General features: G+C 60.4%; 51 protein-coding genes (1 of these 51 running past the window's edge). 21 read left to right on the top strand and 30 right to left on the bottom strand.

Annotated elements, in window-relative coordinates; genetic code table 11:
• Positions 1 to 1,091, top strand: the 3' portion of a protein-coding gene (locus tag ACIQAL_RS16505; protein WP_401147256.1) for an MFS transporter. It extends 175 nt beyond the left edge of the window; 1,091 of the gene's 1,266 nt are visible here — the last part of the coding sequence; its start codon lies off the left edge, out of view; it ends in the stop codon at positions 1,089 to 1,091.
• 11 nt (positions 1,092 to 1,102) lie between these two features.
• On the opposite strand, the gene gspM is transcribed toward ACIQAL_RS16505, so the two are convergent.
• The 24 genes from gspM to ACIQAL_RS16385 form a co-directional block, all read right to left on the bottom strand.
• Positions 1,103 to 1,537, bottom strand: coding sequence for a type II secretion system protein GspM (gene gspM, locus ACIQAL_RS16500; RefSeq protein WP_401147254.1), 435 nt, complete (start codon positions 1,535 to 1,537; stop codon positions 1,103 to 1,105).
• Between the two features lie 26 nt (positions 1,538 to 1,563).
• The gene (gene gspL / locus ACIQAL_RS16495) at positions 1,564 to 2,670 is read right to left on the bottom strand and encodes a type II secretion system protein GspL (RefSeq protein WP_401147252.1); all 1,107 of its coding nucleotides are present in this window, start codon (positions 2,668 to 2,670) and stop codon (positions 1,564 to 1,566) included.
• Complete coding sequence (locus ACIQAL_RS16490; RefSeq protein WP_401147250.1) at positions 2,667 to 3,524, bottom strand: general secretion pathway protein GspK; 858 nt, start codon at positions 3,522 to 3,524, stop codon at positions 2,667 to 2,669. Before ACIQAL_RS16490 ends, gspL begins: the two co-directional genes overlap by 4 nt.
• Positions 3,521 to 4,072 carry a type II secretion system minor pseudopilin GspJ gene (gspJ, locus tag ACIQAL_RS16485; protein WP_401147247.1) on the bottom strand — a complete coding sequence of 184 codons (552 nt, stop codon included), beginning with the start codon at positions 4,070 to 4,072 and terminating at the stop codon, positions 3,521 to 3,523. Before gspJ ends, ACIQAL_RS16490 begins: the two co-directional genes overlap by 4 nt.
• Complete coding sequence (gene gspI, locus ACIQAL_RS16480) at positions 4,069 to 4,443, bottom strand: type II secretion system minor pseudopilin GspI (RefSeq protein WP_401147245.1); 375 nt, start codon at positions 4,441 to 4,443, stop codon at positions 4,069 to 4,071. Before gspI ends, gspJ begins: the two co-directional genes overlap by 4 nt.
• The gene (gene gspH, locus ACIQAL_RS16475; protein WP_401147242.1) at positions 4,433 to 4,900 is read right to left on the bottom strand and encodes a type II secretion system minor pseudopilin GspH; all 468 of its coding nucleotides are present in this window, start codon (positions 4,898 to 4,900) and stop codon (positions 4,433 to 4,435) included. Before gspH ends, gspI begins: the two co-directional genes overlap by 11 nt.
• A complete protein-coding gene (gspG, locus tag ACIQAL_RS16470) occupies positions 4,900 to 5,343 on the bottom strand; it encodes a type II secretion system major pseudopilin GspG (protein ID WP_401147240.1) in 444 nt (147 codons plus the stop codon). The genes gspH and gspG overlap by 1 nt, the downstream gene beginning before the upstream one ends.
• A 4-nt stretch (positions 5,344 to 5,347) precedes the next feature.
• A complete protein-coding gene (gene gspF / locus ACIQAL_RS16465; RefSeq protein WP_401147237.1) occupies positions 5,348 to 6,556 on the bottom strand; it encodes a type II secretion system inner membrane protein GspF in 1,209 nt (402 codons plus the stop codon).
• A 3-nt stretch (positions 6,557 to 6,559) separates the two neighbouring features.
• On the bottom strand, positions 6,560 to 8,026 hold the full coding sequence (gene gspE / locus ACIQAL_RS16460) for a type II secretion system ATPase GspE (RefSeq protein WP_401147235.1): 1,467 nt from the start codon (positions 8,024 to 8,026) through the stop codon (positions 6,560 to 6,562).
• Positions 8,023 to 9,921, bottom strand: a complete 1,899-nt coding sequence (gspD, locus tag ACIQAL_RS16455; RefSeq protein WP_401147232.1) for a type II secretion system secretin GspD — start codon at positions 9,919 to 9,921, stop codon at positions 8,023 to 8,025. Before gspD ends, gspE begins: the two co-directional genes overlap by 4 nt.
• Positions 9,918 to 10,430 (bottom strand): protein XcpP, encoded by a 513-nt coding sequence (locus ACIQAL_RS16450; RefSeq protein WP_401147230.1) that lies wholly within the window; start codon positions 10,428 to 10,430, stop codon positions 9,918 to 9,920. The genes gspD and ACIQAL_RS16450 overlap by 4 nt, the downstream gene beginning before the upstream one ends.
• Positions 10,431 to 10,547: 117 nt before the next feature.
• Entirely contained in the window at positions 10,548 to 11,999 is a 1,452-nt protein-coding gene (locus tag ACIQAL_RS16445; protein WP_401147228.1) for a lytic polysaccharide monooxygenase, read from the bottom strand.
• Positions 12,000 to 12,356: 357 nt separating this feature from the next.
• Complete coding sequence (hemE, locus tag ACIQAL_RS16440) at positions 12,357 to 13,421, bottom strand: uroporphyrinogen decarboxylase (RefSeq protein ID WP_401147225.1); 1,065 nt, start codon at positions 13,419 to 13,421, stop codon at positions 12,357 to 12,359.
• Positions 13,422 to 13,550: 129 nt separating this feature from the next.
• Positions 13,551 to 15,041: an amidase family protein gene (locus ACIQAL_RS16435; protein WP_401147224.1), complete on the bottom strand. Its 1,491-nt coding sequence runs from the start codon at positions 15,039 to 15,041 to the stop codon at positions 13,551 to 13,553.
• 188 nt (positions 15,042 to 15,229) lie between these two features.
• Entirely contained in the window at positions 15,230 to 16,648 is a 1,419-nt protein-coding gene (locus ACIQAL_RS16430) for an FAD-dependent oxidoreductase (RefSeq protein ID WP_401147222.1), read from the bottom strand.
• Between the two features lie 117 nt (positions 16,649 to 16,765).
• Positions 16,766 to 21,211, bottom strand: a complete 4,446-nt coding sequence (gene gltB / locus ACIQAL_RS16425) for a glutamate synthase large subunit (protein ID WP_401147219.1) — start codon at positions 21,209 to 21,211, stop codon at positions 16,766 to 16,768.
• A gap of 357 nt (positions 21,212 to 21,568) precedes the next feature.
• A complete protein-coding gene (locus ACIQAL_RS16420) occupies positions 21,569 to 23,203 on the bottom strand; it encodes an AAA family ATPase (RefSeq protein WP_401147217.1) in 1,635 nt (544 codons plus the stop codon).
• Positions 23,204 to 23,213: 10 nt separating this feature from the next.
• Entirely contained in the window at positions 23,214 to 24,317 is a 1,104-nt protein-coding gene (gene aroB / locus ACIQAL_RS16415) for a 3-dehydroquinate synthase (protein ID WP_401147215.1), read from the bottom strand.
• A gap of 130 nt (positions 24,318 to 24,447) precedes the next feature.
• Positions 24,448 to 24,966 (bottom strand): shikimate kinase AroK, encoded by a 519-nt coding sequence (gene aroK, locus ACIQAL_RS16410; protein ID WP_110950932.1) that lies wholly within the window; start codon positions 24,964 to 24,966, stop codon positions 24,448 to 24,450.
• A 4-nt stretch (positions 24,967 to 24,970) separates the two neighbouring features.
• A complete protein-coding gene (gene pilQ / locus ACIQAL_RS16405) occupies positions 24,971 to 27,061 on the bottom strand; it encodes a type IV pilus secretin PilQ (protein WP_401147214.1) in 2,091 nt (696 codons plus the stop codon).
• 53 nt (positions 27,062 to 27,114) lie between these two features.
• The gene (gene pilP / locus ACIQAL_RS16400) at positions 27,115 to 27,642 is read right to left on the bottom strand and encodes a type 4a pilus biogenesis lipoprotein PilP (protein WP_166596128.1); all 528 of its coding nucleotides are present in this window, start codon (positions 27,640 to 27,642) and stop codon (positions 27,115 to 27,117) included.
• The gene (pilO, locus tag ACIQAL_RS16395) at positions 27,639 to 28,286 is read right to left on the bottom strand and encodes a type 4a pilus biogenesis protein PilO (protein WP_401147211.1); all 648 of its coding nucleotides are present in this window, start codon (positions 28,284 to 28,286) and stop codon (positions 27,639 to 27,641) included. The genes pilP and pilO overlap by 4 nt, the downstream gene beginning before the upstream one ends.
• A complete protein-coding gene (locus ACIQAL_RS16390; protein ID WP_401147208.1) occupies positions 28,283 to 28,870 on the bottom strand; it encodes a PilN domain-containing protein in 588 nt (195 codons plus the stop codon). The genes pilO and ACIQAL_RS16390 overlap by 4 nt, the downstream gene beginning before the upstream one ends.
• Positions 28,870 to 29,934: a pilus assembly protein PilM gene (locus ACIQAL_RS16385; RefSeq protein ID WP_166596131.1), complete on the bottom strand. Its 1,065-nt coding sequence runs from the start codon at positions 29,932 to 29,934 to the stop codon at positions 28,870 to 28,872. Before ACIQAL_RS16385 ends, ACIQAL_RS16390 begins: the two co-directional genes overlap by 1 nt.
• A 209-nt stretch (positions 29,935 to 30,143) precedes the next feature.
• On the opposite strand from ACIQAL_RS16385, the gene ACIQAL_RS16380 reads away from it, so the two are divergent.
• Positions 30,144 to 32,618, top strand: coding sequence for a penicillin-binding protein 1A (locus ACIQAL_RS16380; protein WP_401147834.1), 2,475 nt, complete (start codon positions 30,144 to 30,146; stop codon positions 32,616 to 32,618).
• 152 nt (positions 32,619 to 32,770) lie between these two features.
• Here the strand turns inward: ACIQAL_RS16380 and ACIQAL_RS16375 are convergent, their stop codons facing one another.
• The 3 genes from ACIQAL_RS16375 to rpmE all read right to left on the bottom strand — a co-directional run bounded on the left by ACIQAL_RS16375 (position 32,771) and on the right by rpmE (position 35,268).
• Positions 32,771 to 34,039: a malic enzyme-like NAD(P)-binding protein gene (locus ACIQAL_RS16375; RefSeq protein WP_401147206.1), complete on the bottom strand. Its 1,269-nt coding sequence runs from the start codon at positions 34,037 to 34,039 to the stop codon at positions 32,771 to 32,773.
• A 180-nt stretch (positions 34,040 to 34,219) separates the two neighbouring features.
• On the bottom strand, positions 34,220 to 35,035 hold the full coding sequence (locus tag ACIQAL_RS16370) for a thermonuclease family protein (protein WP_401147832.1): 816 nt from the start codon (positions 35,033 to 35,035) through the stop codon (positions 34,220 to 34,222).
• An 11-nt stretch (positions 35,036 to 35,046) separates the two neighbouring features.
• Positions 35,047 to 35,268: a 50S ribosomal protein L31 gene (gene rpmE, locus ACIQAL_RS16365; RefSeq protein WP_062379238.1), complete on the bottom strand. Its 222-nt coding sequence runs from the start codon at positions 35,266 to 35,268 to the stop codon at positions 35,047 to 35,049.
• Between the two features lie 168 nt (positions 35,269 to 35,436).
• Between rpmE and ACIQAL_RS16360 the strand changes: the two genes are divergently transcribed.
• The 10 genes from ACIQAL_RS16360 to ACIQAL_RS16315 all read left to right on the top strand — a co-directional run bounded on the left by ACIQAL_RS16360 (position 35,437) and on the right by ACIQAL_RS16315 (position 49,002).
• Positions 35,437 to 37,656, top strand: coding sequence for a primosomal protein N' (locus tag ACIQAL_RS16360; RefSeq protein ID WP_401147203.1), 2,220 nt, complete (start codon positions 35,437 to 35,439; stop codon positions 37,654 to 37,656).
• A 260-nt stretch (positions 37,657 to 37,916) separates the two neighbouring features.
• The gene (argS, locus tag ACIQAL_RS16355) at positions 37,917 to 39,653 is read left to right on the top strand and encodes an arginine--tRNA ligase (RefSeq protein ID WP_401147200.1); all 1,737 of its coding nucleotides are present in this window, start codon (positions 37,917 to 37,919) and stop codon (positions 39,651 to 39,653) included.
• A gap of 1 nt (position 39,654) precedes the next feature.
• Positions 39,655 to 40,347, top strand: coding sequence for an SPOR domain-containing protein (locus ACIQAL_RS16350; protein WP_341960486.1), 693 nt, complete (start codon positions 39,655 to 39,657; stop codon positions 40,345 to 40,347).
• 469 nt (positions 40,348 to 40,816) lie between these two features.
• Positions 40,817 to 41,347: an ATP-dependent protease subunit HslV gene (gene hslV, locus ACIQAL_RS16345; protein ID WP_037016051.1), complete on the top strand. Its 531-nt coding sequence runs from the start codon at positions 40,817 to 40,819 to the stop codon at positions 41,345 to 41,347.
• A 66-nt stretch (positions 41,348 to 41,413) separates the two neighbouring features.
• Positions 41,414 to 42,751, top strand: coding sequence for an ATP-dependent protease ATPase subunit HslU (gene hslU, locus ACIQAL_RS16340; protein WP_341960489.1), 1,338 nt, complete (start codon positions 41,414 to 41,416; stop codon positions 42,749 to 42,751).
• A 134-nt stretch (positions 42,752 to 42,885) separates the two neighbouring features.
• The gene (locus tag ACIQAL_RS16335; RefSeq protein WP_401147198.1) at positions 42,886 to 43,263 is read left to right on the top strand and encodes a gamma-butyrobetaine hydroxylase-like domain-containing protein; all 378 of its coding nucleotides are present in this window, start codon (positions 42,886 to 42,888) and stop codon (positions 43,261 to 43,263) included.
• 352 nt (positions 43,264 to 43,615) lie between these two features.
• Positions 43,616 to 45,295, top strand: a complete 1,680-nt coding sequence (phaC, locus tag ACIQAL_RS16330) for a class II poly(R)-hydroxyalkanoic acid synthase (protein WP_401147195.1) — start codon at positions 43,616 to 43,618, stop codon at positions 45,293 to 45,295.
• Between the two features lie 224 nt (positions 45,296 to 45,519).
• Positions 45,520 to 46,374 (top strand): poly(3-hydroxyalkanoate) depolymerase, encoded by an 855-nt coding sequence (gene phaZ, locus ACIQAL_RS16325; protein WP_166598161.1) that lies wholly within the window; start codon positions 45,520 to 45,522, stop codon positions 46,372 to 46,374.
• Between the two features lie 162 nt (positions 46,375 to 46,536).
• Positions 46,537 to 48,219, top strand: a complete 1,683-nt coding sequence (gene phaC / locus ACIQAL_RS16320) for a class II poly(R)-hydroxyalkanoic acid synthase (RefSeq protein ID WP_401147193.1) — start codon at positions 46,537 to 46,539, stop codon at positions 48,217 to 48,219.
• Between the two features lie 168 nt (positions 48,220 to 48,387).
• Positions 48,388 to 49,002: a TetR/AcrR family transcriptional regulator gene (locus tag ACIQAL_RS16315; protein ID WP_401147190.1), complete on the top strand. Its 615-nt coding sequence runs from the start codon at positions 48,388 to 48,390 to the stop codon at positions 49,000 to 49,002.
• A 321-nt stretch (positions 49,003 to 49,323) separates the two neighbouring features.
• Here ACIQAL_RS16315 and ACIQAL_RS16310 read toward each other — a convergent pair whose 3' ends face one another.
• From ACIQAL_RS16310 to ACIQAL_RS16300, 3 genes are all read right to left on the bottom strand, one after another.
• Positions 49,324 to 50,247 carry a phasin family protein gene (locus ACIQAL_RS16310; protein ID WP_401147188.1) on the bottom strand — a complete coding sequence of 308 codons (924 nt, stop codon included), beginning with the start codon at positions 50,245 to 50,247 and terminating at the stop codon, positions 49,324 to 49,326.
• A 10-nt stretch (positions 50,248 to 50,257) separates the two neighbouring features.
• The gene (locus tag ACIQAL_RS16305; RefSeq protein ID WP_401147186.1) at positions 50,258 to 50,695 is read right to left on the bottom strand and encodes a phasin family protein; all 438 of its coding nucleotides are present in this window, start codon (positions 50,693 to 50,695) and stop codon (positions 50,258 to 50,260) included.
• A gap of 241 nt (positions 50,696 to 50,936) precedes the next feature.
• Positions 50,937 to 51,215 (bottom strand): polyhydroxyalkanoic acid system family protein, encoded by a 279-nt coding sequence (locus tag ACIQAL_RS16300; RefSeq protein ID WP_401147183.1) that lies wholly within the window; start codon positions 51,213 to 51,215, stop codon positions 50,937 to 50,939.
• Positions 51,216 to 51,356: 141 nt separating this feature from the next.
• Here ACIQAL_RS16300 and ubiE point away from each other — a divergent pair, with 141 nt between their 5' ends.
• From ubiE to ACIQAL_RS16255, 9 genes are read left to right on the top strand one after another with little or no spacing between them, the layout of a single operon-like run.
• Positions 51,357 to 52,127, top strand: a complete 771-nt coding sequence (ubiE, locus tag ACIQAL_RS16295) for a bifunctional demethylmenaquinone methyltransferase/2-methoxy-6-polyprenyl-1,4-benzoquinol methylase UbiE (protein WP_401147181.1) — start codon at positions 51,357 to 51,359, stop codon at positions 52,125 to 52,127.
• On the top strand, positions 52,127 to 52,750 hold the full coding sequence (locus ACIQAL_RS16290) for an SCP2 domain-containing protein (protein ID WP_401147178.1): 624 nt from the start codon (positions 52,127 to 52,129) through the stop codon (positions 52,748 to 52,750). Before ubiE ends, ACIQAL_RS16290 begins: the two co-directional genes overlap by 1 nt.
• Positions 52,747 to 54,366, top strand: coding sequence for a ubiquinone biosynthesis regulatory protein kinase UbiB (gene ubiB / locus ACIQAL_RS16285; protein WP_401147176.1), 1,620 nt, complete (start codon positions 52,747 to 52,749; stop codon positions 54,364 to 54,366). Before ACIQAL_RS16290 ends, ubiB begins: the two co-directional genes overlap by 4 nt.
• A 56-nt stretch (positions 54,367 to 54,422) precedes the next feature.
• Complete coding sequence (hisI, locus tag ACIQAL_RS16280) at positions 54,423 to 54,827, top strand: phosphoribosyl-AMP cyclohydrolase (protein WP_401147175.1); 405 nt, start codon at positions 54,423 to 54,425, stop codon at positions 54,825 to 54,827.
• 2 nt (positions 54,828 to 54,829) lie between these two features.
• The gene (locus tag ACIQAL_RS16275; RefSeq protein WP_166598151.1) at positions 54,830 to 55,162 is read left to right on the top strand and encodes a phosphoribosyl-ATP diphosphatase; all 333 of its coding nucleotides are present in this window, start codon (positions 54,830 to 54,832) and stop codon (positions 55,160 to 55,162) included.
• 42 nt (positions 55,163 to 55,204) lie between these two features.
• Positions 55,205 to 55,477 (top strand): twin-arginine translocase TatA/TatE family subunit, encoded by a 273-nt coding sequence (locus ACIQAL_RS16270; protein ID WP_166598150.1) that lies wholly within the window; start codon positions 55,205 to 55,207, stop codon positions 55,475 to 55,477.
• Positions 55,478 to 55,487: 10 nt separating this feature from the next.
• A complete protein-coding gene (tatB, locus tag ACIQAL_RS16265; RefSeq protein ID WP_401147172.1) occupies positions 55,488 to 56,000 on the top strand; it encodes a Sec-independent protein translocase protein TatB in 513 nt (170 codons plus the stop codon).
• Positions 55,997 to 56,791: a twin-arginine translocase subunit TatC gene (tatC, locus tag ACIQAL_RS16260; RefSeq protein WP_166598148.1), complete on the top strand. Its 795-nt coding sequence runs from the start codon at positions 55,997 to 55,999 to the stop codon at positions 56,789 to 56,791. The genes tatB and tatC overlap by 4 nt, the downstream gene beginning before the upstream one ends.
• Positions 56,788 to 57,495 (top strand): 16S rRNA (uracil(1498)-N(3))-methyltransferase, encoded by a 708-nt coding sequence (locus tag ACIQAL_RS16255; protein ID WP_401147169.1) that lies wholly within the window; start codon positions 56,788 to 56,790, stop codon positions 57,493 to 57,495. Before tatC ends, ACIQAL_RS16255 begins: the two co-directional genes overlap by 4 nt.
• Positions 57,496 to 57,671 lie beyond the last annotated feature (176 nt).

Here is a 57,671-nt window from a genome sequence, read left to right as displayed (position 1 = left end):
TGCTGTCCCGCGAGTTCTCAATCAACGCCGCCGAGAGCAGCCTGATCCTCTCGGTCGCCACAGCGATGCTCGCCATCGGCCTGTTGATCACCGGCCCGATTTCCGACCGTATGGGACGCAAATCGGTGATGGTGTTTTCATTGTTCTCCGCCGCTTTGTTCACCATTGCCAGCGCGTTCATGCCCAGCTGGGAAGGCGTGTTGGTGACACGGGCCTTTGTCGGGCTTTCGCTGAGCGGGTTGGCGGCGGTAGCGATGACGTACCTCAGCGAAGAGATCCACCCGCAACACATCGGCCTGGCCATGGGCCTGTACATCGGCGGCAACGCGATTGGCGGGATGAGCGGGCGGCTGATCACCGGCGTCCTCAGCGATTACGTGAGCTGGCACATCGCGCTGTCGATCATGGGTCTCATCGCACTGGCAGGCGCCTGCGTGTTCTGGAAGATCCTCCCCCCCTCGCGCAACTTCCGCCCTCGCCCGCTCAACGCTCGCAGCCTGCTGGACGGTTTCGTGTTGCAGTTCCGCGATGCTGGTCTGCCGTGGCTGTTTCTGGAAGGCTTCCTGCTGATGGGCGCTTTCGTCACGCTGTTCAACTATATCGGTTACCGCCTGCTGGCCGAGCCCTACAGCCTCAGCCAAGCCGTCGTGGGACTGTTCTCGGTCGTTTACCTGTCCGGGATCTACAGCTCGGCAAAAGTCGGCGCGCTGGCCGACAAACTGGGCCGTCGCAACGTGCTGTGGGCCGTGATCGTCCTGATGATTGCCGGTCTTGCCCTGACCATGTTCACCCCGCTGGCCATCGTGGTCGTCGGCGTCGTCATGTTTACCTTCGGCTTCTTCGGCGCCCACTCGGTCGCCAGCAGCTGGATCGGCCGCCGCGCCATCAAAGCCAAGGGCCAGGCCTCGTCGCTGTACCTGTTCAGCTACTACGTTGGCTCCAGCGTGGCAGGCACCGGTGGCGGGTTCTTCTGGCATTACGCAGGGTGGAATGGCATCGGCGTGTTTATCGCGCTTCTGCTCGCCGCCGCGTTAGGTGCAGCGCTCAAGCTGGCGAAGGTGAAGCCGCTGCCCGTGAACGTGCAGGTGTAAGAATGCCAAGGCTACGATTCGACAGCCCAGGCCGCCTTTGCCACGAGAAGGGTTCCGTGTTTTTCCAGGGTCAACGACTGCACCCGGGCGCCATCCCGTTCGAGGCGAATCAACCAGTCCAACACGGCCTTGGCATCTCCCTTGAGCGTCACCCGCAGCTGTTGGTTATCGTTGTCCAGCGCTGACAGATCAAGGCCCGCCGCCCCAGCGCTGTCACTGACGTGTCGAGACAACGGTTGGGTAATGCGCGACAGAGGTTCGGGACTTGCGCGCTTCATACGTCCCGCCAGCAACAGGTTCTGATGATAGTTTCGCTCGGCCGTCTCGAGCCTCTGCTGGGTTGGCAACCAGACGCCTTTGATCAAAAACACACCCAACACGAAGACGCCTGACACACCGAGCACGCGACGGTCCCGCTCGCTCAACCCTCGCCAGCGCTCAGCCATTACCGAGAACCCTTTCCGTCGGAGCGTCATGGCTCGCCCGCCGCCATGATCAACATCGCTTTCACCCCATCGTGGTCCTTGCTCGCGCTGTCCAGCCGAATGGGCAGGCCACTTTGCTGGGCCCTGCTCCGGAGGCGCTCCAGTTCGCTGAAATTTTCCACCGCGATGGCCAGTCTCCAGCCTTGCGCCCGATCAAAGTCAACCTGCCGGATTTCGACCGCAGCGCTGCCGACAACCTGCTCGATGAGCGCAGACAACGCCATCATGGGATCGCCACCGGCAGTCTGTTTCGCCTGCAGGGCATTGAGTTGAGCGGATAAATCGACGACTCGGCCGTGGTCCGGGTACAGCGTCTGAAAACGTTGCAGGCTGTGCTCGTAAAGCCGTGCCGACTCAGACTCCAGGTAATGGATGCGCCCAAGACCGAATCCCCACGTCATCAGACCAAGGCAGCCCAAGGTGAGCAGCAGCGGCCCCCAACGCCACTGTGGGCGCAGGACACGAAACTCGCCTTGCAAAAGGTCAACCGAGGTTGCGCGTCCCTTGATTAGCCATTTCGCCGCCCCGGCAGCACCGGCGTGTTCGTCAAAGACGCAGACATCTTCGGGCATACGAGGCTCCAGGAGACCGCGCACGTCATCTGGCACCGCCAGCCGGCAATCGACCTTGCCCCCGAGCAGCCAACGCCCCGCCCACCAGACCAAGTGGGGTTGATCAACGGGCAGCAGGTCGGCGTCGATGTGCACGCTCGCCGCGCGAATCCCCGCCTGGTCGAGCTCACTCAATACCTCGCGCAACAGGGTTTTGGCCGTGATCATCAAGGGGTAGCGGCGCTCGGCGTCAGGGATACCAACAGCGACGTGCAGCGCATCAATGTCTTCCGCTAATTGGTCTTCCACCGAATAAATCAGTGCCTGCGTGCGGGGTGTTCTGCGGGTCGGCCAAGGTGGACTCCGAAGCCAGCTGCACACCTCCATGGGCAGGATGATCTGAACGTCACTTCCTTGAAATGCGAGTGCAGCCTGGGCCAGCGTGCATTCGCGGGGCTCGACGTCATCAGACCCACACCAAACCGTGCCGAATCGTTCAGCGTCGCCCAGGCTTTCTGGCGTGAAATAAAGCCAGCGATTCATGGTGCCGCACCGTCCGCTGACGACAGCAAGCGCCGCTGTATGACCCGAAACCGCTCAGTATTGGCCACACGCTCCACATCCGTGACCAGCCTCAACCGGCTTTGGGCGACGCTGACCACTGCCGTGATGCGAAACCAGCGGCTGCTCACCCCGAGACCGTGCGTCGAAACCCCGCGCCCATCAAGAGCGGCTGAGCGAACAAATGATTCGGCATCCGGGTATCCCTCAACAGGACGCTGGCGAATCAGGGCCATCGCACTGGCAGCGGTCATGCCTTCCAGGCTCACCAAAACCTGACCAGGCGCCGTGTTGGCGTTGAGCGCCGCAGCGCGAGGCCGCACCGTCACCCACGGCAGCAGGCGCTGAAGGTCGGAGGGGCTCAGGCCGGGTATTCGCTGCAGTTGAGTGGCATCGGTGAACGGCCGGTCCTTCAGCGCAGTGAGGTCAAAATGTTCGATACCCAAGCCGTCCAACAGGCGCGACCAGCGCAAGGCGTGTACCTCATCGACGTCCTGCGATGCCACCAGAGGGGTCAAATTGAAGCGCCCACCCAAATCCTCGATAGAGAGTCGAACGTCGATATCTGACAGGCGGAAGCCCGGAGGCTCCGTGGCCCAACGCTGGGAGAAATTGACCGTTTCGCCCTCTTGCAACCCGCTTTCCCTCAAACGCTCTATCGCGATGCTTTCAGCAGCCAACGCGGCTTGCCGCAGGTGCAATTGGAGCACCTGATGTGCAGTGCCTTGCAGCATCAGGCGCTGGCTGCGCAACAACCCGCCGATCACCATCAACGCCAGGCTGGTGATGAGCAGCACGCTGATCAAGGCGACGCCCCGCTGGCATGACCTGTTCATGCATCACCCGCCAAGGGAATGACTCGCCTGATGCCTTCGAAGCGCGCAAACGACAGGGTCAACTCCACCGCTTTCGGCTGCCCGACTTGAGCGCCTTGCGGCCATTCGGCGCGCCACGCATGCCGGGCATCATAGAGTCGCCATCCGACCCCACGCACCTCACGTAACAGCACTTGCTTTTGGACATCGGGTAAATCAAGGCTTCGGCTATAACGCAACAGTTGGTTGTCTTCGAGTACGTAACTGACCTCCTGGCCTTCGCCTCGTGGCTGGCCGAGTGGATTGCGCCAGTTGCCGCGGCGCAGATTCAAGACCCCATGGCGTAACTGCACTGACGGTGTCTTCGGTGAAAAAGTCGCCTGCATCAGATCGCGTTCGATGATCGCCACGGCCCGGCGCAGATCACGCACGTCCCGCTGTTCCTGCCGCACCTGCTCTTGAACCCTGAACACGCCATCGAACAGCCGCCAGCTCGCGAACCCAAGTGTGCTGAAAATCGCCAGGCTCACCAGCACCTCCAGCAGCGTGAAACCCCTGTTCGTCATCATGACTTTTTCGCCCCAGCAGGCGAGGTTATCCAGCCGCGAGTCTGGAACACCTTTGCCGAGTCGGAGCCCTTCAGCACATCAAGTTCGACATTCAAAAGCCCCGTCTCACGATGGTGCTCAACGCGCTGTTCCAGGGCCCATTGCTGTCCTGCGAATACCCTGATAACCCTGCCACTTCCCGTTGGTGGAGGTTGCAACCGCAATTCAGTCATGTGGTTGTCTGCCAACCAGGCGGCAAACACACGTTCGCGCATCACTCCGCTCTGTTGAAGAACGTGCTGGCAAGCGGATAGCACGGAAGTCGCCAGTAGCGCGAATACTGCCAAGGCCACCATCACTTCAAGCAAGGTGAAGCCCTGTTCAGCTTTCATTGATGGCGGCATCGTTCACACCGTCGCTGGCAATGCTCAGCCAACGAACCTGCGCGGTTTCATAGTGAAGGGAGAACGCGCTGATTTCGTCGCTGCTCATAATGAGCAATTGAGGCGCGTGAGTCCGCGCGGAGAACGGTAGCGCCTGGCCCTCCAGCACCAGCCGAAACTGAAGGCCATCGGGAAGCGGATACGCTCTCAGAGATTGCCAGTTGCCCTCTCGCCACACCATCGTTCGATAACCCTGAGCGTCGAAATGCAGCCCATACTCCCGCCCCTCGGCGACAGAACGCTCGCGCAGTTCATGCAGCAGCGCCAGAAGCTCATGACCATGCTGACGCGCCCGTTGTGTCGAACTGGCACTGAGCACCGGCACCACTAACGCCAGTAAAACGCCGATGAGCACCATGACTATCAGCACTTCGAGCAACGTAAAACCTCGGCTACGGCGCAGCATTACTCGGTTGCCGACTCGTTAATGTCAGCGGCGAAATCAACACCGCCCGGCACGCCATCGGCGCCGTATGAATACAAATCGTAAGGGGCACTGCCGGTTCCCGGACTCTGGTATTGGTAAGGCGTGCCCCAAGGGTCCGAGGGCAAGGCTTTCAGGTAGCCCCTCGGATTCCAGTTCCGCGCTGAGGGTAGCCCCGTCGGGCGTTTGACCAACGCCTCCAGCCCCTGCCGGGTCGACGGGTAGCTGAAAGTGTCGAGCCGATACATTTCGAGCGCCGTTCCCAGCGCTTGTATGTCGGTCCGGGCGGCAGTGACTTTCGCCTGATCAGGACGTGTCATGAATTGCGGGATGACCATGGCGCCCAGCACGCCGATGATCACCACAACGACCATGATTTCGATCAGCGTAAATCCACGTTGCGCCCTGGGTCGAAGCGTGTTCATAGGTTCAGTTCACTAATTGGTTGAGGTTAAGAATGGGCATCAGGATCGCCATGACGATCAGCAACACGACGCCTCCCATGATGACCAGCATCGCGGGCTCGAACAGGCTGACCACCAGCGCGATATGGGCGGCCAAGGTTTTTTCCTGCTGCTGGGCGGCGCGTTCGAGCATGTGATCGAGCTCACCGGCACGCTCCCCGCTGGCGATCATGTGCAACATCAAGGGCGGCAGATCCCCCCCGCGCTCCAGGCTTCGGCTGAGGGTTTCGCCCTCGCGGACACGTCGGGCCACCTCCAACATGCGTTCGCGGATCGGCAGACTGCCGATCACTGCAGCCGAAACGTGCAACGCATCCACCAAGGGCACAGCGCTTTTGCCCAGGATCGCCAGGGTGCTGGCAAATCGCGCGGCCTCCATGGCTTTGATCACCCGGCCCATGACCGGTATCCGCAAATACAGGCGGTGACAGCGCCGTTTCACCTCGGGGTGTCGAACACTCCACCGCCCCAGTATCGCGAGCCCCATCAGCAAGCCGGTCAACACCCCGCCGTAACGCCGCAGCGCCGCACTGGCAGAGATCAAGACCTCGGTGAGAAGCGGCAATGGCTGTCCGCTGTCGATGAAGACCTTCACCACGTCGGGCACCACATAGCCCAGCAAAAAAGCGACGATGGCCAGCGATGCGCACAACAAAATCGCCGGATAGACCAGCGCGAGCTGTATCTTCTGCCGCGATTGCTGGCGCGCCTCTGTGTAAGACGCCAACCGCTCCAGCACGTGTCCCAGATGGCCGGACCGCTCACCCGCCGCAACGGTTGCCCGGTAAACATCGGGGAAAGACCGTGGATAAGCCCCCAGCGCCGACGCCAAGTCATAGCCCTCGGTAACTCGCACCCGAACCCCAGCCACCAATTGCCTGACCTGTCGCTTTTCAACCTGTGCTTCAACGGCCCGCAATGCGTCTTCCAAAGGCAAGCCGGCTTGAATCAAGGTCGACAGTTGCAACGTCACCAGCGTCAGCTCGGAGGCACTCAGCACCTGCCGTCGTCGGGCGCCGCCGGATCGAAAAGAAACGTTTACCTCTGATACCAACACAGGCATCAACCCTCTCTCGCGCAGCAGTTGTCGAGCATGCCGTGCGCTTTGGGCTTCTTGCTGACCCCGATGAAAACAGCCTGCGCAGTCGTGGGCTTCGTAACTGAAAGAGGCCATGGCTCAACGCTCCTGCGTGACGCGCAACAGCTCTTCGAAGCTGGTGCGGCCTTCGAGCACCAGCCGCCGTCCGTCGTCGAACAGACTGCGTGAGCGTTTCCTCGCTTCTGCGGCCAAGTCGGTTTCGCTGACGCCTGCGTGGATCATTTCTGCCAACCGAGGCGTGACGGTGATCAACTCATAGATACCGATGCGTCCGCGATAGCCTTGCCGGCAATGCTCGCAGCCCACGGCCTTGAACAGCTCAGGCGGGCGATCCCGATCCACGCGCAAACGCTCACACGTTGCCTCGCTCGCCACTTCGGCAACCTTGCACCGATCGCACAGCGTGCGCAGCAGTCGCTGAGCCAGTACGCCCAGCAATGACGACGCCAGCAGAAAAGCATCGACGCCCATGTCGAGTAGCCGCGTCACGGCCCCCACCGCGCTGTTGGTGTGAAGCGTTGAGAGCACGAGGTGCCCAGTGAGGGAAGCCTGCACCGCGACGTGCGACGTTTCCCGGTCGCGGATTTCTCCCACCATCACCACATCAGGGTCTTGTCGAAGAATGGCGCGCAACCCCTGGGCGAACGTCATCTGGACCTTGGGGTTCACCGGGGTCTGACCGACACCCGGCAGGTGGTATTCGACGGGGTCCTCGATGGTGAGGATGTTGCGGGTCTGGTCGTTCAGGCATGTCAGCGCCGCGTACAAGCTGGTCGTTTTGCCTGAGCCCGTCGGACCAGTGACCAAAAAGATCCCGTGAGGGCGAGCCAGAATCTGCTCGAATTGTGCCCGCGTGTCCTCCGGCATGCCGAGTTGCGTCACGTCCAGACTGCCTTTGCCTTTATCGAGCAAACGCAGAACGACCCTTTCGCCATGAACCGATGGCAGCGTGGACACCCGGACATCGACTGCCCGCCCCGCCAGACGCAGAGCCATGCGACCATCTTGCGGGACGCGTTTTTCAGCGATGTCCAGCCTGGCCATGACCTTGAGTCGGGAGACCAGCAGATTCGCCAGCTCCCGCCGAGGCTTGAGCACTTCGCGTAACTGCCCGTCGACCCGAATCCGAACGGACAGACTGTGCTCGAATGTTTCCAGATGCACATCGGAGGCCTGCTCGCGCACGGCTTCAGCCAGCAAGGCGTTGATCAGGCGAATGATCGGGGCATCGCCCTCTTGCTCCAACAGGTCAGAGGTCTGCGGCAGCTGCTCTGCGATTTCCAGCAAATCCAGTTGACCGTCCAGCCCCTGTGCGACGTCTTCGGCCCCGCTCTGGCCATCGCTGTAGAGACGAGCGAGAGTCGCCGCAAACGTCTCCTCGTCGAGCAATTGCCACATCAACGGTCGAGGGCCCAGCAAACGTTGAGCCTCCGCGCAGGCCGTAAGCGGTGTGTCGGGCCGAATCGACAGGCGCGATGCCCCTTGATCCTCTTCATGGAGCACGCCGTGGCGCCGCGCAAAACCGAACGGTAGGGTCAGGGTCATGGCCTGCCGCCTGCGTCACTGCGAACGTCAATGACAGGGGCATCGGGTCGGTGATCGAACAGTTGCTTCACATCACGCGGTACCAGCAGCGAGTTATCGCCTTTGCCATCACCCAGATTGCGCAGCAACTGATACCGGTCGTCAGTGAGAGCCGTCAGCCCTTCGTTGCCACGGACGATGGTCGGTCGCAGGAAGATCATCAGATTGGTTTTTTCACGGGTATCGCTGGTCCAGCGAAACAAGCCGCCCAACCATGGGATGCTGCGCAAAAGTGGCACGCCACTTTCTCGGGTACGGACGTTGTCCTTGATCAGCCCTCCAATGACGATGACCTGGCCATCGTTGGCGAGAATCGCGCTTTTCAGCGAACGCTTATTGATGACCAGATCATTGAGGCCTTCGACCGAGCCGGCGATTTCCGAGTTTTCCTGCTCGACCTCCAGGCGCAGCGTTTCGCCGTCGTTGATGTGCGGCCGGATCTTGAGTTTGATCCCGATGTCCTGACGAGTCACCGTCGTATAGGGATTCTCCGAACCGCTGCCTGGGGTCTGGTAGGAGCCGCTCTTGAACGGCACGTTCTGGCCCACGAGGATTTCGGCTTCCTGGTTGTCCAGCGTCAGCAGGCTGGGAGTGGAGAGGACGTTATTGCGCGTATCACTGGCGAGGGCGTTGATGAGCACACCGAACCGGTCGTTGCCCACCTGCAGAAAGGCCCCGTCCGGCAAACTCACATCATCTGATCGCAACCCGGGAAGACCAATCCCGGCGCCCGGAAAATTGATTGCCCCCAGCCCGCCCCCCCGTTGCGCGCCCCACTGCACACCCAACGCGTTAGCAATGTCACCAGACACTTCGATGATTGCCGCATGGATCAGCACCTGCGCACGAGGCTGGTCAAGTTGCTGAACCACCTGCTCCAAAGTGCGGAGGTGCGAAGGCTCGGCGATCATCACTAACGCGTTTTGGCTCTCGTCGGATTTGACTGTCGCTTTCTGCTCCGACGCAATGCCGCTCTCGCCTGCGTGACCGGGTCCGATCCCGTCCAGCACCTCCGCCAGTTGTTGAGCATCGCTGTGACGGAGTCGAATGACTCTCGCATTGTCACTGCTCGCCGCAGCGGGTGTGTCCAAGGCTCGCGTCAACGCACTGAGGCGCTGTCGCACTGCTGCACTCCCCATCAGCACCAGACGATTATGACGAACATCGGGGATCACAAGCGTCGCACTTTCGGCCGCTTGCTTGCCCATGGATTGCTCGATGACGCGGGCCAATGGTCCGGCAAGCGCATGTTGCAGCTGAACGACTGAATGGCCGTGGTGCTGGCCCGTGTCCAACTGGCTGATGATGGCTTTGACGCGTCGCACATTCCCCGCCGTATCGGTCACGACCAACGCATTATTTGACGCGGAGGGTCCTACGTAGCCGTTGGCGGAAACCAGCGGGCGCAGCAACGTCGACAATTCGGCCGCGCTGCTGTCATTCAAGGCGAACACTTGCGTGACGAACTGCTCGTTCCGGGCAGTGTGGGTGTCGGCCCCGCTGGCACGTGTCTTTCCTTCGGCGACCGGGATGATCAGGATGCGCTCACCCTGATCAATCACGGTGAAGTGGTGGGCATCCAGTACCGAGTAGAACAGCCGGCGCACGGCTTCCCGATCCAGCGCCTGTTCAGACATCACGGTGATACGTCCCTGGACGCGGGGGTCGAGAACGACGGTCGCCCCCAGGATCACTGACATTTCCCGTACCACGTCTCGCAAATCGGCGTCGTTCATGGCCAACTGCCAGGTGGATTCGCTGGCCACTGCGACGTGCGGAAGGTTGAAGCCCGGCAAGAGCAAAATGCTACAGAGCAGCCATTTGCACCATCCGGGGGTGGCAGACAGGTTCTTCATCGTGTTGGGGGCATCGCCGTCTGCGGCTTGAGATGCATCGGCACCGAGGAAGGAGCACCGGTCGTCACCAGCGTTCTGGGATAATTCGCCGACAACGGCAGGAACGTTTCAAGGCCGTTGTTTGACAGCAGAACCCGACCGGACTCAACCTTTCGCAGCACACTACCGCCAGGTAAACGATCCCCGAGACGATAACGTTGCGCCCGGCCTGCGACAGAGAGCAGCACCACAGAGGTGCCGTCCGAAGCCATGAAGATGCCCTTCACGATGGCTGACTCCGTACTTTGCCTAGGCTTGTCGCTCGTCAGGAATCCCATGGACGTTAGTAATGCATGGGTGTTTATAGGGTTCATCGCCGCGTGGCTCGGTGGATCAGCATTCACCGCCACGGGCGTCACTGCCAACGTTGCCCGAATCTGTTTTTCGCTCAGCACAAGGTAATATCCATATCCGATAATGGCGGCAAAAAACAAACAGCTGATGCCATGGGAGCGCACAAGCGACTTCATACATGCCTGCCGTTAGAGTGGTCGCCACAATCACGAGCACAGGATTGACCGAACTTCATGTCATTAACGTTTTAAACTGCTGGCGGAGCCATGGCACCGCCATTAGTTAGTCACGGCTTATTTAAGTATCCAGGCATCTTGCCAGTCAGAACCTGACCCCGGACCGAAATGATGCGGACTTTGAGCACACCAGCCCGAGGCCGGAAATGGCTTGCATTCATAAACATTGCCGTCGGTTGGCTGCAAAACCGTCGTGCCTGCCGTATACGTTTCGATGCCCTGTGGATAAACAGCATCGTAATCCTGGCCACCCCCTTCTCCAGACAAGGTCAGGTCTCCAAGGGCCTGACGGCTCGTACGGCCATCCGGCGTGACGCCAATCAGTTTGATCTGATGACTGCCGGGGGCACTGCGCAGGTCGATGTTGATCGTCGGGCTACCGGGTTCCGTCACTTGGGTCGTGGACCCCACAGCCTTATAGGAAGCGTCGAAAACCGTGGCTTCGACCTTCATCGTGCGATTTCCGGTCACCACGAGCGGCAATGTCGCTCGGCCTTTCACCAGTTCAAGATGCCCCTCGACAGGCTGAATGGCCAGTTCAGCGTGCGCATCTTCCACCAGTTCCATGTGCAATTCGTAGCGATTCACACCGCTTTCCTGCTTGGCGTAGAGGTTGTTCGTACCCTTGACCGGCGTGATCACACCATCCTCGCCGCGCACACCGGCACGTACCAGGGTATGGGTCTCGTTGATGTGTCGGGCCAGTTTGAGTGACCAATTTTCGGGGTGGCCCTCTTCCGCATCAGTGATGGCCACCTGCGAGCTGAATTCGGCGCTTTCGCCACTCCCCGTCAACGCCCGAGCCTTGACTTGATCGCCTACCCACAAGGTGTCGCGTGGGGTAATGTTGCCGACAGGTCGCCAGCCGTCCGGCGTTTCGGCCTCTGCAACGATGTCTACGTCTACCACGTTGTGGAAGGCGCCCGGGGTGTCATCCACGGTCCAGATACCGAGAATGATGTGATGGCCACTGCGGTCACCGGGTATCTGGCAGGTATGTTTTTCGCGTGCCGGGCCTTCGCTGCCCTGCGGTTTGTCGGTTGGCAAGCGGCCGCCCGCATCGACCACGCAAAAGGGCGTCAACTCGAATGAGTTGCGGGTGAGCGAGGCGTTGGGATTCCAGCCGTTTTGGGTAATGAAATATTCGTATTTGGTCGCCGGGTGTGTCGCTTTGTAGTACCAGTCGAAGGCGACTGTGCGGTCGCTGATTTCGGTCTTGTGCCAGCGCGTGGCCGACTGGACATCCAGTGCGGTGAATTGAGGCAGCGCACCGCTGGCAATCTTGCCGTCAGGTACGCCGGTGGCAGGAAAACCTTTCGCTGTTTCGCCAACGCTTTGAGGTTCGTATTGAGCGCTACCACAGTCCTTGTTCAGTCCCTTCTGGCATACGAAGGCCCGAGAGGGAGGGTCATTCAAATAACCGTGGGCGACGGCGTGTTGAGAGGCCAACAACGAAATCATGATGGCGAGGGACGACACCCCGGCATATACAACTGCAAGTCTGGACATTGCTCATACATCCTGTTTGAAGTCTTATAGAACTTTCCCTGGAACAGTCTCATCCTGCCGAATGCAACTGTGGTTTGATCACAACTCTCGCATTCACTTATTGCGCCAATGCCATGTCGCCTTACTCAAAAAAGAAAATGAAAAGCCATTTAGCAGGTCGACGACGGGCAGACCAAGTCTACGCAAAAGAAATTTTATGGATGTAGGAAGAGTTCCCCTTGGCACGAACGACTTTTCGTTAATTCGTTAAGGTTAAATTACCAAACACTTTGGATAAAGCTTCATGCACAGATGAAGAGTGCAGATACAAAAACGCCCGATATTAATCGGGCGTTTTCAAAGCATGCCGTTATGGGATCAGCCGTGATATTGCGCCGACAGCTCATGCACCGCGTTGATGAAGGCGCCTGCATTGGCCGGATCGACCTCGGGGGTGATGCCGTGGCCGAGGTTGAAGACGTGGCCGGTGCCGCTTCCGTAGCTTTTGAGGATGTTCGCGACTTCCTGGCGGATGGCCTGGGGGTTTGCGTAGAGCACGGTGGGGTCCATGTTGCCTTGCAGAGCGACTTTGCTGCCAACGCGACGGCGGGCTTCGCCGATGTCGCAGGTCCAGTCCAGGCCCAGCGCATCAGCCCCGGCGTCGGCGATGCTTTCCAGCCACAGGCCGCCGCCTTTGGTGAAGAGGATCACCGGGACTTTTCGACCGTCGTGTTCGCGGATCAAGCCGCTGACGATCTTGCGCATGTAGGCCAGGGAGAATTCCTGGTACGCCGCTGCCGAGAGGCTGCCGCCCCAGCTGTCGAAAATCTGCACGGCCTGAGCGCCCGCCAGAATCTGGCCGTTGAGGTACGCGGTGACTGACTGGGCCAGCTTGTCCAGCAAGAGGTGCATGGCTTGCGGGTTGTCGTAGAGCATCGCCTTGGATTTGCGGAAGTCTTTGGACGAGCCCCCTTCGACCATGTAAGTCGCGAGGGTCCACGGGCTGCCGGAGAAGCCGATCAGCGGCACGCGGCCGTTCAGCTCGCGGCGGATGGTGCTGACCGCGTCCATGACGTAGCCCAGGTCCTTCTGTGCGTCCGGGATCGGCAGCGCTTCAATGTCGGCCAGGGTACTGACGGTCTTTTTGAAACGCGGGCCTTCACCGGTCTCGAAGTACAGGCCAAGGCCCATGGCGTCGGGCACGGTGAGGATGTCGGAGAACAGGATCGCGGCGTCGAGCGGGTAACGCTCAAGCGGTTGCAGTGTGACTTCACAGGCGAACGCCGGGTTCATGCACAGGCTCATGAAATCCCCGGCCTTGGCGCGGCTGGCGCGGTATTCCGGGAGGTAGCGACCGGCCTGACGCATCATCCATACCGGCGTGACGTCAACGGGTTGCTTGAGCAGGGCGCGAAGGAAACGGTCGTTCTTCAGGGCAGTCATGGCAGGATCCGGGAAAAAAGTGCGGCCATTTTCTCAGACACCAACGCAAAAGGCACGGTAAGTACCGTGCCTTTTGTCTATGGGGGCGATTTGTCGCACAACAGCGCCCGGCCATGCGGAACAGAGACATCAGTTCGCGGACTGCTCGAACGCGAAGCCCATCGACAGCAATGCTGCGTCACTGCCTGCAAGTCCCGTGATGTAGAGGCCACGTGGCATCTCTGACTCGTCCGTGACCGCAGGCACTGTCAGTCCCGGATAACCGGACAACGCGCCAAGCGTGACCAAATCGATAAAAGGCTCGGCGAGGTCGATCAGTGCGTCGAGGTTTTCGGAGTCCAGCGCCGAACCGAGAGCGCTTCGACTCCAAGTCGTCAGCGTATCGGCCAGTGCATTGCGCTGATCTTCATCCAGCTCGGACGCTGCTGCACCGATGAGGCCTGATTGCCCCACCTCAGGGATAGGATGCTGCTCGTTGAAGGCCACGACGTCAGCCATGTTCTGAGGCGCGATGCCAGTGCGAGTGCTCAGATATTCAGCACTGCCTGCTTTTAGGTCCGCCAGGATCAGCGAAATCAGGTCGGGAAAACGTGCTTGTGAATCCGGTTGTATTTCGACAGCCACGAGCGTGGCTCCTGCCGCGTTGAGACGTTCCGCAATGGGTTGAAACAGCGGGTGCTCCAGCGTGAGCGACCCGTCTTGACGGTGTGCGGGGTAACCGAGCCGCTTACCAGCCAAGGCGCCCGGCTCAAGCCCGCTCAGGTAATCGACAGCGCCGTCATCACCCGGCTCTTGAATAGCATTCAGCAACGTCGCTACGCCTTGCACGGTGCGGCCCATCGGGCCGACGGTATCGAATCGGGCGGAAAGCGGGATGACGCCTTCCGCCGAAACAAGGCCGAAGGTCGGGCGCAGTCCTACGACGCCGTTTACGGAAGCGGGGCAAATGATCGAGCCCAGCGTTTCGGTTCCCAGAGCAAGCGGAGCAAAGCCTGCCGCTATCCCCGCTGCCGATCCGGAGCTCGATCCACAGACGAATAGCCCTTCGCCATGAGGATTGCGGGTTTGTCCGCCCATACCACTGAAGCCCGGTGCGAGCGCGAAATCCCGAAGTCCCGCCCACTCACTGAGGTTCGCCTTGCCCAGCACGACAGCGCCAGCCTCGCGCAAACGCTGCAGCGCTTTTGCATCCTTGGTCGCGGGGTCTCCAGTGATAGCCAAGGCGCCGGCGCTGGTTTGCATCTGATCGCCCGAGTTGATGTTGTCTTTGATCAGTACCGGGATGCCATGCAACGGGCCTCTTATGGCATCTCCGACCCGCTCGTCATCCCTCTGCGCGGCGATAGAAAACGCATCCCGATTAACCTCGATGACGGCCCTCAGTTGAGGCCCTTGAGTATTGAGGGCTTGAATGCGTGCTACGTGACGGCTCACCAACTCTGTGGCGGTCAGTTCCTGGGCTTCCAGGCGCTGCTGCAATTGAGCGAGAGATTCAAAATCGGTTTCGTGCGCAGGGATGTGAGACTGGAAATGCGGACCGTCGTACAGATCCTCCGACCAGGTCGGAAGCGACAATGCAAGAGCGCTGGCAGTCGCCAGTAGAGTAATAAGCGTGTTCATCCTGAATTCCTTTTCTGATCGCGCTCTTCCTGAGCGACAAGTGATACGCCCACCGCGAGCCGAAGCTCCCAGTTGGTACCTTCAGACTAGGAAAGGTTTATGCGCGCCTCAATGAGAAAAAGGCGACGGCGCGCTTTCCGCACGCCGTCGCCTATCCGGTGAAACCGCTCAGTTCAGCGTATGAAAGGTCAGACCCCCAGATAGTCCAGAATCCCTTCAGCCGCATTACGGCCTTCGAAGATCGCGGTCACGACGAGGTCGGAACCGCGCACCATGTCGCCACCTGCGAAGATTTTCGGGTTGCTGGTCTGGTGCTTGAACTTGCCCTGCTCCGGCGCCACGACGCGGCCCTGGCTGTCGATCTCGATGCTGTGCTGCTCGAACCACGGCGCCGGGCTTGGACGGAAGCCGAAAGCGATGACCACGGCGTCGGCCGGGATGATTTCTTCGGAGCCCGGAATCGGCTCAGGGCTGCGACGGCCGCGCGCATCAGGCTCGCCCAGACGGGTTTCGACGACTTTGACGCCTTCGACCTTGTCCTCACCCACGATGGCGATTGGCTGGCGGTTGTAGAGGAACTTCACGCCTTCTTCCTTGGCGTTCTTCACTTCCTTACGCGAGCCCGGCATGTTTTCTTCGTCACGACGGTAAGCGCACGTTACAGCCTTGGCACCCTGACGGATCGAGGTGCGGTTGCAGTCCATCGCGGTGTCACCACCGCCCAGCACCACGACCTTCTTGCCTTTCATGTCGACGAAATCTTCTGGCGATTTTTCAAAGCCCAGATTGCGGTTGACGTTGGCGATCAGGAAGTCGAGCGCGTCATGCACGCCCGGCAGGTCTTCGCCCGGGAAACCGCCCTTCATGTAGGTGTAGGTGCCCATGCCCATGAACACGGCATCGTATTCCTGCAGCAGTTGCTCGACAGTGATGTCCTTGCCGATTTCGGTATTGAGGCGGAACTCGATACCCATGCCGGTGAAGACTTCACGACGGTGGCTCAGCACGCTTTTTTCAAGCTTGAACTCAGGGATACCGAAGGTCAGCAGACCACCGATTTCCGGGTTCTTGTCGAACACCACCGGCGTCACGCCGCCACGCACGAGCACGTCGGCACAGCCCAGACCGGCCGGGCCCGCACCAATGATTGCCACGCGCTTGCCGGTCGGCACCACGCGGGACATGTCAGGACGCCAGCCCATGGCGAACGCGGTGTCGGTGATGTACTTCTCGACCGAACCGATGGTGACCGCGCCGAAACCGTCGTTCAGGGTGCAGGCCCCTTCACACAGACGGTCCTGCGGGCACACGCGGCCGCACACTTCCGGCAGGGTGTTGGTCTGGTGCGACAGCTCGGCGGCCGCGAGGATGTTGCCCTCGGACACCAGCTTCAGCCAGTTGGGAATGAAGTTATGCACAGGGCATTTCCATTCGCAGTACGGGTTGCCGCAACCCAGGCAGCGGTGGGCCTGATCGGCCGATTGCTGGGGTTTGAAGGGTTCGTAGATTTCCACGAACTCTTTCTTGCGTTGACGCAACAGTTTCTTCTTCGGATCTTTGCGCCCGACATCGATGAACTGGAAGTCATTACTCAGACGTTCAGCCATTTTGAGCCTCTTCGCGGCAGCTTCAAGCTCTAAGCTTCAAGCTGCAAGAATCATATTTCGCAGGCACTCGCGCACTGCATTTAGCTTGCGGCTTGTAGCTCGCCGCTTGCAGCTGCTTTATTGCGGGTTAGCGCGTGTACTCGACAGCAACGATTTGAGGTTGGCGGCCTTAGGCTTCACCAGCCAGAAGCGGCGCAGGTAGTCATCCAGGTTTTCCCAGAGATTACGGCCCCACTCACTATCGGTCTCGGTCACGTATTCGGCGAGCACGCGCTCCAGGTGGCTGCGATAGGCTTCCATCGCTTCACCGCTGATGCGCTGAATCTCGACCAGTTCGTGGTTGACCCGGTCAACGAAGGTGTTGTCCTGGTCGAGCACGTAGGCGAAACCGCCGGTCATGCCAGAGCCGAAGTTGTAGCCGGTCTTGCCGAGAACGCAGACGAAACCGCCGGTCATGTACTCGCAGCAGTGATCGCCCGTGCCTTCCACAACGGTGTGGGCACCCGAGTTACGCACGGCGAAACGCTCGCCTGCCGTACCCGCTGCAAACAGCTTGCCACCGGTAGCGCCGTACAAGCAGGTGTTGCCGATGATGGCGCTGTCCTGGGTTTTGAACGGACTGCCTTTCGGCGGCACGATCACCAGTTTGCCAGCGGTCATGCCTTTGCCGACGTAGTCGTTGGCGTCGCCTTCCAGGTACATGTTCAGGCCACCGGCGTTCCACACGCCGAAGCTCTGACCGGCAGTGCCCTTGAAGCGGAAGGTCACCGGGGCGTCTTTCATGCCCTGGTTGCCGTGCAACTTGGCGATTTCACCGGAAATCCGCGCACCGATGGAACGGTCGCAGTTGCAGATGTCGAGCTCGTACTCGCCACCGGCTTTGGACTCGATGGCGGATTTGGCCAGCTCCACCATTTTCTCGGCCAGCAGGCCCTTGTCGAACGGCGGGTTGCGGTCCACGAGGCTGAACTGAGGCTTGTCCGCCGGAATGTGGTCGCTGCCCAGCAACGGCGTCAGGTCCAGATGCTGCTGCTTGGCGGTTTCGCCCGGCAGGATGTCCAGCAAATCGGTACGGCCGATCAGCTCTTCCAGCGAACGCACGCCCAACTTGGCCAGCCACTCGCGGGTTTCTTCAGCCACGTAGGTGAAGAAGTTGATCACCATGTCGACGGTGCCGATGTAGTGATCCTTGCGTAGCTTGTCGTTCTGAGTCGCGACGCCGGTGGCGCAGTTGTTCAGGTGGCAGATACGCAGGTATTTGCAGCCCAGCGCGATCATCGGCGCCGTACCGAAGCCGAAGCTCTCGGCGCCCAGAATGGCGGCCTTGATCACGTCCAGACCGGTTTTCAGACCACCGTCGGTCTGCACCCGGACTTTGCCGCGCAGGTCGTTGCCGCGCAGGGTCTGGTGGGTTTCGGCCAGGCCGATTTCCCACGGAGCGCCCGCGTATTTGATCGACGACAGCGGCGATGCACCGGTGCCGCCGTCGTAGCCGGAAATGGTGATCAGGTCGGCGTAAGCCTTGGCCACACCGGCGGCGATGGTTCCAACGCCCGCTTCTGCCACCAGCTTGACCGAGACCAGCGCCGACGGGTTGACCTGCTTGAGGTCAAAAATCAGCTGCGACAAATCTTCGATCGAGTAAATGTCGTGGTGCGGCGGCGGCGAAATCAGGGTCACGCCGGGAACCGCATAACGCAGTTTGGCGATCAGACCGTTGACCTTGCCGCCTGGCAGTTGACCGCCCTCGCCCGGCTTGGCGCCTTGCGCGACTTTGATCTGCAACACGTCAGCGTTGACCAGGTACTCAGGCGTAACCCCGAAACGCCCCGTCGCGATCTGCTTGATCTTGGAGCTGCGGATGGTGCCGTAGCGCGCAGGGTCTTCGCCGCCTTCGCCGGAGTTGGAGCGTGCGCCCAGACGGTTCATCGCCTCGGCCAGCGCTTCGTGAGCCTCAGGCGACAGTGCGCCCAGCGAGATGCCCGCCGAGTCGAAACGTTTGAGGATCGCTTCCAGCGGCTCGATGTCGTCAATCGACAGCGGTGTGTCGAGTTCCTTGACCTTGAACAGGTCGCGGATCATCGACACCGGACGGTTGTCCACCAGCGCGGTGTATTCCTTGAATTTGCTGTAGTCGCCTTGCTGCACCGCGGCTTGCAACGTCGCCACGACATCAGGGTTGTAGGCGTGGTATTCGCCGCCGTAGACGAACTTCAGCAGGCCACCTTGCTGGATCGGCTTGCGCGGACTCCAGGCCTCGCCCGCCAACGCTTTTTGCTCGTCTTCGATGTCAACGAAACGTGCGCCTTTGATGCGGCTTGGGACGCCACGGAAACTCAGGTCGCAGACTTCCTCGGACAGGCCGATGGCTTCGAACAGTTGCGCGCCACGATACGAGGCGATGGTCGAGATGCCCATCTTCGACAGGATCTTGAGCAGGCCCTTGGTGATGCCTTTGCGGTAGTTCTTGAAGACTTCGTACAGGTCGCCCAGCACTTCGCCAGTGCGGATCAGATCGCCCAGCACTTCGTACGCCAGGAACGGGTACACCGCCGACGCACCGAACCCGATCAGCACGGCAAAGTGGTGCGGATCGCGGGCTGTCGCGGTTTCAACCAGGATGTTGCTGTCGCAGCGCAGGCCTTTTTCGGTCAGGCGGTGGTGCACCGCACCGGTGGCCAGCGAGGCGTGGATCGGCAGTTTGCCGGGGGCAATGTGGCGGTCGCTCAGAACGATCTGGGTGCGACCGGCGCGCACAGCTTCTTCCGCCTGATCAGCGACGTTACGCACAGCGGCTTCAAGGCCGGTGGCTTCGTCGTAGTTCAGGTCGATGATGGCGCGGTCGAACCCTGGGCGATCCAGGTTCATCAGTGAGCGCCACTTGGCCGGGGAAATGACCGGCGAGCTGAGGATCACGCGGGACGCATGTTCAGGCGATTCCTGGAAGATGTTGCGCTCGGCACCGAGGCAGACTTCCAGCGACATGACGATGGCTTCACGCAGCGGGTCGATCGGCGGGTTGGTGACCTGCGCGAACTGCTGACGGAAATAGTCGTACGGCGTGCGAACACGGCGGGACAGCACGGCCATTGGCGTGTCGTCGCCCATGGAACCCACGGCTTCCTGGCCCTGCTCGCCCAGCGGACGCAGCACCTGATCACGCTCTTCGAACGTGACCTGGAACATTTTCATGTACTGCTTGAGCTGATCCGGGTTGTAGAACGCCGAACCGTGGTCGTGGTCTTCCAGCGTCGCCTGAATGCGCAGCGCGTTCTTGCGCAGCCATTGCTTGTACGGGTGGCGCGACTTCAGACGGCTGTCGATGGCGTCGGTGTCGAGGATCTGGCCGGTTTCGGTGTCCACGGCGAAGATCTGCCCCGGGCCGACACGGCCCTTGGCGATGACGTCTTCGGGGGTGTAGTTCCACACGCCGATTTCCGACGCGAGGGTGATGTAGCCGTTCTTGGTGGTGACCCAACGTGCCGGGCGCAAACCGTTACGGTCGAGCAGGCAGACTGCGTGGCGACCTTCGGTCATCACGATACCGGCCGGGCCGTCCCACGGCTCCATGTGCATGGAGTTGAATTCGTAGAAGGCACGCAGATCCGGGTCCATGGTCTCGACGTTCTGCCACGCTGGCGGCACGAGCATGCGCACGCCACGGAACAGGTCGATCCCGCCGGTAACCATCAGCTCCAGCATGTTGTCCATGCTTGAAGAGTCGGAACCGACACGGTTGACCAGTGGGCCCAACTCGTCGAGGTCCATCAGATCGTTGGTGAACTTGGTGCGACGGGCCTGAGCCCAGTTGCGGTTACCGGTGATGGTGTTGATCTCGCCGTTGTGGGCGAGGAAGCGGAATGGCTGAGCCAGCGGCCATTTCGGCAGGGTGTTGGTCGAGAAGCGCTGGTGGAACACGCAGATCGCGGTTTGCAGGCGTTCGTCGTTGAGGTCTGGATAGAATGCCGTGAGGTCACGCGGCATCATCAAGCCTTTATAGATGATGGTCTTGTGCGAGAAGCTGCAGATGTAGTGGTCAGTGTCGGCGGCGTTGGAGACCGACGAGCGGCGACGCGCAGTGAACAGCTTGATCGCGAATTCTTGATCGCTCAGGCCTTCACCGCCGATGAACACCTGCTCGATTTTCGGCAAACGCTCCAGCGCCAGACGGCCGAGGACGCTGGTGTCGATCGGCACCTGACGCCAACCCACGAGGGTCAGACCGGCCGCGAGGATTTCGCGGTTCATGTTCTCGCGAGCCGCTTCGGCCTTGGCGTCATTCTGGTTGAGGAACACCATGCCCACGCAATACTGGCGCGGCAGCTCGACACCGAAGTGCTCGTGAGCCACGGCACGCAGGAACGTGTCGGGTTTTTGAATCAACAGACCGCAACCGTCACCGGTCTTGCCGTCGGCGTTGATCCCACCACGGTGGGTCATGCAGGTCAGGGCTTCAATCGCCGTCTGCAACAGATGATGACTGGGCTCGCCCTGCATATGGGCAATCAAGCCGAAGCCGCAGTTATCCTTGAATTCTTCTGGTTGGTACAGACCTGCTTTCATAGACACATTCTCACCAGGCTGCCTCTTATCGAGACAAATTTCTTTTCAATTCAGCCATTTACCGTCCACGCCGAACGTACGCCGGCTTTGCGGGAGCAAAAGGGAGGTCATTGTACACACCGACACAAAGCCTCACAAATTTAGCGACGAAATGTCGCAAATTCATGTCGCATTCGTGAAAGGTTTTTATCGATTCTCATGCTAGCCAGAGCTTTGTTGCGAGTCTGACCAAAGAGAGCCCAAAGTTCAATGCGTGCCTGAGACGCAGACACCGCAAGGCGCGCTGCTCATTGTCAGCACGCTCATGCGTTGAAATTGGGGAGCCAAGCGAGCGACCCGGATAAGGTCGCTGCGTCTTCAGCGGGCTGCGGCGAGTTCCTGTTGGATACTGCCGACAGTGCGAGGCCAAGGTTTACCAGCCTGAACCTTCGCTGGCAAGTTCTTGATAGCGGCGAGTGCTGCATTGCGGTCGGCAAAACTGCCGTAGGTGACCACGTACAACGGCTTGCCTTGCAGGGTTTTCTTGAAGTAACGGTACTCGGCGCCCTGCTCTTTCACGTAGCTCTGGGCCGTGGCTTCGGAGCTGGTACCGAGGATTTGCACGACGAAATGCGTCGGTGCCTGACCGGCGTACCACGTGCCACCTGCAGAAGCTGGCGCGGCAGCGGCAGGCGCTGCTGGCTTCTCGGCTGGTTTGGGCGCTGGCTTGGCCGTCGCGACCTGCGCAGGCGCTGGAGCGGGCTTGGCAGCGGGCGCAGGAGCCGGTGTCGGCTTGGCGGCAGGTGCCGGCGCAGGACGTGGCGTCGGGACCTGGGTTTGCGCCATCTGTGGCGCTGGGCCCGCCGCAGCACCGGCCGGCGGAGCGGTCGTGGTCACAGTCGGCGGCTGCAACGATTGATTGGCGGCAGGGCCACCGTCTTCGCCATCACCTTCGCCTGACCCCGCGGCTTCGGCCAAAGGACCGCGCATCACTGGCTGCGAGTTACCGACCAACGGTAGCGGCATCGGTTGCGAATTACCGGCGAACTCAATGGCCGGGCCACCGTTGTTCGATTGCTGAGCAGGCGCTTTGCCTTGGCCCAGCGGCAGTTGTGCCTGGGAGTTGGCCGGAGCCGTTGGCGCGGTGTTGCGCCCTGGAATCAACCACGCCGCGAGCACTGCCGCGACCACAACCCCACCCAAAGCCAACACGTGTTTCTTAGGCATCTTGAACCCCATACTTGGACGCTTGACCGCAGAGCGGCTGGCGATCATGGCTTCGATCATCGAATCGCGCGCGACCTGGTTGATCGCGCCCGGCCATCCATTGGACTGTTCGTGAATATCGGTGATCTGCTCGGCACTGAACACTTCAATGCCTTGACCGGCGCCTTCGAGGCGTTGAGCCAGATACTCACGGGTTTCTTCTTCGGTGTACGGTGCCAGCTCGATGACGTGAAAACGCTCTTCTTCCGAACCGCTCTCGGCGCACAGCTGATCCAGACGATCGATGATCGAAGCCTCGCCGAACAGGAAGACGTGCGGACGCCCCTCAGGGGTGCCTGCCGCCAATCCCAACAACGCTTCGAGTGCGGATTCGCCCAGTTGTTCGGCATCGTCTACCAACACGTAGACTTCCTGACCGGTCAGGCCCAACTGCACGACCTGCGACAGGATGGACTGCATTTCTGGCTGAGCAACGTTCAGCGCCTGAGCCACCTGACGCAGTACGCCCGACGCATCACCGGCGCCACGGGCGGACACCACAACGCTCTGCACGGACTGTTTGTTAGTGCTGGCGACCAGCGCCTGACGCAGCAGTGTCTTGCCGCTGCCGTGTGGGCCGGTAACCAACAGCAGCAACTGGCTGTAGCGGGCCAGGTGGTGCAGTTGACCCAGCACGGGCTTGCGCTGGGCCGGGAAAAACTTGAAGCCGGGGACCCGAGTGGCAAAGGGGTCATGACTCAATTGGTAGTGACCGAGAAAGGCCTCATCGGCGTGCAAGCTAGTCATGGATTTCTCATTAACCTCTAAGCTGATCCACCAAGGCGCGGTAGTCCGCGACCAGTGTGGCCTGTAGTACTTCTCTTGGATATTCGTCGGTCACCACTGCTTCGCCCATCCGGCGCAACAGCACCAGGCGCAAACGACCATCGATCACCTTCTTGTCCACCGCCATGTGCTCAAGGAAATGCTTAGGCGTCATGTCTTCAGGGGGCACCACGGGCAAACCGGCGCGCTGAAACAGACGGATACCACGATCCCGCTCCTGTTCGCTGATCCAGCCCAGGCGCGAGGACATCTCCAGCGCCATGACCGTACCGGCTGCCACCGCCTCACCGTGCAACCAGACGCCGTAACCCATTTGGGTTTCGATGGCATGGCCGAAGGTGTGGCCCAGATTCAACGTGGCGCGCACGCCCGACTCTCGCTCATCGGCACCGACCACAGCAGCCTTGGCCGCACAGGAGCGCTCGATGGCGGTGGTCAACGTGGCCTGATCCAGACCACGCAGCTTGTCCATATTCTCTTCGAGCCATGTCAGGAACGGCTCGTCACATATCAGACCGTATTTGATGACCTCGGCAAGCCCGGCAGACAGCTCGCGTTCAGGCAGGGTGTTCAGCGAGAGGGTGTCGATCAGCACGGCGTTCGGCTGATAGAACGCGCCAACCATGTTTTTGCCCAGCGGATGGTTGATGCCGGTCTTGCCGCCCACGGACGAATCGACCTGCGACAGCAGCGTAGTCGGCACCTGGATGAAGTCCACGCCCCGCTGATAGCACGCGGCGGCAAAACCGGCCATGTCACCAATCACACCGCCACCGAGTGCAATCACGGTGGTGCGGCGGTCATGACGTGCGGTCAGGAGGGCGTCGAAGATGAGCTGCAGGGTTTCCCAGTTCTTGAAGGCTTCGCCATCGGGCAACACGATAGGCAGCACGTTGTAACCGGCCAGCGTCTTGGTCAGGCGCTCGATGTAGAGCGGCGCGACGGTACTGTTGGAAACGATCGCGACCTGTTTGCCTGCGATGTACGGCGTGAGCAGTTCAGGTTGATCCAACAAGCCTTCGCCAATGTGAATCGGGTAGCTCCGCTCGCCAAGCTCGACCTTAAGTGTCTGCATGTATCCCCACACTCTTTATAACAATTGGATGCCTGTTCGACGCCAGCGCATCGATACGGACCATGGCGCAAGGCCTTTTGGCGACCCTGCTTTTTATGGTCGCCGAGGATAGCGCATTTCCGCCTGCGCTTTAACGGGGAGGAAGCTCGGCCAACAGGGCAAGGATGTCAAGCACCACCATGCGTGGAGGCCGCTCATCGGTTTCGATAATGACGTCGGCGATCTCCCGATAGAACGGATCGCGGATGGCCAATAGCTCGCGCAACACACGTGCCGGGTCTGCGGTGCGCAGAAGCGGCCGATTGCGATCACGGGACGTGCGGCCGACTTGCTGTTCCACGGAAGCGTGCAGATAGACCACCCGCCCACCCGCGTGCAGGGCTCGACGGTTTTCTTCACGCATGACCGCGCCGCCACCGGTCGCAAGCACCACGCCATCAAAGGCGCACAGCTCGGCAATCATGGCTTGTTCGCGATCTCGAAAGCCCGCTTCACCTTCCTTGTCGAAGATCCACGGGATATTGGCGCCCGTTCGCAGTTCGATTTCCTTGTCGGAATCCTTGAACGGCAGTCGAAGCTCTTTGGCCAGCAGACGACCGATGGTGCTTTTGCCAGCCCCCATCGGTCCCACAAGTATTAAATTTCGCACAGAATCAACGACTCACAGCAATCGCCTGGTTGTTCATGATACGCGGAGTGAGGAACACCAACAGCTCGGATTTTTTCTCCGAGACAACATCCCGCCGGAAAAGGCGGCCAACATACGGCACATCGCCCAAAAATGGCACCTTATCGACGACTTTATTCTGTGTATTGGAGAACACGCCACCAATCACGATGGTTTCGCCGTCGGCCACCAGCACCTTGGCATTGACTTCGTTTTTCTTGATCGGCGGTACGCCCAACACGGTGTTGACGTAGTCAGGTTCGTCCTTGGTCACCTTCACTTCCATGATGATGCGGTTGTCCGGGGTGATCTGCGGGGTCACCTCCAGGGACAACGACGCCTCTTTGAACGACACCGACGTCGCACCGCTGGAGCTCGCTTCCTGATACGGCACTTCCGTACCCTTCAGAATTTTCGCGGTTTCCTTGTCCGAAGTGACGACCTTGGGTTGCGACACCACCTCACCGTTACCGGTTTTTTCCATGGCGGTCAGTTCAAGGTCGAGAATCGTGTTGTTGGTCAGGAAGCCCAGACCAATCGACGACGTTGGGTTGGCCACCCCCAAGTCCACGTATGGGCCATTGGTGTTACCAGCGCCCGTCACCGTGCCATTGCCGCCCGTGGTGTATTTGCCACCCGTGGTTGAACCACCCCAACGCACACCCAGCGCCTTGTCGTAGTCGACGTTGGCTTCGACGATGCGCGCCTCGATCATCACCTGACGCACAGGAATGTCCAGCTGCGAGACGATACGGCGCAGCTCATCGAGCCGGTCCTGCGTTTGATAGGCGATGATGTTGTTGGTCCGCTCATCGACGGTGATCGAACCGCGCTCGTCGGTCTTCGACTCAGCGCTGGTCACCGACTGGAACAGCTTGGCGATGTCCGCAGCCTTGGCATAGTTCACTTGCAGCAGTTCGCGACGCAGTGGTGCCAGCTCGGCAATCTGCTTCAGCGATTCCAGCTCCTGACGTTCACGAGCGGCAATTTCGTCAGCAGGCGCGACCAGCAACACGTTGCCGATCTTGCGCTTGTCCAGGCCTTTGGTCTTGAGCACCAGGTCAAGCGCCTGGTCCCACGGCACGTTTTGCAGACGCAGGGTGATGCCGCCTTGAACGGTGTCACTGGCCACCAGATTGAGATTGGTGAAGTCGGCGATCAATTGCAGCACCGAGCGCACGTCAATGTCCTGGAAGTTCAGCGACAGTTTCTCGCCGGTGTAGACCAGCTTGTCGGCATTGCGACGGGCGACGTCTTCGTTGGTCAACGGACGCACGCTGATGGTCAGCTTGTTTTCGGTTTGATAGGCCGAGTAATCGAACGCACCGGACGGCTCGATAGAGATACTCGCCTTGTCGCCGCTCACGCTTGAGTTGACGAACTGGACCGGCGTGGCGAAATCCTTCACGTCGAGGCGTACGCGTAGCGGATCAGGCAGTTGAGTCTTGGCGAAATCCACACGAATCTTGCCGCCCTGCTCCTGAATGTCCGGCGCAATACCTGCATCGCTCAGCTCGATCACGACGTTGCCTTCACCCAGTTCGCCGCGCTGGAAATCGACGTTCTTGATCGAACGCGGACCCGGCGCAAAGGAGCGAGGGGCCGGTTTGGCTTGCGCGGCGCTGGCCGTTGCAGGAGGCACGCTCACGCGCGGCGCGCCTTGGGCGGTACTTGGCTGTGAACCTTGCGCGGCGGCGGCACCCTGCCCGACGACGACGAACAGGTTGTTGCCATCCACGCGGGAGCTATAGGGCGCGAGCGTGGTCAGGTTGATGATCACACGGGTGCGATCCTTGGCTTCGACCACCACGACACTGTGGGCGTTACCCGATCCCAGGTCCCGGCTCTTGATCGCCAGTTGGCTGGTCACGCCGGGCAAATCCAGCGCAATGCGCGCCGGTTGCTCGGTGGTGTAGCCGCGCGGGGCGGCCACAGGGCCGTCGAAGGACAGTTTCAACTCGACCCGATCCCCCGGCAATGCGGCGACATCGAGCGTCTTGAGGTTGGCCGCCTGGAGAATCGGTGAAAGCATCGCCATCCATAGCGACACGCCGATAATCGAAAGAATCCTAGTCATGTTCACATTCCACCACTGTGCAGATCCGAAGGTGTTTCGCTTGCTTGCCGTCTTCATGAGCGTTCTTTCAGGGATATGCTGCGGGGCCGCTCAAGCCACGCCCCCTCTCCATCAGGCACGATTTCGATCACCTGCACTTCGGAGTCGGTGATCGAGACGATCCGGCCATCGTTGCGGCCCAGATAATCGCCCACCTTGACCCGATGAACCCCGCCCGCGCCACGCAGCAACGCGAACGTACCGGTTTCGTTGCTCAACGTGCCGACCATTTCAAAGCCGTCGATGTTGAAGCCTTCCAGGAACTGCTTGACCCGCGTCGGATCCGGCTGGACCAGATGCGTGCCTTTCTGCCGGGCGATCAGATCGACCTTGATCGGCGGCTGGAACGGGCTGCGCAAACTGGCAGCCGCGTAGGTGAACGCTTCATAAGGCCGAAACTTCGGCATCGGCTCGATATTGCCCACCGGCCGAGCGCGGACCTCGGCCATGAACTGCTTCAAGTCGTCGAAATCACTGGAACTGTCGCAACCTGCCAACCCCATCAGCGCAGCGCCGAGGCACAACCAATGCACGGCCCTCATTTCGCGGGCCCCTTGTTGTCGATGTTCTGAAGTCCCTTGTCGTTATAGCGATAGGTCTTGGCGAGAATGCTCATGCGCAATTTTCCAGGAGACTTGGGGTCCACCGGTTTGATTTCGAAATCATGCAGCGTCACGATCCGCGGCAGGCTGGCCACGCCGCTGACGAAGGTGGCGAGATCGTGATAAGCGCCAGTGACTGTGATCTGTATCGGCAGCTCGATGTAGAACTGCTGGGCCGCTTCAGGCAGAAGCTTGATCTCTTCGAACTCCAGACCGCTGCCCAGGCCGGTGCGGGTGATGTCTTCCAGCAGGCCCGGCACCTCGGTGTCGCTGGGCAGTTGCCGCAGCAGCGCGCCGAAAGTGTTCTCCATGTCGACCATCTGCGACTTGTAAGCCGGCAGGTTGGCCGCTTGATAAGCCTTGTTGGAGAACTGCTCTCTCAACGCGGTCTCGTCATTGCGTGCCTGGTCCAGCTGGGTCTGCATGTCTTGAATGTAGAAAAAGTAGCCACCGGCCAGCACCAGCACGAGCAACAGGCCGCCCGCGATGGTCTTGACCGCTGCGGGCCAGGAACCGAGGTTATTGATGTCCAGATCGTTGATGTCGATCTTGCGCAGGCTGTCCAGCCATTCATTCATGTTCATGGCTTGGCCCCCTTCGCCGGAGTGGTGGGCTCAGCAGGAGGTTGCGTCTGACGCACTGTCAATTGGAAGGCATTGGACTGATCAGCCGACCCCGCCGCGCTGTTCGCCTTCACTTCAGTCAGACTCGGCGACTCCAGCCAATCGGACGCTTCAAGGTTACGCAACAGGTCCGAGACACGGTTGTTGGATTCAGCCGCGCCGGAAATACTGATCAACTTGTCCGTCATTTTCACTTCGTTGAAATACACCCCGTCCGGCAACGTGCGCGCCAGTTGATCGAAGACGCGGCCAATGATCGGCCGGTTGCCTTGCAAGTCCTGAATGATCTTCATCCGCTCCAGCAGCTGCTTGCGACGAGCCTTCAGCTCGCTGATCTCTTTGATTTTCGCATCGAGCTGGACGATTTCGGTCTTGATGAACTGGTTGCGCGCGTTTTGATGACTGATCGCACTGCTCAAATATTGATCAGCCAGGAAAATGGCGCCGACACCGGTTACCAATACGCCGGCCAAGGAAAGCAGAAAGCGCTTCTTGCGCTCTTCGCGCAGCTGTTCCCGCCAGGGAAGTAAGTTGATCCGTGCCATTAATCGAAGCTCCTCAACGCCAGACCGCACGCGATCATCAAGGCCGGGGCGTCACTCGCCAGCGCGCCCGCGTTCACCTTGGCGCTGAGCGCCATGTCGGCAAAAGGGTTGGCGACCATGGTCGGGGTGCCCAGGCGTTCCTGGATCAGACGGTCCAGTCCGGCAATGGATGCCGTCCCGCCTGCCAGCATGATGTAGTCGACACGGTTGTACTGACCGGCGGCGAAGAAGAACTGCAAGGAGCGGGAAACCTGCTGAACCACGGCGTCCTTGAACGGCTGCAGCACTTCCAGCGTGTAGTCGTCCGGCAAGCCGCCCTGCTTCTTCGCAAGCCCGGCCTCGCCGAGGGACAGGCCGTAACGGCGCTGAATTTCTTCGGTGAGCTGACGCCCGCCAAACAGTTGCTCGCGGGTATAAATGATGCGGCCGTTGTGCAGCACGCTGAGGGTGGTCATGGTGGCGCCGATGTCGATGACTGCGACGGTCAGTTGTTCGTGATCCTGACCCAACTGAGCGGACAACAGGCCGAAGGAGCGTTCCAGCGCGTAGGCTTCAACATCGACCACGCGCGCGGTCAAGTTAGCCAGCGCCAACGCGGCTTCGCGGACTTCGACGTTTTCCTTGCGGCAGGCAGCGAGCAGCACATCGACACGCTCAGGATTGCGTGCCGAATAGCCTTGCACCTCGAAATCGATAGCGACTTCTTCAAGCGGATAGGGGATGTATTGGTCGGCTTCGATCTTGAGCTGGTTTTCCATCTCGTCGTCGGAAAGACCGGCATCCATCTCGATGGTCTTGGTAATGACCGCCGAACCCGCCACTGCAACCGCCGCGATTTTGACGTTTGTCTTGGCCTTTACCAACACCCGCGTCAACGCATTGCCGACCCCTTCCAGTTCGGCAATGTTTTTTTCCACCACCGCGTTGGCAGGCAGTGGCTCGACCGCGTAAGACTCGACCTTGTAGCGGGTGCCGGAACGACTCAGTTCAAGGAGTTTCACCGAGGTGGAGCTAATATCGATCCCTAGAAGGGTATTGGCCTTCTTACTGAAGAGTTCGAACACAACCGATTCCCTATGCGTTTCCGTCACTTACGGATATTTTTTTGTCCAACACCACTGTCGGCAGCCTTGACAGTAGCGCAAATAACGCTCGGCGACGAAAAATGCTTATAATGCCCAGCGTTTTTTTCGTGTAGCAAAGCTTCAAGGCGTGTTCATTTGTAAATGCCTGCGCTTAACCCATTCTTTTTTCTGGAAATCCAAAAGCCTTGATACGCCTGCTGAAGTTTTTCTGGTGGTCCATCGTCGCTGTCGTCTGCGGGCTGCTGCTCGGCTTGAGCGGTGCCTTCCTTTACCTGTCTCCGAACCTCCCTTCGGTCGACGCCCTGCGCAACATTCAGCTGCAAATCCCGCTGCGCGTCTTCAGCAGCGACGGCAAGCTGATTGCAGAGTTTGGCGAAATGCGCCGCTCCCCGATCCGTTTCGCCGACATTCCACCCAATTTCATCCACGCCTTGCTGTCCGCCGAAGACGACAACTTCGCCAACCACTACGGCGTTGACCCCAGCAGCCTGATGCGCGCCGCCAGCCAACTGGTCAAGAGCGGTCACATTCAGTCCGGCGGCTCGACCATCACCATGCAGGTTGCGAAGAACTACTTCCTGACAAGCGAGCGCAGTTTTTCGCGCAAAACCACCGAGATTCTCTTGGCCTTGCAAATCGAGCGCCAACTTACGAAGGACGAGATTCTCGAGCTTTACGTCAACAAGATCTACCTGGGCAACAGGGCTTACGGTATCGAGGCCGCAGCACAGGTTTATTACGGCAAATCCATTCGTGACCTGAGCGTCGCGCAGATGGCAATGATCGCCGGTCTGCCCAAGGCACCGTCACGATTCAACCCACTGGCCAACCCGGTGCGCGCCAAAGAGCGTCGCGACTGGATTCTGGGCCGCATGTTCAAGCTCGGCAAAATCGATCAGAACACCTATCAGGTCGCCCTGGCCGAGCCGATCAACGCCAGCTATCACGTTCAGAGCCCTGAAGTGAACGCGCCGTACATCGCCGAGATGGCCCGCGCCGAGATGGTCGGCCGTTACGGCAGCGAAGCCTACACAGAAGGCTTCCGCGTCACCACTACTGTTCCGAGCAATCTTCAGGAAGACGCTAATAAAGCCGTGCAGGATGGCCTGATCGAATACGACCAGCGTCATGGCTATCGTGGTCCGGAAAGCCGTTTCCCCGGCCTGACCCGCGACGGCTGGGTACAGGAGCTGACCAAGCAGCGCCCGATCAGTGGCCTCGAACCAGCCATCGTCAGCCAGGTCGACAAGACCGGCATTCACGTCCTGACCCGCAACGGCGAGAAAGAAGAAACCGTCGCCTGGGACAGCATGAAATGGGCGAAGGCGTTCCTGAACACCAACAGCGTCGGCGCGAACCCGAAACAGCCCTCGGACGTCGCCCACGTCGGCGACCTGGTGCGTGTGCAACGGCAACCCGACAATTCGCTCAAATTCAGCCAGATCCCGCAGGCGCAAAGCGCCTTGGTGTCGCTGGACCCGCATAACGGCGCAATCCGTGCTTTGGTGGGTGGTTTCGCGTTTGAGCAGAGCAATTACAACCGTGCGATGCAAGCCAAGCGTCAGCCAGGTTCGAGCTTCAAGCCGTTCCTGTACTCCGCCGCACTGGACAACGGCTACACCGCCGCCAGCCTGGTCAACGACGCGCCGATCGTGTTTGTTGATGAAGCGGTGGACAAGGTCTGGCGTCCGAAGAACGACACCGGCACCTTCCTCGGCCCGATCCGGTTGCGTGAGGCGTTGTACAAGTCGCGTAACCTTGTGTCGATCCGACTGCTGCAAAGCCTGGGCGTGAACACTGCGATCAACTACATCACCCGTTTTGGCTTCAACAAGCAGGACCTGCCGCCTAACCTGTCGCTGGCCCTCGGCACGGCAACCTTGACCCCGATGGAAATCGTCAGCGGCTGGAGCACTTTCGCCAACGGCGGATACAAGGTCAGCCCGTACCTGATCGATAAGATCGAAGACCGCGAAGGCAAGACGCTGTTCGTCGCCAATCCGCCGACGGTCCCGGCCAACGACCCGAACCCGAAAGCCGTCAACGAGGCCATGGTCAGCAATGCCACGACCTACGCGGCGCCTGAAACGCCAGCACTGACCGCGAACACCGTACCCAATGCACTCGACACCAGTGGCGCACCACCGACCCCGGCAGTGGCCCCGCGCATTGTCGATGGCCGGACGACCTACATCCTCAATAGCATGCTGCAGGACGTGATCAAGCGCGGTACCGGTCGCCGTGCGTTGTCGATGAACCGCCCGGACATCGCGGGCAAGACCGGTACGACCAACGACTCGAAAGACGCCTGGTTCTCCGGTTACAACGGCGATTACGTGACCACGGTGTGGACCGGCTTCGACCAGCCTGAAAGCCTGGGCCGTCACGAATTCGGCGGCACTGTCGCGTTGCCGATCTGGATGAGCTACATGAGTGCAGCGCTCAAGGACAAGCCGCCGCACGTTCAGGCAGAGCCCGATGGCATCCTCAGCCTGCGCATCGACCCGGTGAGCGGTCGCTCCGCCACACCCAGCACGGCAGGCGCGTTCTTCGAACTGTTCAAAAGCGAAGACACTCCACCGAGCGTGAACGAATTGAACGGCGGCCCCGCACCGGGCAGCCCGTTGCCAGCCGACGAGTCGGCGCCGATCGACCTGTTCTAAGTAGCAGCAAGCTATAAGCTGCAAGCCGCAAGTAAAAGCCGCACCGCGCACGCTCTTACTTGAAGCTTGAAGCTTGAAGCTTACAGCTCGAAGCTGCCCCACAAAAAAACCGGCCTCTAAGGGCCGGTTTTTTTGTGGAGCAGCGGCTGCTTTTACCCGTTGAAGACTTGATCCACGTTGGTCAGTGGGTAGTGCTTCGGATACGGCTGAGTCGCGACGCCGCTTTCGATGGCGGCCTTGGCCACGGCATCGGAAACAACGGTCAGCAGACGCACGTCCAGTGGTTTCGGGATGATGTACTCACGGCCGAATTCCAGCTTGATGCCGCCGTAGGCGTCGCAGACTTCCTGCGGCACTGGCAGCTTGGCCAGTTCACGCAGAGCATTCGCCGCGGCGATTTTCATCTCTTCGTTGATGCGCTTGGCGCGAACGTCCAGAGCACCACGGAAGATGAACGGAAAGCCCAGTACGTTGTTGACCTGGTTCGGGTAGTCGGAACGACCGGTTGCCATGATTACGTCGCTGCGCGTGGCGTGGGCCAGTTCAGGAGAAATTTCCGGGTCCGGGTTCGAGCACGCGAACACGATCGGATTGGCGGCCATGGACTTCAAGCCTTCCGGGCTCAGCAGGTTCGGACCCGACAAGCCGACGAACACGTCAGCACCGTTCAGTGCGTCAGCCAAGGTGCGCTTGTCGGTCGCGTGAGCGAATTGCGCCTTGTACTGGTTCAGGTCGGAACGTTCGGAGTGCACGACGCCGTTACGGTCGATCATGAAGATGTTTTCGATCTTCGCACCCATGCTCACCAGCAGCTTCATGCAGGAGATGGCCGCTGCGCCAGCGCCGAGGCAGACGATCTTCGCCTCTTCCAGCGTTTTGCCAGCGATTTCCAAGGCATTGATCATGCCCGCTGCGGTCACGATGGCCGTGCCGTGCTGGTCATCGTGGAACACAGGAATGTCGCACTGCTCGATCAGCGCTTTTTCGATCTCGAAGCACTCAGGTGCCTTGATGTCTTCAAGGTTGATGCCACCGAACGTAATGGAGATGCGCTTGACGGTGTCGATGAATGCTTGCGGGCTTTCCGAATCGACTTCGATGTCGAACACGTCGATGCCAGCGAAACGCTTGAACAGAACGCCTTTGCCTTCCATGACCGGCTTGGACGCCAGCGGGCCAAGATTGCCCAGACCGAGGATCGCGGTGCCATCAGAGATGACCGCAACCAGGTTGCCCTTGCCGGTGTACTTGTACGCCAGCTCAGGGTCGCGACCGATTTCACGCACTGGCTCAGCCACACCCGGGCTGTAGGCCAGAGAGAGGTCACGCGCAGTGGCGGTGGCTTTGGTGAGTTCTACGCTCAATTTCCCAGGGCGAGGGTTGGCGTGATAGTCGAGCGCGGCAGTTTTCAAATCTGACATGGGGGCATTCCGCTTTTTTGCTGTTGGACAGACGGACGAACGAGCATACGCAAGTCAGAAAGTCCTAACAAGACTGCCGGGTCAGGTGTGTCAAGAGGCCGCATCTACGACTTTCAGCGTAGAGCCACGTCTTTAAAGGCCTCCAGGGATAAACAATTCACGGAAAAAATGTTCACAATTTTAGCTTGAAGTTGTATTCAACATGGCAGGATGCGTGATCGGCATCATCCAGCGTGGCTGACCGGAATTGAGACCGCCTCGACGGGATCGGTCGACTACCCAGCCTCGTGCTTCGACCTGCTGCCCTTTCAGACGTTGCAGACGTGCAACTTCGAACTCTCCTACGAGGTTCGGTGCAATACGCAGCACCAGCGCATCACCCAACTCGATCCATACGCCACCGCCATTGCGCGAAACATTCGTCACGCGCCCCGACACGAGGGCAAAGCCGCCGCTGCTGATCTGTTCGGGAGATTGCACGGGCGAGTTGCGCCATAAGCCCGTGCCAGACTGACGCGCGGTCTTTTCTGCGGCCTGCTGGCATTCGACCAGCGCCACGTTCGGTGACACCGCCACCAGATAGCCCAGCCCTTCCGCGAGCAAATGCGCTTCCAGGTTGGCGCCATTGCGGCCATAGACGTTGGCCAAGGTGCGTCCGTAATGATCAGCGGCCTGCTCACCGATCCTCAGACTGACTTGACCGTTGCTTTCATCTACCAACGTTTGCAGTCGGCGCTTGGCGGCTTCGGCAAACGGTTGGGCGGACTGACCTTTTTTGCCAGTTTCCGGCGCATTGAGGCCAACCATCCGCACGCTGCGCCCATCACTCAAACGAAGGGTGTCGCCATCTACCACGCGCTGAACCTGCGCGGTGGGCAAATTGGAAGGCGCCGGGCACAAGGCCTGGGCGGTAGAGAGCCAAATCGCAGGCACAAAAAAGGCGCCCGCAAGGGACGCCTTCTTGAGCAGCCTGGATAAGCTCGGGGAGCGATCCAGAAAATCCACTCTTACTTCGCTTTGGTTGCGCCGAACGCACCGAAACGCGACTTGAACTTGTCGACGCGACCGCCAACGTCCAGAGTCTTTTGCTTACCGGTGTAGAACGGGTGGCACTCGTTGCAAACGTCCAGGCTCAGAGGCTTGGCCAGGTTGGAACGGGTGTGGATGACGTTGCCGCAGCTGCAGGTTGCAACGACGTCTTCGTAAACTGGATGGATATCAGCTTTCATCGGTATTTCCTCAGGCTAGCGTGCCGCCACCCAACACTATTGTTGAATACCGCACGGAATTAGGCCGCGCATATTAACAGAGAACGTGAAACGCGCAAGGCCGCGTTAACGCCGGTCGTCTGCTAAGATCGCGCCCTTGGTCATACTCCGTAACAGGACATCCCCCGCGTGCCCGACGCCATTTTGCGCCTCGCCCTGCCCTCCCCCTTGCGTCGCCTGTTCGACTACCGCGCCCCCGCCGGGATTGCGCGCAGTGCGCTGCAGCCGGGCATGCGGTTGCGGGTGCCGTTCGGGCGTCGGGAAATGATCGGCATCCTGGTGGAGATCACCGATCACAGCGATGTGCCCGAGGACAAACTAAAGCCCGCGATTGCGCTGCTCGACCACGAAGCGCCGCTGCCACCCGCCCTGTTCAAGCTGTGTCTGTGGACGGCCCAGTATTATCAGCACAGCCTCGGAGACACGTTGAGCTGGGCGTTGCCGGTCTTGCTGCGTCAAGGCGAGCCCGCTGAGGCCCGGCAGGAGCGTTTCTGGCAGATCGCAACCGGCGCCAGCATCGACGACCCGCGCATCGCCCGCGCGCCGAAACAGAAAGAAGCGTTGCAAACCCTGGCCCAGCACCCCCACGGCGTCGCCCATCAACTGCTGAGCAAGCTGATGCTCAACCGCGACAGCCTCAATCTGTTGCTGGCCAAGGAGTTGGTGACGGTGGAAGTACGCGGCCATGCCCCGGTGGCGCGGCATGAGCATTGGCTGGCGCAACCGGAACTGCCGCTGAACACCGAACAGCGTGCCGCGTACGAAGCCATTCGCTCCGGATTCGGCAGTTTTCATGCGTCTTTGCTCGCAGGCGTGACCGGCAGCGGCAAGACCGAGGTTTACCTGCAACTGATCCGCGAGACGCTGGAGGCAGGCAAACAGGCGCTGGTGCTGATTCCGGAAATCAACCTCGGGCCGCAGACCCTCGCTCGTTTCGAGCAGCGTTTCAACGCGCGGATCGCGTTGCTGCATTCGGCGGTCAACGACCGGGACCGTCTGGATGCCTGGCTCGCCGCCCGCGATGGCGAAGCGGACATCATCATCGGCACGCGCTCGGCGCTGTTCACGCCCATGAAGAACCCCGGCCTGATCATCATCGACGAAGAACACGACGGCTCTTATAAGCAGCAAGAAGGCCTGCGTTATCACGCGCGGGACCTGGCACTGGTCCGCGCCCGCCAGGAAGACATCCCGATCGTGCTCGGCTCGGCCACGCCTTCGCTGGAAAGCCTGCACAACGCCTACACCGGCCGGTACGCCCTCCTACGTCTGAACCAACGCGCAGGCGGCGCGCAACAGCCACGTTTCCTGCGCCTGGACGTGAAAAGCCGTCCGCTGGACAGCGGCATTTCCGGCCCGATGCAGCAAGCCATCGGACAGACGCTGGCCGCCGGACAACAGGTGCTGGTGTTCCTCAATCGCCGAGGGTTCGCGCCGACGTTGCTGTGTCACGACTGCGGCTGGTTGTCGGAATGCACCCGCTGCGATGCGCGCATGACCGTTCATCAGCGTTCTGGCGAGTTGCGCTGCCACCACTGCGGCCACGTGGAGCGGGTGCCTCGCAATTGCCCGGCCTGTGGCAAGGTCGATCTGCGCCCCGTCGGCGCTGGGACGGAGCGCGCCGAAGAGCGCTTGGCAATTCTGTTTCCGGACTATCCGGTGCTGCGAGTGGATCGCGACAGCACTTCGCGCAAGGACGCGATGAATCAGCTGTTTGCCACAATCCAGAAGGGCCACCCGTGCATTCTTGTCGGCACGCAGATGCTCGCCAAAGGTCACCACTTTCCCCGCGTGACGCTGGTGTCGATTCTGGACGCCGACGGCGGGCTGTTTTCCGGCGACTTCCGCGCCAGCGAACGCATGGCCCAGTTGATCGTGCAGGTCGCGGGCCGCGCGGGGCGCGCCGAAGAGCCGGGCAAAGTGATCATTCAGACGCACCTGGCCGACCATCCGCTGCTGATCCAGCTCACCGAGCAGGGGTATTTCGCCTTTGCAGAGCAGGCGCTGAGCGAGCGTCGCGCAGCGGGCCTGCCCCCGTTTTCGCATTTGGCGCTGTTGCGCGCTGAAGCCCATAAACCGGGACAGGCTGAGGGATTTTTAGACGAAGCCTGTACGGAAGCGGAACAGCTGTTGAAGGAAATGTCGCTGGGCGGGATTGAACTGTTAGGCCCGGTTCCGGCTCCGATGGAACGCCGCGCGGGGCGATACAGGGCGCAATTGTTGCTGCAAGCCAACGCCAGGGCGCCACTGCACAAGCTGCTGGCAACGTGGCTGCTCGCGCTAGAGAGCATGCCGAGCGGGCGGGCGGTCAGGTGGTCGCTGGATGTGGACCCGGTGGATCTTTATTGAGCTCATGCGGACTCCTGGCGCGCATCGACTTTTGTGGGAGCGAATTCATTCGCGAAAAAGCGTACAGCCGATAGAGATGTGTCGTCTGGACCCGCCATTCGCGAATGAATTCGCTCCCACAGTTGGGAACCCGGCAACAGATGACAATTCACAACCGCACATCCAACCCGGTTGGCAAGGTGGCTCCAGCAACGGATAATGCCCAGTTTTTCCACCCGCGCATCGAAGCGCTGCCGCGCTTGCGGTCGAAAGAGAGCCTCATGAAAGACACCATTCGCCAGCTGATCCAACAAGCTCTGAGCCAACTCGTCACCGAAGGCGTCTTGCCGGAATGGCTGACGCCGGCGATTCAGGTGGAAAACGCCAAGGACAAGAAAAACGGCGACTTCGCCAGCAACATCGCCATGATGTTGGCCAAGCCTGCGGGCCTTAAGCCCCGTGACCTGGCCGAGAAGATCGTCGCCGCGCTGCCCGCCGACGAGCAGATCACCAAAGTCGACATCGCAGGTCCTGGCTTCCTCAATTTCTTCCAGAACACTCAGGCCCTCGCTTCGCGTCTCGACGAAGCCCTGGCCGATGCCACGCTCTCGGTGCGCAAGAACGGTCCCGCCCAACGCGTGGTGGTTGACCTGTCCGCGCCGAACCTCGCCAAAGAAATGCACGTCGGCCACCTGCGTTCCACTATCATCGGCGACGGCGTGGCCAGCGTGCTGGAATTCCTCGGCGACACCGTCATTCGTCAGAACCACGTTGGCGACTGGGGCACCCAGTTCGGCATGCTGCTGGCCTATCTGCAGGAAACCCCGGCGACCAGCGACGAGCTGTCGGACCTGGAAAACTTCTACCGCGCCGCCAAGGGCCGTTTCGACGAGTCCGAAGAGTTTGCCGAGCGCGCCCGTGGTCTGGTGGTCAAGCTGCAAGCAGGCGACCCTGAGTGCCTGACGCTGTGGACCCGTTTCAAAGACATCTCCCTGTCCCACTGCCAGGAAGTGTACGAGCGCCTGAACGTCAAACTGACGCCGAAAGACGTCATGGGCGAAAGCGCCTACAACGACGACCTCGCCAACGTCGTCGCCGACCTGAAGAAAGCCGGCCTGCTGGTCGAGAGCAACGGCGCACAATGCGTGTTCCTCGAAGAATTCAAGACTGCCGAAGGCACGCCACTGCCGGTGATCGTGCAAAAGGCCGGTGGCGGTTATCTCTATGCGACCACTGACCTCGCGGCCGTGCGCTATCGCAGCAACGTATTGAAAGCCGATCGCGCGCTGTATTTCGTCGATCAGCGTCAGGCCCTGCACTTCCAGCAAGTGTTCGAAGTGGCGCGCCGCGCCGGTTTCGTCACCAACGGCATGCAGATGGAACACATGGGCTTCGGCACCATGAACGGCGCCGATGGCCGCCCGTTCAAGACCCGCGATGGCGGCACCGTGAAACTGGTCGACCTGCTCGATGAGGCCGAAGAGCGCGCCTACGTACTGGTAAAAGAAAAGAACCCGGAAGTCGCCGAGGACGAATTGCGCACCATCGCCAAGGCCGTGGGCATCAGCGCGGTGAAATACGCCGACCTGTCCAAGCACCGCGCCAGCGATTACAGCTTCAACTTCGATCAGATGCTCAGCTTCGAAGGCAACACTGCGCCGTACCTGCTGTACGCCTACACCCGTGTGGTGGGCGTGTTCCGCAAGCTGGGCGAGGCGTTCGACGCGAGCAAGGGCCAGATCATCCTCGAAGCGCCGCAGGAGCAGGACCTGGCCGCACGTCTGGCTCAGTTCGGTGAGACCGTGAACAACGTCGCCGAAAAAGGCACGCCGCACGTGTTGTGCGCCTATCTGTACGATCTGGCCGGTCTGTTCTCCAGCTTCTACGAGAACTGCCCAATCCTGAACGCAGAAAACCCCGAGCAACAGCAAAGCCGTCTGCGCCTTGCGCACCTGACCGGTCGCACCCTCAAGCAAGGCCTGCAACTGCTGGGTCTGGAAACTCTGGAGCGTATGTAACTTGGCAGTCAAAAAGAAACCAGCTCCCAAGCGCGGTGCCAGCCGGTACGAGGCCCCCGCAAAGAAGCCGATTCCGGGATGGGTGTGGCTGGCGGTCGGCCTGTCCGTCGGTGCATTCATCGTCTTTCTGATGAAGCTGGAGCCTGGCAGCGGCGACGACATCAAGCGGAACAAGGCCGAAGCCAAGGCTGCGAAGATCGCTGAAGCGAACAAGACGCCGCCGAGCCCTACCGCGCCGGTGAAGCCGAAATACGATTTCTACACGCTGCTGCCGGAATCGGAAGTCATCGTGCCGAACGAAGCCGTGCCGGAGAAAACGCCGCCGTCCGTGGCTGCGCCGACCACGCCGGTCACTCCAGAGGTGGCCGCGAAAATCGACACCGCACGTGCCCAGGCAGCCCTTAGCGGCCTGACACCACCACCAGCGCCCCCGGTCGCGAAACCGGCGCCAGTGACGACGTTTTTCCTGCAGGCGGGCTCGTTCCGCAAGCAAACGGACGCTGACAAGGTCCGCGCCCAGATCATTCTGTTGGGCCAGGCTGCGACAGTTGAATCCGGAACGGTGAAGGACGAGACGTGGTATCGCGTATTGGTCGGCCCGTTCAGCAACCGCGAACAACTGACCACCGCACAGAAACAACTGGCAGGTGGTGGATTCAGTAATCTTTTGTTGCAACAACGTCAGGCCCGCTGACTCGGTAAATGATCGTTCCCATGCTCTGCGTGGGAATGCATCTCCACGCTCTGCGTCAACGCAGACGCAGAGCGTCACAGGCGGCATTACCACGCGGAGCGTGGGAACGATCAAGGCGCGGTCTAGGCTTTTGACTCTGCCGAAGGCGTGGGAGTTGGCGTGCCTACGATCTGCTGCGCAGCAGTAGCAAAACCTGACATCCTCGATCCCCCTGATCCACCGCATGCGCCGGATTTGCTGCCGCTGCGCGCCAGATCGTCAGCAAGCTGGACTCCTACGCCTTCGGCAGAAGCGAGACGTTTGCCAGGCGCCTACGTATTCGGCAGCAGCAGGCTGGTGTCAGGCGCCTCTGGCAGAAGCAGACCGAGACCGGCGCCACCATTCATCCCCCGCAGTTGAAATACCCGCCCCCACCCCCATATGAGTTTCCATCAGGGCATTTTCGCCCCCTAGCGTGGAGACTCTCCCCTTGACCACCATCGTTTCAGTGCGCCGCCAAGGCAAAGTCGTCATGGCCGGTGACGGCCAGGTTTCCCTGGGCAATACCGTCATGAAAGGTAACGCCAAGAAGGTCCGCCGCCTCTACCACGGCCAGGTGATCGCCGGTTTCGCGGGCGCCACCGCTGACGCCTTCACCCTGTTCGAACGTTTCGAAGCCCAGCTGGAAAAACACCAGGGGCACCTCGTGCGCGCCGCCGTCGAGCTGGCAAAGGACTGGCGGACCGACCGTTCCCTCAGCCGTCTGGAAGCCATGCTGGCCGTCGCCAACAAAGACGCTTCCCTTATCATCACCGGCAACGGTGACGTCGTCGAGCCTGAAGATGGTCTGATCGCCATGGGCTCCGGCGGTGCGTTCGCCCAGGCCGCTGCCCGCGCCCTGCTGCTGAAAACCGAATTGTCGGCGCGAGAAATCGCCGAGACCGCGCTGCACATCGCGGGCGACATCTGCGTGTTCACCAACCACAACATCACCATTGAGGAGCAGGACCTCGCCGAATAAGCCCGACAGGCGCCGCAATTCATCGCGGCTGCCGGACTCATTCGCTCAAGAGGACCGTTGAAAACCATGTCCATGACTCCCCGTGAAATCGTCCACGAACTCAATCGCCATATCATCGGCCAGGACGATGCCAAGCGCGCCGTCGCCATCGCGCTGCGCAACCGCTGGCGCCGGATGCAGCTCCCTGAAGAGCTGCGCGTTGAAGTCACCCCGAAAAACATTCTGATGATCGGCCCGACCGGCGTCGGCAAAACCGAAATCGCCCGCCGTCTGGCCAAGCTGGCCAATGCGCCGTTCATCAAGGTCGAAGCCACCAAGTTCACCGAAGTCGGCTACGTGGGCCGTGACGTCGAGTCGATCATTCGTGATCTGGCCGACGCCGCCATGAAGCTGCTGCGCGAACAGGAAATGACCAAGGTCCGTCATCGCGCCGAAGACGCCGCCGAAGACCGCATCCTCGATGCCCTGCTGCCACCTGCACGCGTTGGCTTCAATGAAGACGCAGCGGGCGGCACCGATTCCAACACCCGCCAGCTGTTCCGCAAACGCCTGCGTGAAGGCCAGTTGGACGACAAGGAAATCGAGATCGAAGTCGCGGAAATGGGCGGCGTCGATATCTCCGCGCCTCCGGGCATGGAAGAGATGACCAACCAACTGCAAAGCCTGTTTGCCAACATGGGCAAGGGCAAGAAGAAGAGCCGCAAACTGAAGGTCAAGGACGCGCTGAAGATGGTCCGCGACGAGGAAGCGAGCCGTCTGGTCAACGACGAAGAGCTGAAAGGCAAGGCGCTGGAAGCGGTCGAGCAGCACGGCATCGTGTTCATCGACGAAATCGACAAGGTCGCCAAGCGCGGCAATGTCGGTGGCGCGGACGTCTCCCGTGAAGGCGTGCAGCGCGACCTGCTGCCGCTGATCGAAGGCTGCACGGTCAACACCAAACTGGGCATGGTCAAGACCGACCACATCCTGTTCATCGCATCCGGTGCGTTCCACCTGAGCAAGCCGAGCGATCTGGTGCCTGAGCTGCAAGGCCGTCTGCCGATTCGCGTCGAGCTGAAAGCCCTGAGCCCACAGGATTTCGAACGCATCCTGAGCGAGCCACACGCGTCGCTGACCGAGCAATACCGCGAGCTGCTGAAGACAGAAGGCCTGAACATCGAGTTCTTGCCGGAAGGCATCAAGCGCCTGGCCGAGATCGCTTGGCAAGTGAACGAGAAGACCGAAAACATCGGTGCCCGTCGTCTGCACACCCTGCTGGAACGTCTGCTGGAAGAAGTGTCTTTCAGTGCAGGTGACCTGGCGGGCGCGCAAGATGGCGGCACGATCCAGATCGACGCGGCGTACGTCAACAGCCACTTGGGCGAGTTGGCGGAAGACGAAGATCTGTCGCGTTACATCCTCTAAAGCAGCCGCAAGCTGTAAGCTTCAAGCCACAAGTGAAAAGCAGCGCTGCGCACATCTGCTTTCACTTGGGGTCTGCGGCTCCCAGCAATCTGCTGTTACTTGAAGCTTATCGCTTACAGCTTGAGACTGTTTTTATGTCCAGAATTCCGTCTGCCATCCAGCTTCACAAAGCCTCGAAAATCCTCACGCTGAAATACGGCCCTGGTGAGGAATATCACCTGCCCGCCGAGTTCCTGCGGGTGCACTCGCCGTCCGCTGAGGTGCAGGGGCATGGCAAGCCGATTCTACAATTCGGCAAGCTGGGCGTCGGTTTGACGAAAGTGGAACCGGCCGGTCAGTACGCACTGAAATTGACCTTCGATGATGGTCATGACAGCGGTCTGTTCACGTGGGAATACCTCGAACAACTGGCACAACGTCAGCAAGCCCTGTGGGACGATTACCTGGCTGAACTGAAAGCTGCAGGCAAATCCCGCGACCCTTCCGAGCAAGTCGTCCGACTGATGCTCTGAGCTGCCGCTCTAGTCCGCGCTTTCATGACCGACGGGCGTTTTAGGACGCGCTTTCTAATTTCATCTGCTTCAATGCTCCGCGCAGCGGTCAATGACTGGCCCTGCTTGCGATTTTTATAAATCTCGCGTAACCAATGATTCTGGCAAGCCATCTGCATCGGAGTTTTAGCAGAAGCCTGTCGGTGTGAACCGCAGCAGTCGCATGCAGCGCCAGCGAAAAATACGGCGCCGTGCAGGGGCATTCACACCCGTTGTGTTAATCATCGGTCACCCGAGAGCAGTGCTGGCGTTTGCCCGTGGCGTGTTTTCACAGGGATGCCAGCGCTCGTCTCAGGACAATGGAGCGTCGTAGATGAGTAACAAGAGTAATGATGATCTGCCGCGTCAAGCCTCTGAACACACCCTGGGGTTGAACCCCGTCGTCGGCTTGCGGCGCAAGGATTTGCTCACCACGGCACGCATGGTCTTGACCCAGGCCATCAAGCAACCGATCCACAGCGCCAAGCACGTGGCCCATTTCGGGCTGGAACTGAAAAACGTACTGCTCGGCAAATCCAGCCTGGTGCCCGACAGCGACGACCGTCGTTTCGCCGACCCGGCCTGGAGCCAGAACCCGCTCTATCGTCGCTACCTGCAAACCTACCTTGCCTGGCGCAAGGAGTTGCACGACTGGATCGACGACAGCAGCCTTTCGCAACAAGACATCAGCCGCGGCCACTTCGTGATCAACCTCATGACCGAAGCCATGTCGCCCACCAACGGCGCGGCCAACCCGGCGGCGGTCAAACGCTTCTTTGAGACGGGCGGCAAGAGCGTCCTCGATGGCCTCTCGCACCTGGCGAAAGATCTGGTGAACAACGGCGGCATGCCGAGCCAGGTCAACATGGACGCCTTCGAGGTCGGCAAAAACCTCGGCACCACCGAAGGCGCCGTGGTGTTTCGCAACGACCTGCTGGAGCTGATTCAGTACAAGCCGATCACCGAGCAGGTCCACGAACGCCCTCTGTTGGTGGTGCCCCCGCAGATCAACAAATTCTACGTTTTCGATCTCAGCCAGGACAAAAGCCTGGCGCGCTTCTGCCTGCGCAACAACGTGCAGACGTTCATCATCAGTTGGCGTAACCCGACCAAGGCCCAGCGTGAATGGGGCCTGTCCACCTACATCGACGCTGTGAAGGAAGCGGTGGACGTGGTCTGCAGGATCACCGGCAGCAAGGACGTGAACATGCTGGGCGCCTGCTCCGGCGGGATCACCTGCACTGCCTTGCTCGGCCACTATGCGGCGCTGGGCGAGCAGAAGGTCAACGCGCTGACGCTGCTGGTGAGCGTGCTCGACACCACCCTCGACACGCAGGTCGCGCTGTTCGTGGATGAGCAGACGCTGGAATCGGCCAAGCGCCATTCGTATCAGGCCGGCGTGCTGGAAGGCAAGGACATGGCCAAGGTCTTCGCCTGGATGCGCCCCAACGATTTGATCTGGAATTACTGGGTCAACAACTACCTGCTGGGCAATGAGCCGCCAGTGTTCGACATTCTGTTCTGGAACAACGACACCACACGCCTGCCCGCCGCCTTTCACGGCGACCTGATCGAGATGTTCAAGAACAATCCTCTGATTCGTCCAAACGCGCTGGAGGTCTGCGGTACGCCGATTGATCTGAAACAGGTCAAAAGTGACATCTTCTGTCTCGCAGGCACCAACGACCACATTACGCCGTGGGTGTCGTGCTACAAGTCGGCTCGACTGTTCGGCGGCAAGACCGAGTTCGTGCTGTCCAACAGCGGACATATCCAGAGCATTCTGAACCCGCCGGGCAACCCAAAGGCGCGCTACATGACCAACCCGGACCTGCCCGAAGAAGCCACCCGTTGGCAGGAAGACGCCAGCAAACACACTGACTCGTGGTGGCTGCACTGGCAGGCGTGGCAAGCCGAACGCTCCGGCAAACTGAAAAAATCTCCCGCTACATTGGGCAACAAGGCGTATCCCGCGGGCGAAGCGTCTCCGGGCACGTATGTGCATGAAAGGTAAATACGCGGACGTCCCTGCCGATGACGTTTGAGAAGGCTCAGCGCGGTTAAAGGGCGCCAATAACTGTGGGAGCGAATTCATTCGCGAATCGATGGCTCAACCGACGCACTTGCATTGGATGTAGCACCCCTTCGCGAACGAATTCGCTCCCACAGGACTGGTCTCACCTGCGACCTCACCGCGCAAGACAGCATTACCGGCGTTTAACCAACAGGGCTTCGCGCATGCCGCAACCGTTCGTATTTCGCACCATCGATCTGGATGGGCACAACATCCGCACCGCGGTGCGCCCCGGCAAGAGCCATCTCACGCCGCTGCTGATTTTCAACGGCATCGGCGCCAACCTGGAGTTGGTGTTTCCGTTCGTCGATGCGCTGGACCCCGACCTCGAAGTCATCGCCTTCGACGTGCCTGGTGTTGGCGGTTCATCGACGCCAAACCGTCCCTATCGCTTTCCCGGTCTGGCAAAACTCGCGGCACGGATGCTGGATTATCTGGACTACGGACAGGTCAACGCGATTGGCGTTTCGTGGGGCGGCGCGCTGGCCCAGCAGTTCGCCCACGACTATCCCGAGCGCTGCAAAAAACTCGTGCTCGCGGCCACAGCGGCGGGCGCGGTGATGGTGCCAGGCAAACCGAAAGTGCTGTGGATGATGGCCAGCCCGCGTCGTTACATTCAGCCGTCGCACGTGATCCGCATCGCGCCGGACATCTATGGCGGGGCGTTTCGTCGCGATCCGAACCTGGCCGCAAACCACGCCGCGAAAGTCCGTTCATCCGGAAAGCTCGGCTATTACTGGCAGCTGTTCGCGGGCATGGGCTGGACCAGCATTCATTGGCTGCACAAGATCCAGCAGCCGACACTGGTGCTGGCAGGGGATGACGACCCGCTGATTCCGCTGATCAATATGCGACTGCTGGCCTGGCGCATCCCCAATGCCCAGCTACACATAATCGACGATGGTCACTTGTTTTTGATCACCCGGGCCGAAGCCGTGGCCCCCATCATCATGAAGTTTCTGCAACAGGAGCGGCAGCGCGCCGTCATGCATCCACAACCTGCACCGACCGTGCGATAACCCAAGGAATAAGGGGCGCATTCGTGCCCCACATCAAAGAGAAATCGCTTCAATGACTGCGTTATCGGCGGGATTGCCAGACGTGGAACAGTGCACTGCTCAGGGGAGGTCGAGCGGTGCGCCGCTGTATTTGCTGATGGCCAGACGAAGGAGTGTTGATCCATGCGAGACAAACCGGCGAAGAATAGCTATCCGACGCCAGCGACCTACATCAACGCGCAAAGCGCGATCACCGGCCTGCGCGGTCGGGATCTGCTATCGACCTTGCGCAGCGTGGCCTTGCAAGGTCTCAAGCACCCGGTTTACACGGCGCGCCATGCGATTGCCCTCGGCGGTCAGTTGGGGCGTGTGATGTTGGGCGATACGCCTCACCAGCCACACCCGAATGACGCCCGCTTTAACGATCCGACCTGGACGCACAATCCGCTGTACCGTCGCGGCTTGCAGGCGTATCTGAGTTGGCAGCATCAGGTGCGCGACTGGATCGACCACAGCGACCTGCCCGAAGACGACCGTTCTCGCGCGCAATTCATTTTTTCCCTGCTCAACGATGCACTGGCGCCGACCAACACCCTGCTCAATCCGTTGGCCCTGAAGGAACTGTTCAACTCCGGCGGCACCAGCGTGGTGAAGGGCCTGAGCCACATGCTCGACGACTTCATGCACAACAACGGCCTGCCGAGCCAGACCACCAAGGACGCGTTCGAGATCGGTCGCACCCTGGCCGTCACTCCCGGCGCCGTGGTGTTTCGCAACGAACTGCTGGAGCTGATCCAGTATTCGCCGATGAGCGAAAAGCAATACGCCCGACCGCTGCTGATCGTGCCGCCACAGATCAACAAGTTCTACATTTTCGACCTGAGCCCCACCAACAGCTTCGTGCAGTACGCCCTGAAAAATGGCCTACAGACCTTCATCATCAGTTGGCGCAACCCGGACGTTCGGCATAGGGAATGGGGACTTTCCAGTTACGTGCAGGCCGCCGAGGAAGCGATGAACGTGTGCCGTGCGATCACCGGCGCGCGGGAGGTCAACTTGATGGGCGCCTGCGCGGGCGGTCTGACCATCGCGGCGCTGCAGGGCCATTTGCAGGCCAAGCGGCAACTGAGGCGGGTGTCGAGCGCGAGTTACCTGGTGAGTTTGCTCGACAGCGAAATCGAAAGCCCAGCGACGTTGTTCATTGACGAACAAACCCTCGAAGCCGCCAAGCGCCGCTCCTATCAGCGTGGCGTGCTCGACGGTCGCGAGATGGCCAAGGTCTTTGCGTGGATGCGCCCCAATGACCTGATCTGGACGTACTGGGTGAATAACTACCTGCTGGGTAAGGCACCGCCGCCGTTCGACATCCTTTACTGGAACAACGACAGCACGCGTCTCCCCGCCGCGCTGCACGGCGATCTGCTGGACTTCTTCAAGCACAACCCGCTGACTCATCCGGGTGGGCTTGAGGTATGCGGCACGCCAATCGATCTGCAGAAAGTGACGGTGGACAGTTTCAGCGTCGCGGGCATCAACGACCACATCACGCCGTGGGACGTGGTCTACCGCTCGACCTTGCTGCTCGGCGGCAATCGGCGCTTCCTGCTGTCGAACAGCGGCCACGTGCAGAGCATCCTCAATCCGCCCGGCAACCCCAAGGCGAACTTCGTCGAGAACGGCAAGCTCAGCAGTGATCCCCGGGCCTGGTATTACGACGCCCACCGCACGGACGGCAGTTGGTGGCCGAGTTGGCTGAGCTGGATTCAAGAGCGCTCGGGCGCCCAGCGCGAAACGCTGATGGCGCTGGGTAACCAGAATTACCCGCCGATGGAGGCGGCGCCCGGAACGTATGTCCGCGTCAGGTAGCCAACGGAACACAACAACCCGTGGGAGCGAGTTCATTCGCGAAAAACCGTACAGCCGATGTAGAGGCGTCGGATGTACCGCCGCCTCGCGAACGAACTCGCTCCCACGGAAAATCAACGGCGCAGCCAATACCGCGACCTGTTTTGAAGACCGAACCAAGAAGACCGGATGAAGACCCGCGACCGCATACTCGAATGCGCCCTGCTGCTGTTCAATCAGCAAGGCGAGCCCAACGTTTCAACCCTGGAAATCGCCAACGAACTGGAGATCAGCCCCGGCAACCTCTACTACCACTTTCACGGCAAGGAGCCGTTGGTGATGGAGTTGTTCGAGCGCTTCCAGTCCGAGCTCGCGCCGCTGCTCGACCCACCTGCCGATGCGCGCCTGGACGCCGAGGATTACTGGCTGTTTTTGCACCTGATCGTCGAGCGTTTGTCCCATTACCGTTTTCTGTTCCAGGACCTGTCGAACCTCGCCAGCCGCCTGCCGAAGCTCGCACGGGGCATTCGTAATCTGCTCAACGCGATCAAACGCACCCTCGCCTCGCTGCTTGCGCGTTTGAAGGCCGAAGGGCAAGTTACCAGCGACACGCAAGCGCTGGGACAGTTGGTGGAACAGATCACGATGACGCTGCTGTTCTCGCTGGATTACCAACGCATCCTCGACCGGGAGGGTGAAACTCGGGTGGTGGTGTACCAGATCATGATGCTCGTCGCGCCGCACCTGAAACCGGGTGCGCGGCATGCGGCAGAGCGGTTGGCTTTGCATTATCTGGAGGATTGAGTTCCCGGCATTTGCTTCTGGCAGCGTATCGAAACTTCACCATGGTCGGCTTTTGATTCTGGCCGAAGGCCGTGGGAGTTGGCTTGCCTACGATCTGGTGCGCAGCACCAGCAAAACCGGCTAACCCGTAGTACCTGACACAGTCGAGGTATCAGGTTTTACTGCCGGTACCCGGCACATCGCAGGCAAGCCAGCTCCCCCGGCCTCTGGCCAGAAGCGCGAATCGCGGTGTGAGCGGATTCGACCAAGCGCAAATCTGGCGTGAAAACAAAAAGCCCGACCTGCTCTCACAGGTCGGGCTTCGGTCCAATCAGCCGTGAATCAGGACTGGCTGGAAGGTGTCGACGCAGCGGAGTTGGTCGACGACGCAGCGGCGGGCGCGGACGGTGCCGGGGTGGCAGGCGCGGCGCTGGTGGTTGCAGCAGGAGTGGACGCTGCGGCCGGTTTGGCGGCTGCGGCGGGCTTCGGTGCTGCGGGTTTCTTGGCAGCGGCTGGCTTTTTCGCAGCGGCGGGTTTGGCCGCTGCAGGCTTGGCTGCCGGTTTTGCCGCAGCAGGCTTGGCCGCTGCTTTCGGGGCGGGTTTGGCCGCCGGTTTCGCAGCAACGGTTTTCGCCTTGGCGGCGGTGGACGCAGCGGCTTTCGACGCGGCGGCTACCGGCTTGGCGGCGGCCTTGGCCGCTGTTTTTGCAACGGCAGGTTTGGCCGCTGCAGTTTTGCTGGCGGCAGCGCTTGCGGCTTTGGCGACCGGTTTAGCCGCAGCTTTCGCCAATGGCTTGGCAGCGGGTTTGGCGGCGGTTTTCGTGGCGGGTTTCGCCGCTGCCGTTTTCGACGCCGAAGGCACCGAGGCGCCCGTCAGTTTTTCGATTTGCTTGGTCAGCAGATCAACTTTGCTGTGCAAGGCTTTGACTTCGTTGCGGCTCGGTACGCCCAAGCGGGAGATCGCGCTGTTCAGACGCTTGTCGAAAGCCCCCTCCAGTTCGCCCCATTTGCCCAGCGCCAGGTCCTTCACGTCACCGACGCGGGACTTGGTCGAAGCCTTGGCCGTGTCGACGGTTTTACCGACGGTGGCCTTGGTTTCTTTCTCGGCTTTTTCGCCGTCTTTCACCAGCGTTTCGAAAAGCTTACTGCCGTCATTGCTGATCTTCGAGTAAGCGCCTAAACCAGCCAGCCAGATTTGGCGGGAGTATTTCTCCACCTCACCAATCCAGGAGCTGCCTTCTTTTTCGGTTTTCTTTTTGCCAGCCATCCCGCTCTCCTTATTGTTTACGCGCGACACGTTCAAGCAATGCCGTCAGCTCATCGAGCTTAGCAGACAGTGTCTCAACATCATGTTTAGACGGAATGCCGATGCGATTCAAGGCGCCGGCCACACGGCGGTCGAAGGCGCTCTCGATTTTGTCGAGTTGCACTTCCACACGGCCTTTGGCTTTGGTGATTTCGCCGGTAACGTCGTCTTTCGCCGAATCGATTTCGCTGTTGGCGGCTTCGATTTTTTCGTCGATGACTTTCTTGGCTTTCTTTTCGGTCTGCTCGCCGGTCTTGATCAGCTCTTTGACGTACTCGGCGCCTTCCTGCCCGGCCTTCACGTAGGCACCTAGGCCTGCGAGCCATATTTTGCGGGCGTAGAGACGAACCTCTGAGAACGTTTTCGCTTCTTCGGCTTCGATTTTTTTCTTCAGAATCACTTTGGCCATGGTGCACCTCACGCTCGAAAGGGATAGGAGGAACCGCCCCGCAGACGGGGGCATGGGCACAAAGTAGAGAGAAAAATTAGAAAGCTCACCCTAGGTTGAAGGTGGCTGCATGAGGTTCTTCGCCTGGCGCTGATCCCTGTAGGAGCCTGCTTGCTGGCGAAAGCGGTGTTTCAGTCGAAACCAATTCGTCCGACCCACCGCTTTCGCCAGCAAGCCGGCTCCTACAAAGTGGCGTGCCGCGTTACGCCGTCAGCGCTTTATCCAATTGACGCTCGACCTCGGACTGGATCGTGCTGCTCATCGCCGAGAGGAAGAAATTCAGCTCGATGTTGACCCGCACCCGCGCGTCTTCCACCTCAACGGTGCCTTTGGCGCCCTTGCCTTCCAGCGACACGGTGTCGCCGTTCCAGCTGTGCTCGATGCCATATTTGTCGCCCAGCTTCTCGGCCAGCAGCTCAGCTTTCTCGCGAGCCTTGTCCTTGCCCAGTGCATGCGGGCGTTCCACGGTAATACGGGCCATCGGCGGGCTCCTTCATCGGCGTAAATCGTCGGGCCACTATACCAGCGGCGTTCGGCGAAGAAACTGTTGCCGGTGAGCCTTGTCAAGACAAAGCCAGCCCCGACGATTAGAATGGCGGCACTTTATTCCGGTGACAGCGATATGAACGATCCGCGCAAAGGCAGCGATGCCGAACCCACCACCCACTTCGGTTACAAAACCGTCGCTGAAAGCCAGAAGGCCGAGAAAGTCGCCGAGGTTTTCCACTCCGTGGCGGTCAAGTACGACCTGATGAACGACGTGCTGTCCGGCGGCATGCACCGCCTCTGGAAGCGGTTCACCATCGAGCTGTCCGGTGTGCGCACCGGCAACCGCGTGCTGGACATCGCAGGCGGCACAGGCGACCTGGCCAAGAAATTTTCCCACTTGGTCGGCCCCACCGGCGAAGTGGTGCTGGCCGACATCAACGCGTCGATGCTGAAAGTCGGTCGCGACCGCCTGCTCGATCGCGGCGTGGCCGGCAACATCAAGTTCGTCCAGGCCGACGCTGAAAAGCTGCCGTTCCCGGACAACCATTTCGACTGCGTGACCATCGCCTTCGGCCTGCGCAACGTCACGCACAAGGAAGACGCTATCCGCTCCATGCTGCGCGTCCTCAAACCGGGTGGCCGCCTGCTGGTGCTGGAATTTTCCAAGCCGACCAACAAAGTCATGTCCAAGGTCTACGACGCCTATTCGTTCGCGTTCATGCCGTTGGCGGGCAAGCTGATCACTAATGATTCGGAAAGCTATCGTTACCTGGCCGAATCGATCCGCATGCACCCGGATCAGGAAACCCTGAAGTCAATGATGGTGGAGGCCGGTTTCGATCGCGTGACCTACCACAACATGACGTCCGGTATCGTCGCTCTGCACCGTGGTATCAAGCCCTGATGCTGATCAGCGGCTTGCTCGCCAGTGCCGAGCACGGCATCAACCGTGTGCTGCAAATGGACAGCACCGCCCTGCCACGCCTTGAGCGCCTGAGCGGAAAGGTGATCGCGGTCGAGTGCACAAGCCCGGCGTTTCACCTGCACATTCTGCCCAGCGACGAAGGCCTGATGTTGGCCTCGCGCTGGGAAGCAGGCGCTGACGTGACCCTGCGCGCCCCGGCTGCCAGCCTCATGCGCCTTGCGCTGAGCAAGGACAAGAACGCCGTACTGCACAGCCCGGAGGTGGAGCTGGATGGCGAAAGCGCCGTGCTGCTGGAGTTGGTGGGCGTGTTGCAGGACCTGGAGCTCGACTGGGAATACGAGCTGCAACGCTGGCTCGGCCCAGTCGCCACGCCGCTGATGGGTGGCCACCTGCGCAACAGCGCACGCTGGACCCGCGAGAGCATGGCGAGCCTGAGCCACAACCTGGCCGAATACCTGGCCGAAGAATCCCGCACCCTGGTCGGCAAACGCGAGGCTGAAGCCCGCTTCGCCGAACTGGATCAGACCCAACAAGACCTGGAACGCCTCGAAGCCCGCTTCGAGCGTCTGGCCCACTCCCTCAAATCCAGCGATAACGCATGAGCCTGCTTGCCGTCCGCCGCCTGTTTCGCATCCAGCGTGTCGTAATCCGTTACCGCCTCGATGATCTTTTGTTCGCCCTGCCACTGCCGTGGTGGCTGCTCGCCGTGCGCTTCGTGCTGCCGTGGCGCTGGATTCCACGACGCAAAAGCGAGCTGACCCGAGGTGCGCGCCTGCGCTTGGCGTTGCAGGACCTGGGGCCGATCTTCATCAAGTTCGGCCAGTTGCTTTCGACCCGCCGTGACCTGCTGCCCGAAGACATCGCCGACGAGCTGATGATGCTGCAAGACCGCGTGCCGCCGTTCGAATCCGAGAAGGCGATTGCCCTGATCGAGTCGCAGTTGGGCGCGAAAATCAACGACGTGTTCAGTCGTTTCGATGTTGCGCCGTTGGCGTCTGCGTCTGTCGCGCAGGTCCACGCCGCCCGTCTCAAGACCGGTGAAGAAGTCGTCGTGAAAGTCGTGCGTCCGGGCCTCAAACCGGTCATCGGCTCGGACCTGGCGTGGTTATTCATCCTCGCCAAGATCGCCGAGCGTTTGTCTGCCGACGCCCGCTTGCTGCACCCGGTGGACGTGGTCGCCGACTACGAGAAGACCATCTACGACGAACTCGACCTGTTGCGCGAAGCGGCGAACTCCAGCCAGCTGCGGCGCAACTTCGAAGGCTCGACGATGCTGTACGTGCCTCAGGTCTACTGGGACTGGTGCCGCCCGAAAGTGCTGGTCATGGAGCGGATTTACGGCGTTCAGGTGACCGATCTGGCGACGCTCGCCGATCAGCGCACCGACATGAAGAAACTCGCCGAGCGCGGTGTGGAGCTGTTTTTCACCCAAGTGTTCCGCGACAGCTTCTTTCACGCCGACATGCACCCCGGCAACATTTTTGTCAGCACGGTTTCGCCGTGGGACCCGCAATACATCGCCATCGACTGTGGCATCGTCGGCAGCCTGACGCCGGAAGACCAGGATTATCTGGCGCGCAACCTGTTTGCATTCTTCAAGCGGGATTATCGTCGTGTCGCGCAGCTGCACATCGATTCCGGCTGGGTGCCCGCTGAGACCAAGCTCAACGAGTTTGAAGCCGCGATTCGTACCGTGTGCGAGCCGATCTTCGAGAAACCGCTCAAGGACATTTCCTTCGGTCAGGTGCTGATGCGCCTGTTCCAGACCGCGCGGCGCTTCAACATGGAAGTGCAGCCGCAACTGGTGCTGTTGCAGAAAACCCTGCTCAACATCGAAGGCCTGGGCCGTCAGCTGTACCCGGAACTGGACTTGTGGAGCACCGCGCAGCCGTTTCTGGAGCGCTGGATGCGCGAGCGCGTCAGCCCTAAAACGCTGATCGGCAACCTGCAATCCCAGGTCGAACAGATTCCGCATCTGGCGAACATGACCCGCGACCTGCTGGAGCGTCTGTCGCAACCGCACACTTCCGATCCCGCGCCTCCGTACTCGCGCAAGGGCGACCACTGGGCGTTGCGCATGATCGGCGCAGCATTGCTGGGCGGTGGCGTGGTGCTGGCGACGGCCCATACTCAATCAGGCGACGAACTGATCGCGCTGAGTGCCTGGCCTGCGCTGCTGATGCTGGTCGCCGGGCTCTATCTGGTCGTGCGCCGATAGCCATCGGGGCGAGCCGCTGGCACACTAACCCACCCACCCATCGGCCGGAGCCGACGATGAAAGACTGGCTGGACGAGATTAAATGGGACAGTGACGGTTTGGTGCCAGCGATTGCGCAGGACCACAAGACCGGGCGCGTCCTGATGATGGCCTGGATGAACCGCGAAGCGCTGAGCCTGACGGCCACCGAAAACCGCGCCATCTATTGGTCGCGCTCCCGTGGAAAATTGTGGCGCAAAGGCGAAGAATCGGGCCATGTGCAGAAATTGCACGAACTGCGTCTGGACTGCGACGCCGATGTCATCATTCTGATGGTCGAGCAGATCGGCGGGATCGCCTGCCACACCGGCCGCGAAAGCTGTTTCTACCGGGTTTTTGACGGTGCAGGCGACGATGCAGGCTGGAAGACCGTGGACCCGGTCCTCAAAGACCCGCACGCCATTTATCACGCAGGACACTGAACATGACCGATACCCTGTCTCGCCTTGCCCAAGTGCTCGAAGAGCGCAAAGGTGCGGCTGCCGACTCCTCCTACGTCGCCAGTCTCTATCACAAGGGGCTGAACAAGATTCTGGAGAAGGTCGGCGAAGAGTCGGTCGAAACCATCATCGCTGCCAAGGACGCCGCCGTCAGCGGGGACTGCAGCGATGTCATCTACGAAACGGCAGACTTGTGGTTTCATAGCCTGGTGATGCTCGCAGCGCTGGGCCAGCACCCGCAAGCCGTACTCGATGAACTGGATCGCCGTTTCGGCCTGTCCGGACACGTCGAAAAAGCTGCTCGTTCGACGGATTAAACACGGGCCTGCGAGCCCTGAAATCATTGTGAGGAACGCGTCATGGGCATTTTTGACTGGAAACACTGGATCGTCATTCTTGTGGTCGTCGTATTGGTCTTCGGCACCAAGAAACTGAAAAACCTGGGCACTGACGTTGGCGAGTCGATCAAAGGCTTCCGCAAGGCCATGAACGACGAAGAAAAACCGACCGAGCAACCGCCTGTTCAGCCACAACCAACCGCGCAGCCTGTTCCACCGACTCAGCCGCCGTATCAGCCGCACACCATCGACGGCACTGCGCAGAAAGTCGAAGAGCCCATCCGCAAAGACTAGGTCGTGACGCATGTTTGGTATCAGCTTCTCTGAACTGCTGCTGGTCGGCCTCGTTGCCCTGCTGGTATTGGGCCCCGAGCGTTTGCCAGGGGCAGCGCGGACGGCCGGGCTTTGGATCGGGCGTCTGAAACGCAGCTTCAACGCGATCAAACAGGAAGTTGAGCGCGAAATTGGCGCCGATGAAATTCGTCGTCAATTGCACAACGAGCACATTCTTTCGCTGGAAGAAGAAGCGCGCAAAATCATGCAACCGCAGCAAGCGGCGGCGCCCGTCGTGCCGACAGCGGTTCAGCCGGTCAGCGAGCCCGCAGCGCCGATCATGGGTGCCGCACCCACGCCACCGAGCGCCGACATTGGCCCGGCAGCGCCTGCTGAAAGCGCGTCGGTCACGCCGCCCGCTGCGCAGCCCGAGCCTGTTCCGCCTGTCGCGACACCTGCGCCCGCTCCGGTGGCCACCACGCCCACGGCCGTGCCGGGCGCGCCTTCCGCCAACGATTCGACACAGCCCCCACGAGCCCCATGAGCGAAATCCCGGAAAACGACCAGCAAATGCCGCTGGTCTCGCACCTCACTGAGCTGCGCTCGCGCCTGTTGCGTTGCGTGCTGGCGATCTTCGTGATCTTCGGTGCGCTGTTCTACTTCACGCAGAAGATCTACACCTTTGTCTCGGCGCCACTGCGCAAGTTCTTGCCCGAAGGCGCGACGATGATCGCCACTGATGTGGCCTCGCCGTTTCTGACACCGTTCAAGCTGACGATGATGGTGGCGCTGTTCCTGGCAATGCCGGTCATCCTGTACCAGATCTGGGGCTTCATCGCGCCGGGCCTGTACAAACACGAAAAACGCGTGGCGGTGCCGCTGCTGATTTCCAGCATCATTCTGTTCTACGCCGGGATGGCCTTCGCCTACTTCCTGGTGTTCCCGCTGATCTTCCACTTCTTCGCCAGCGTGACTCCGGAAGGGGTGTCGATGATGACGGACATCTCCAGCTATCTGGATTTCGTCATGACGCTGTTCCTGGCGTTCGGCGTGGCGTTTGAGATCCCGGTCGCGGTCGTGTTGCTGGTGTGGATCGGCATCGTTGACGTGAAGTACCTGAAGAAGATTCGCCCCTATGTGGTGATCGGGTGCTTTGTGGTCGGCATGATCCTGACCCCGCCGGACATTTTCTCGCAGACGCTGCTGGCCGTGCCTATGTGGCTGCTGTTTGAAATCGGCGTGTTGTGCAGCTCGATGGTTACCAAACGCGGCGACCACGAAGACGACGAGAAGGCCGAAGACGAGCAAGACCAGCCGCCAGCGACCCAGCCGTGAACCTGCTGCTTCTGGAAGAGGCCGACTTCATCTCGGCTGATCGGGTGGTGTTGCGCGATCGGCGCCTCACACACATGCAAGAGGTGCATCGTTCGGAGGTCGGCGACAGTCTGCGCGTTGGACGCGTGGGCGGCTTGCTCGGCAGCGCGCAGTTACTGCGTCTCGAACCCCGCGAGGCGGAACTGTCTGTCAGTTTCGACCGTGAGCCTCCCGCCAAACTGCCGCTGACCCTGGTGCTCGCCCTGCCCCGCCCCAAAATGCTGCGCCGGGTATTTCAGACCGTCGCTACCATGGGTGTGCCCAAGGTCATCCTGGTCAACAGTTACCGCGTCGAGAAAAGCTTCTGGCAGACGCCGTTTCTGGAGCCTGGGGCGATTCGTGAGCAACTGATCCTGGGCCTGGAACAGGCGCGGGACAGCGTGTTGCCGGAAATCGTCATCGAGAAACGCTTCAAGCCGTTCGTCGAAGACCGGCTGCCTGCCATCGTTGAGGGGACGCTTGGGTTGGTTGGGCATCCCGGCGATTACCCGGCCTGCCCGCGTGCGGTCAATGAGCCGGTCACTTTGGCCATCGGCCCGGAAGGCGGCTGGATTCCCTACGAAGTCGACCTGCTGCGCGAATCCGGCCTGAACCCCGTGCAGCTCGGCGACCGCATCCTGCGGGTCGAAACCGCCGTGACTGCCCTCCTCGCCAGACTGTTCTAACGATCAAGAGCATCGCGTCTTCAAAACCACACGACCCTATGCACCTGACACACCGCATGCACGGTGTTTACTGCCGGCTTCCGGCAGATCGCAGGCAAGCCAGCTTGTATGGTAAGACTCGAAGGGGTGGGTGGGACCAAAAGCCAGCTTCTGACTGTTAGCAGCAGTACAGACCG

Source organism: Pseudomonas sp. NPDC088368 (assembly GCF_044753445.1).
In the GTDB taxonomy this organism is placed as follows: Bacteria; Pseudomonadota; Gammaproteobacteria; order Pseudomonadales; family Pseudomonadaceae; genus Aquipseudomonas; species Aquipseudomonas bambusae.
The sequence above is the reverse complement of the archived record's forward strand: the minus strand, read 5'-3'. Positions and strand labels throughout refer to the sequence as shown.

Bases quoted from the DNA above. Each gene is read 5' to 3' on its own strand.
- gspM (WP_401147254.1), bottom strand. From the start codon at position 1,537: ATGGCTGAGCGCTGGCGAGGGTTGAGCGAGCGGGACCGTCGCGTGCTC.
- gspL (WP_401147252.1), bottom strand. From the start codon at position 2,670: ATGAATCGCTGGCTTTATTTCACGCCAGAAAGCCTGGGCGACGCTGAA.
- ACIQAL_RS16490 (WP_401147250.1), bottom strand. From the start codon at position 3,524: ATGAACAGGTCATGCCAGCGGGGCGTCGCCTTGATCAGCGTGCTGCTC.
- gspJ (WP_401147247.1), bottom strand. From the start codon at position 4,072: ATGATGACGAACAGGGGTTTCACGCTGCTGGAGGTGCTGGTGAGCCTG.
- gspI (WP_401147245.1), bottom strand. From the start codon at position 4,443: ATGAAAGCTGAACAGGGCTTCACCTTGCTTGAAGTGATGGTGGCCTTG.
- gspH (WP_401147242.1), bottom strand. From the start codon at position 4,900: ATGCTGCGCCGTAGCCGAGGTTTTACGTTGCTCGAAGTGCTGATAGTC.
- gspG (WP_401147240.1), bottom strand. From the start codon at position 5,343: ATGAACACGCTTCGACCCAGGGCGCAACGTGGATTTACGCTGATCGAA.
- gspF (WP_401147237.1), bottom strand. From the start codon at position 6,556: ATGGCCTCTTTCAGTTACGAAGCCCACGACTGCGCAGGCTGTTTTCAT.
- gspE (WP_401147235.1), bottom strand. From the start codon at position 8,026: ATGACCCTGACCCTACCGTTCGGTTTTGCGCGGCGCCACGGCGTGCTC.
- gspD (WP_401147232.1), bottom strand. From the start codon at position 9,921: ATGAAGAACCTGTCTGCCACCCCCGGATGGTGCAAATGGCTGCTCTGT.
- ACIQAL_RS16450 (WP_401147230.1), bottom strand. From the start codon at position 10,430: ATGAAGTCGCTTGTGCGCTCCCATGGCATCAGCTGTTTGTTTTTTGCC.
- ACIQAL_RS16445 (WP_401147228.1), bottom strand. From the start codon at position 11,999: ATGTCCAGACTTGCAGTTGTATATGCCGGGGTGTCGTCCCTCGCCATC.
- hemE (WP_401147225.1), bottom strand. From the start codon at position 13,421: ATGACTGCCCTGAAGAACGACCGTTTCCTTCGCGCCCTGCTCAAGCAA.
- ACIQAL_RS16435 (WP_401147224.1), bottom strand. From the start codon at position 15,041: ATGAACACGCTTATTACTCTACTGGCGACTGCCAGCGCTCTTGCATTG.
- ACIQAL_RS16430 (WP_401147222.1), bottom strand. From the start codon at position 16,648: ATGGCTGAACGTCTGAGTAATGACTTCCAGTTCATCGATGTCGGGCGC.
- gltB (WP_401147219.1), bottom strand. From the start codon at position 21,211: ATGAAAGCAGGTCTGTACCAACCAGAAGAATTCAAGGATAACTGCGGC.
- ACIQAL_RS16420 (WP_401147217.1), bottom strand. From the start codon at position 23,203: ATGACTAGCTTGCACGCCGATGAGGCCTTTCTCGGTCACTACCAATTG.
- aroB (WP_401147215.1), bottom strand. From the start codon at position 24,317: ATGCAGACACTTAAGGTCGAGCTTGGCGAGCGGAGCTACCCGATTCAC.
- pilQ (WP_401147214.1), bottom strand. From the start codon at position 27,061: ATGACTAGGATTCTTTCGATTATCGGCGTGTCGCTATGGATGGCGATG.
- pilP (WP_166596128.1), bottom strand. From the start codon at position 27,642: ATGAGGGCCGTGCATTGGTTGTGCCTCGGCGCTGCGCTGATGGGGTTG.
- pilO (WP_401147211.1), bottom strand. From the start codon at position 28,286: ATGAACATGAATGAATGGCTGGACAGCCTGCGCAAGATCGACATCAAC.
- ACIQAL_RS16390 (WP_401147208.1), bottom strand. From the start codon at position 28,870: ATGGCACGGATCAACTTACTTCCCTGGCGGGAACAGCTGCGCGAAGAG.
- ACIQAL_RS16375 (WP_401147206.1), bottom strand. From the start codon at position 34,039: ATGTCAGATTTGAAAACTGCCGCGCTCGACTATCACGCCAACCCTCGC.
- rpmE (WP_062379238.1), bottom strand. From the start codon at position 35,268: ATGAAAGCTGATATCCATCCAGTTTACGAAGACGTCGTTGCAACCTGC.
- argS (WP_401147200.1), top strand. From the start codon at position 37,917: ATGAAAGACACCATTCGCCAGCTGATCCAACAAGCTCTGAGCCAACTC.
- hslU (WP_341960489.1), top strand. From the start codon at position 41,414: ATGTCCATGACTCCCCGTGAAATCGTCCACGAACTCAATCGCCATATC.
- ACIQAL_RS16335 (WP_401147198.1), top strand. From the start codon at position 42,886: ATGTCCAGAATTCCGTCTGCCATCCAGCTTCACAAAGCCTCGAAAATC.
- phaC (WP_401147195.1), top strand. From the start codon at position 43,616: ATGAGTAACAAGAGTAATGATGATCTGCCGCGTCAAGCCTCTGAACAC.
- phaZ (WP_166598161.1), top strand. From the start codon at position 45,520: ATGCCGCAACCGTTCGTATTTCGCACCATCGATCTGGATGGGCACAAC.
- phaC (WP_401147193.1), top strand. From the start codon at position 46,537: ATGCGAGACAAACCGGCGAAGAATAGCTATCCGACGCCAGCGACCTAC.
- ACIQAL_RS16315 (WP_401147190.1), top strand. From the start codon at position 48,388: ATGAAGACCCGCGACCGCATACTCGAATGCGCCCTGCTGCTGTTCAAT.
- ACIQAL_RS16310 (WP_401147188.1), bottom strand. From the start codon at position 50,247: ATGGCTGGCAAAAAGAAAACCGAAAAAGAAGGCAGCTCCTGGATTGGT.
- ACIQAL_RS16305 (WP_401147186.1), bottom strand. From the start codon at position 50,695: ATGGCCAAAGTGATTCTGAAGAAAAAAATCGAAGCCGAAGAAGCGAAA.
- ACIQAL_RS16300 (WP_401147183.1), bottom strand. From the start codon at position 51,215: ATGGCCCGTATTACCGTGGAACGCCCGCATGCACTGGGCAAGGACAAG.
- ubiE (WP_401147181.1), top strand. From the start codon at position 51,357: ATGAACGATCCGCGCAAAGGCAGCGATGCCGAACCCACCACCCACTTC.
- ACIQAL_RS16290 (WP_401147178.1), top strand. From the start codon at position 52,127: ATGCTGATCAGCGGCTTGCTCGCCAGTGCCGAGCACGGCATCAACCGT.
- ubiB (WP_401147176.1), top strand. From the start codon at position 52,747: ATGAGCCTGCTTGCCGTCCGCCGCCTGTTTCGCATCCAGCGTGTCGTA.
- hisI (WP_401147175.1), top strand. From the start codon at position 54,423: ATGAAAGACTGGCTGGACGAGATTAAATGGGACAGTGACGGTTTGGTG.
- ACIQAL_RS16275 (WP_166598151.1), top strand. From the start codon at position 54,830: ATGACCGATACCCTGTCTCGCCTTGCCCAAGTGCTCGAAGAGCGCAAA.
- ACIQAL_RS16270 (WP_166598150.1), top strand. From the start codon at position 55,205: ATGGGCATTTTTGACTGGAAACACTGGATCGTCATTCTTGTGGTCGTC.
- tatB (WP_401147172.1), top strand. From the start codon at position 55,488: ATGTTTGGTATCAGCTTCTCTGAACTGCTGCTGGTCGGCCTCGTTGCC.
- tatC (WP_166598148.1), top strand. From the start codon at position 55,997: ATGAGCGAAATCCCGGAAAACGACCAGCAAATGCCGCTGGTCTCGCAC.